At 38.2% G+C, this 57671-nt stretch carries 53 protein-coding genes, 1 tRNA gene, 1 other RNA gene and 1 pseudogene (1 of these 56 running past the window's edge); 10 read left to right on the top strand and 46 right to left on the bottom strand.

The window, feature by feature from the left end:
• Together PaeCFBP13512_RS19630 and PaeCFBP13512_RS19635 are read right to left on the bottom strand one after the other, a co-directional pair.
• Window positions 1–659 (bottom strand): hypothetical protein (locus PaeCFBP13512_RS19630; protein ID WP_206665612.1); only part of this gene is annotated, 659 nt, incomplete at its 3' end.
• Between the two features lie 1188 nt (window positions 660–1847).
• Window positions 1848–3005, bottom strand: a complete 1158-nt coding sequence (locus PaeCFBP13512_RS19635; protein ID WP_137225511.1) for a hypothetical protein — start codon at window positions 3003–3005, stop codon at window positions 1848–1850.
• 284 nt (window positions 3006–3289) lie between these two features.
• Between PaeCFBP13512_RS19635 and PaeCFBP13512_RS19640 the strand changes: the two genes are divergently transcribed.
• Window positions 3290–3775 carry a hypothetical protein gene (locus tag PaeCFBP13512_RS19640; RefSeq protein WP_137225513.1) on the top strand — a complete coding sequence of 162 codons (486 nt, stop codon included), beginning with the start codon at window positions 3290–3292 and terminating at the stop codon, window positions 3773–3775.
• Between the two features lie 268 nt (window positions 3776–4043).
• Here the strand turns inward: PaeCFBP13512_RS19640 and PaeCFBP13512_RS19645 are convergent, their stop codons facing one another.
• The 4 genes and pseudogenes from PaeCFBP13512_RS19645 to PaeCFBP13512_RS19655 form a co-directional block, all read right to left on the bottom strand.
• Window positions 4044–4385: a hypothetical protein gene (locus tag PaeCFBP13512_RS19645; RefSeq protein ID WP_241669440.1), complete on the bottom strand. Its 342-nt coding sequence runs from the start codon at window positions 4383–4385 to the stop codon at window positions 4044–4046.
• 226 nt (window positions 4386–4611) lie between these two features.
• Window positions 4612–4881, bottom strand: a pseudogene (locus PaeCFBP13512_RS23660) (DUF7669 domain-containing protein); the annotation flags it as partial.
• A gap of 130 nt (window positions 4882–5011) precedes the next feature.
• Window positions 5012–5707, bottom strand: coding sequence for a metallophosphoesterase family protein (locus tag PaeCFBP13512_RS19650; RefSeq protein WP_137225515.1), 696 nt, complete (start codon window positions 5705–5707; stop codon window positions 5012–5014).
• Window positions 5708–5779: 72 nt separating this feature from the next.
• Complete coding sequence (locus PaeCFBP13512_RS19655) at window positions 5780–6052, bottom strand: hypothetical protein (protein ID WP_137225517.1); 273 nt, start codon at window positions 6050–6052, stop codon at window positions 5780–5782.
• A 178-nt stretch (window positions 6053–6230) separates the two neighbouring features.
• On the opposite strand from PaeCFBP13512_RS19655, the gene PaeCFBP13512_RS19660 reads away from it, so the two are divergent.
• Window positions 6231–7547 (top strand): competence protein CoiA family protein, encoded by a 1317-nt coding sequence (locus PaeCFBP13512_RS19660; protein WP_137225519.1) that lies wholly within the window; start codon window positions 6231–6233, stop codon window positions 7545–7547.
• Between the two features lie 115 nt (window positions 7548–7662).
• On the opposite strand, the gene PaeCFBP13512_RS19665 is transcribed toward PaeCFBP13512_RS19660, so the two are convergent.
• The 8 genes from PaeCFBP13512_RS19665 to PaeCFBP13512_RS19700 form a co-directional block, all read right to left on the bottom strand.
• Window positions 7663–8031, bottom strand: a complete 369-nt coding sequence (locus PaeCFBP13512_RS19665; protein ID WP_137225521.1) for a hypothetical protein — start codon at window positions 8029–8031, stop codon at window positions 7663–7665.
• A 12-nt stretch (window positions 8032–8043) separates the two neighbouring features.
• On the bottom strand, window positions 8044–8520 hold the full coding sequence (locus PaeCFBP13512_RS19670; protein WP_137225523.1) for a hypothetical protein: 477 nt from the start codon (window positions 8518–8520) through the stop codon (window positions 8044–8046).
• A gap of 346 nt (window positions 8521–8866) precedes the next feature.
• Window positions 8867–9415, bottom strand: a complete 549-nt coding sequence (locus PaeCFBP13512_RS19675; RefSeq protein ID WP_137225525.1) for a hypothetical protein — start codon at window positions 9413–9415, stop codon at window positions 8867–8869.
• A 197-nt stretch (window positions 9416–9612) separates the two neighbouring features.
• Window positions 9613–11376: a DUF2326 domain-containing protein gene (locus PaeCFBP13512_RS19680; RefSeq protein WP_137225527.1), complete on the bottom strand. Its 1764-nt coding sequence runs from the start codon at window positions 11374–11376 to the stop codon at window positions 9613–9615.
• The gene (locus PaeCFBP13512_RS19685; RefSeq protein WP_137225529.1) at window positions 11373–11618 is read right to left on the bottom strand and encodes a hypothetical protein; all 246 of its coding nucleotides are present in this window, start codon (window positions 11616–11618) and stop codon (window positions 11373–11375) included. Before PaeCFBP13512_RS19685 ends, PaeCFBP13512_RS19680 begins: the two co-directional genes overlap by 4 nt.
• Window positions 11619–13034 (bottom strand): metallophosphoesterase family protein, encoded by a 1416-nt coding sequence (locus PaeCFBP13512_RS19690; RefSeq protein WP_137225531.1) that lies wholly within the window; start codon window positions 13032–13034, stop codon window positions 11619–11621.
• A 224-nt stretch (window positions 13035–13258) separates the two neighbouring features.
• A complete protein-coding gene (locus PaeCFBP13512_RS19695) occupies window positions 13259–16330 on the bottom strand; it encodes a metallophosphoesterase family protein (protein ID WP_137225533.1) in 3072 nt (1023 codons plus the stop codon).
• Window positions 16331–16455: 125 nt separating this feature from the next.
• A complete protein-coding gene (locus tag PaeCFBP13512_RS19700) occupies window positions 16456–17034 on the bottom strand; it encodes a hypothetical protein (protein ID WP_137225535.1) in 579 nt (192 codons plus the stop codon).
• Window positions 17035–17596: 562 nt separating this feature from the next.
• Between PaeCFBP13512_RS19700 and PaeCFBP13512_RS19705 the strand changes: the two genes are divergently transcribed.
• On the top strand, window positions 17597–17863 hold the full coding sequence (locus PaeCFBP13512_RS19705; protein ID WP_137225537.1) for a hypothetical protein: 267 nt from the start codon (window positions 17597–17599) through the stop codon (window positions 17861–17863).
• A 118-nt stretch (window positions 17864–17981) separates the two neighbouring features.
• On the opposite strand, the gene PaeCFBP13512_RS19710 is transcribed toward PaeCFBP13512_RS19705, so the two are convergent.
• Window positions 17982–18275, bottom strand: a complete 294-nt coding sequence (locus PaeCFBP13512_RS19710; RefSeq protein WP_137225539.1) for a hypothetical protein — start codon at window positions 18273–18275, stop codon at window positions 17982–17984.
• A gap of 298 nt (window positions 18276–18573) precedes the next feature.
• Here PaeCFBP13512_RS19710 and PaeCFBP13512_RS19715 point away from each other — a divergent pair, with 298 nt between their 5' ends.
• Window positions 18574–18753: a helix-turn-helix domain-containing protein gene (locus PaeCFBP13512_RS19715; protein WP_137225541.1), complete on the top strand. Its 180-nt coding sequence runs from the start codon at window positions 18574–18576 to the stop codon at window positions 18751–18753.
• Between the two features lie 20 nt (window positions 18754–18773).
• Here PaeCFBP13512_RS19715 and PaeCFBP13512_RS19720 read toward each other — a convergent pair whose 3' ends face one another.
• From PaeCFBP13512_RS19720 to PaeCFBP13512_RS19770, 11 genes are all read right to left on the bottom strand, one after another.
• A complete protein-coding gene (locus tag PaeCFBP13512_RS19720) occupies window positions 18774–19913 on the bottom strand; it encodes a site-specific integrase (protein ID WP_137225543.1) in 1140 nt (379 codons plus the stop codon).
• 820 nt (window positions 19914–20733) lie between these two features.
• Window positions 20734–21098: a transfer-messenger RNA gene (ssrA, locus tag PaeCFBP13512_RS19725) on the bottom strand.
• 384 nt (window positions 21099–21482) lie between these two features.
• Window positions 21483–21965: an SsrA-binding protein SmpB gene (smpB, locus tag PaeCFBP13512_RS19730; RefSeq protein WP_069325810.1), complete on the bottom strand. Its 483-nt coding sequence runs from the start codon at window positions 21963–21965 to the stop codon at window positions 21483–21485.
• Window positions 21966–22092: 127 nt separating this feature from the next.
• Complete coding sequence (gene rnr, locus PaeCFBP13512_RS19735; RefSeq protein ID WP_137225545.1) at window positions 22093–24861, bottom strand: ribonuclease R; 2769 nt, start codon at window positions 24859–24861, stop codon at window positions 22093–22095.
• Window positions 24862–25292: 431 nt separating this feature from the next.
• Window positions 25293–25523 carry a preprotein translocase subunit SecG gene (secG, locus tag PaeCFBP13512_RS19740; RefSeq protein ID WP_069325812.1) on the bottom strand — a complete coding sequence of 77 codons (231 nt, stop codon included), beginning with the start codon at window positions 25521–25523 and terminating at the stop codon, window positions 25293–25295.
• 306 nt (window positions 25524–25829) lie between these two features.
• Entirely contained in the window at window positions 25830–27134 is a 1305-nt protein-coding gene (eno, locus tag PaeCFBP13512_RS19745; RefSeq protein WP_069325813.1) for a phosphopyruvate hydratase, read from the bottom strand.
• Between the two features lie 82 nt (window positions 27135–27216).
• A complete protein-coding gene (gene gpmI, locus PaeCFBP13512_RS19750; protein WP_069325814.1) occupies window positions 27217–28761 on the bottom strand; it encodes a 2,3-bisphosphoglycerate-independent phosphoglycerate mutase in 1545 nt (514 codons plus the stop codon).
• A complete protein-coding gene (gene tpiA / locus PaeCFBP13512_RS19755; protein WP_069325815.1) occupies window positions 28762–29514 on the bottom strand; it encodes a triose-phosphate isomerase in 753 nt (250 codons plus the stop codon). It abuts the gene before it with no gap.
• Between the two features lie 104 nt (window positions 29515–29618).
• Window positions 29619–30800 (bottom strand): phosphoglycerate kinase, encoded by a 1182-nt coding sequence (locus PaeCFBP13512_RS19760; RefSeq protein ID WP_069325816.1) that lies wholly within the window; start codon window positions 30798–30800, stop codon window positions 29619–29621.
• A gap of 134 nt (window positions 30801–30934) precedes the next feature.
• The gene (gap, locus tag PaeCFBP13512_RS19765) at window positions 30935–31939 is read right to left on the bottom strand and encodes a type I glyceraldehyde-3-phosphate dehydrogenase (protein ID WP_069325817.1); all 1005 of its coding nucleotides are present in this window, start codon (window positions 31937–31939) and stop codon (window positions 30935–30937) included.
• Window positions 31940–32070: 131 nt separating this feature from the next.
• A complete protein-coding gene (locus tag PaeCFBP13512_RS19770) occupies window positions 32071–33102 on the bottom strand; it encodes a sugar-binding transcriptional regulator (protein ID WP_069325818.1) in 1032 nt (343 codons plus the stop codon).
• 252 nt (window positions 33103–33354) lie between these two features.
• On the opposite strand from PaeCFBP13512_RS19770, the gene PaeCFBP13512_RS19775 reads away from it, so the two are divergent.
• A tRNA-Arg gene (locus PaeCFBP13512_RS19775) sits at window positions 33355–33429 on the top strand.
• A gap of 355 nt (window positions 33430–33784) precedes the next feature.
• Window positions 33785–34381, top strand: a complete 597-nt coding sequence (gene clpP / locus PaeCFBP13512_RS19780) for an ATP-dependent Clp endopeptidase proteolytic subunit ClpP (RefSeq protein WP_069325819.1) — start codon at window positions 33785–33787, stop codon at window positions 34379–34381.
• A gap of 79 nt (window positions 34382–34460) precedes the next feature.
• Here clpP and PaeCFBP13512_RS19785 read toward each other — a convergent pair whose 3' ends face one another.
• Both PaeCFBP13512_RS19785 and PaeCFBP13512_RS19790 read right to left on the bottom strand, forming a co-directional pair.
• Window positions 34461–35627 carry a PdaC/SigV domain-containing protein gene (locus PaeCFBP13512_RS19785; protein WP_137225547.1) on the bottom strand — a complete coding sequence of 389 codons (1167 nt, stop codon included), beginning with the start codon at window positions 35625–35627 and terminating at the stop codon, window positions 34461–34463.
• A 355-nt stretch (window positions 35628–35982) separates the two neighbouring features.
• A complete protein-coding gene (locus PaeCFBP13512_RS19790; protein WP_069325821.1) occupies window positions 35983–36747 on the bottom strand; it encodes an SIMPL domain-containing protein in 765 nt (254 codons plus the stop codon).
• A gap of 292 nt (window positions 36748–37039) precedes the next feature.
• On the opposite strand from PaeCFBP13512_RS19790, the gene PaeCFBP13512_RS19795 reads away from it, so the two are divergent.
• Complete coding sequence (locus PaeCFBP13512_RS19795) at window positions 37040–37501, top strand: stalk domain-containing protein (RefSeq protein WP_069325822.1); 462 nt, start codon at window positions 37040–37042, stop codon at window positions 37499–37501.
• Window positions 37502–37571: 70 nt separating this feature from the next.
• Here the strand turns inward: PaeCFBP13512_RS19795 and PaeCFBP13512_RS19800 are convergent, their stop codons facing one another.
• The 8 genes from PaeCFBP13512_RS19800 to PaeCFBP13512_RS19835 all read right to left on the bottom strand — a co-directional run bounded on the left by PaeCFBP13512_RS19800 (window position 37572) and on the right by PaeCFBP13512_RS19835 (window position 45633).
• On the bottom strand, window positions 37572–37841 hold the full coding sequence (locus tag PaeCFBP13512_RS19800) for an HPr family phosphocarrier protein (protein WP_069325823.1): 270 nt from the start codon (window positions 37839–37841) through the stop codon (window positions 37572–37574).
• Window positions 37842–37989: 148 nt separating this feature from the next.
• A complete protein-coding gene (gene whiA, locus PaeCFBP13512_RS19805; RefSeq protein WP_069325824.1) occupies window positions 37990–38928 on the bottom strand; it encodes a DNA-binding protein WhiA in 939 nt (312 codons plus the stop codon).
• A gap of 5 nt (window positions 38929–38933) precedes the next feature.
• On the bottom strand, window positions 38934–39926 hold the full coding sequence (locus tag PaeCFBP13512_RS19810) for a gluconeogenesis factor YvcK family protein (protein ID WP_069325825.1): 993 nt from the start codon (window positions 39924–39926) through the stop codon (window positions 38934–38936).
• Window positions 39927–39938: 12 nt separating this feature from the next.
• On the bottom strand, window positions 39939–40832 hold the full coding sequence (gene rapZ / locus PaeCFBP13512_RS19815) for an RNase adapter RapZ (RefSeq protein ID WP_069325826.1): 894 nt from the start codon (window positions 40830–40832) through the stop codon (window positions 39939–39941).
• A gap of 52 nt (window positions 40833–40884) precedes the next feature.
• Window positions 40885–41832 carry an ROK family glucokinase gene (locus PaeCFBP13512_RS19820; RefSeq protein WP_069325827.1) on the bottom strand — a complete coding sequence of 316 codons (948 nt, stop codon included), beginning with the start codon at window positions 41830–41832 and terminating at the stop codon, window positions 40885–40887.
• 302 nt (window positions 41833–42134) lie between these two features.
• Entirely contained in the window at window positions 42135–43088 is a 954-nt protein-coding gene (trxB, locus tag PaeCFBP13512_RS19825; RefSeq protein ID WP_069325828.1) for a thioredoxin-disulfide reductase, read from the bottom strand.
• 49 nt (window positions 43089–43137) lie between these two features.
• Window positions 43138–44517 carry a tetratricopeptide repeat protein gene (locus PaeCFBP13512_RS19830; RefSeq protein WP_137225549.1) on the bottom strand — a complete coding sequence of 460 codons (1380 nt, stop codon included), beginning with the start codon at window positions 44515–44517 and terminating at the stop codon, window positions 43138–43140.
• Window positions 44518–44685: 168 nt separating this feature from the next.
• Window positions 44686–45633 (bottom strand): ribose-phosphate diphosphokinase, encoded by a 948-nt coding sequence (locus PaeCFBP13512_RS19835; RefSeq protein WP_069325830.1) that lies wholly within the window; start codon window positions 45631–45633, stop codon window positions 44686–44688.
• Between the two features lie 240 nt (window positions 45634–45873).
• Here PaeCFBP13512_RS19835 and PaeCFBP13512_RS19840 point away from each other — a divergent pair, with 240 nt between their 5' ends.
• The 3 genes from PaeCFBP13512_RS19840 (at window position 45874) to PaeCFBP13512_RS19850 (ending at window position 49096) form a co-directional block, all read left to right on the top strand.
• Entirely contained in the window at window positions 45874–46395 is a 522-nt protein-coding gene (locus tag PaeCFBP13512_RS19840; protein WP_069325831.1) for a MarR family winged helix-turn-helix transcriptional regulator, read from the top strand.
• 138 nt (window positions 46396–46533) lie between these two features.
• Complete coding sequence (locus PaeCFBP13512_RS19845; protein ID WP_241669441.1) at window positions 46534–47844, top strand: HlyD family secretion protein; 1311 nt, start codon at window positions 46534–46536, stop codon at window positions 47842–47844.
• Complete coding sequence (locus PaeCFBP13512_RS19850) at window positions 47828–49096, top strand: ABC transporter permease (RefSeq protein ID WP_137225551.1); 1269 nt, start codon at window positions 47828–47830, stop codon at window positions 49094–49096. The genes PaeCFBP13512_RS19845 and PaeCFBP13512_RS19850 overlap by 17 nt, the downstream gene beginning before the upstream one ends.
• Before the next feature lie 95 nt (window positions 49097–49191).
• On the opposite strand, the gene hisJ is transcribed toward PaeCFBP13512_RS19850, so the two are convergent.
• From hisJ to PaeCFBP13512_RS19900, 10 genes are all read right to left on the bottom strand, one after another.
• Entirely contained in the window at window positions 49192–50016 is an 825-nt protein-coding gene (hisJ, locus tag PaeCFBP13512_RS19855; RefSeq protein ID WP_137225553.1) for a histidinol-phosphatase HisJ, read from the bottom strand.
• A gap of 18 nt (window positions 50017–50034) precedes the next feature.
• Window positions 50035–50772, bottom strand: coding sequence for a bifunctional phosphoribosyl-AMP cyclohydrolase/phosphoribosyl-ATP diphosphatase HisIE (gene hisIE / locus PaeCFBP13512_RS19860; RefSeq protein WP_137225555.1), 738 nt, complete (start codon window positions 50770–50772; stop codon window positions 50035–50037).
• Window positions 50769–51527 carry an imidazole glycerol phosphate synthase subunit HisF gene (gene hisF / locus PaeCFBP13512_RS19865; protein WP_137225557.1) on the bottom strand — a complete coding sequence of 253 codons (759 nt, stop codon included), beginning with the start codon at window positions 51525–51527 and terminating at the stop codon, window positions 50769–50771. Before hisF ends, hisIE begins: the two co-directional genes overlap by 4 nt.
• Window positions 51528–51555: 28 nt before the next feature.
• On the bottom strand, window positions 51556–52287 hold the full coding sequence (gene hisA / locus PaeCFBP13512_RS19870; RefSeq protein ID WP_193555971.1) for a 1-(5-phosphoribosyl)-5-[(5-phosphoribosylamino)methylideneamino]imidazole-4-carboxamide isomerase: 732 nt from the start codon (window positions 52285–52287) through the stop codon (window positions 51556–51558).
• A 72-nt stretch (window positions 52288–52359) separates the two neighbouring features.
• Window positions 52360–52986, bottom strand: a complete 627-nt coding sequence (gene hisH / locus PaeCFBP13512_RS19875; RefSeq protein ID WP_137225558.1) for an imidazole glycerol phosphate synthase subunit HisH — start codon at window positions 52984–52986, stop codon at window positions 52360–52362.
• Between the two features lie 3 nt (window positions 52987–52989).
• Window positions 52990–53595: an imidazoleglycerol-phosphate dehydratase HisB gene (gene hisB / locus PaeCFBP13512_RS19880; RefSeq protein ID WP_137225560.1), complete on the bottom strand. Its 606-nt coding sequence runs from the start codon at window positions 53593–53595 to the stop codon at window positions 52990–52992.
• 45 nt (window positions 53596–53640) lie between these two features.
• Window positions 53641–54924 carry a histidinol dehydrogenase gene (gene hisD / locus PaeCFBP13512_RS19885; protein WP_137225562.1) on the bottom strand — a complete coding sequence of 428 codons (1284 nt, stop codon included), beginning with the start codon at window positions 54922–54924 and terminating at the stop codon, window positions 53641–53643.
• An 89-nt stretch (window positions 54925–55013) separates the two neighbouring features.
• Window positions 55014–55646: an ATP phosphoribosyltransferase gene (gene hisG, locus PaeCFBP13512_RS19890; RefSeq protein ID WP_069325839.1), complete on the bottom strand. Its 633-nt coding sequence runs from the start codon at window positions 55644–55646 to the stop codon at window positions 55014–55016.
• A 45-nt stretch (window positions 55647–55691) separates the two neighbouring features.
• Window positions 55692–56894, bottom strand: a complete 1203-nt coding sequence (locus PaeCFBP13512_RS19895) for an ATP phosphoribosyltransferase regulatory subunit (protein ID WP_069325840.1) — start codon at window positions 56892–56894, stop codon at window positions 55692–55694.
• A 311-nt stretch (window positions 56895–57205) separates the two neighbouring features.
• On the bottom strand, window positions 57206–57671 hold the end of the coding sequence (locus PaeCFBP13512_RS19900; RefSeq protein ID WP_137225564.1) for an acyltransferase. 749 nt of this gene lie beyond the right edge of the window; 466 of the gene's 1215 nt are visible here — the last part of the coding sequence; its start codon lies off the right edge, out of view — the gene reads right to left on this strand; the stop codon is at window positions 57206–57208.

Consider the following 57671-nt stretch of genomic DNA (forward strand, 5'->3'; position numbering starts at 1 on the left):
TTCTCATTTGAATGTTTGATGATATCTCTATTTTTCATCATATTCTCTAAAGTATTAATAATAATATTATTATCTACCTTACCAACGAAATGATTTTTGATTTCACTAAATGTTTTTCCTTCAGGATAATGAGCTTTCAATAACTCATTGATTTTCTCATACATTAATAAATTTAATTTCATTGATATGGTATGTTGCAAATTATTAAATTTATTATCATAATTAAAATTTATATTTTTATCATTTTCATACATAAGTGTTGTATTTTCAAGTTCACCTTCTATCTCCACTAATCTTTTTCTAACAACATCTAATACTTCGCTATTTGAAGCGTGACTTTTTGTCAATTCTTTAAGTTCATCAACTATATCATTTGTTTCTGCAATTGCTTGTTTAGCTGTGTAACGTTCTTGAAGCAAAGCGATAAAATGCTCTTCGTTAGAAAAGTCGCTTGGAGCATAAAGAACCCGATGCTTAAAAAGTAAAACAGTAAAAAATGCCCCTACCAATAAAAATGGAAAGATAATTACAAACCAAACAAATATTTTTTGAATTTCTAGTGGCAATCCTAATAAAACTGTAGTTCCAGCAATCTCAGCTATACCTGCAAATATAGCTATAATAGTCAATGGATTCTGTACTCTAGTCCGTTCATTCATCAAATAAACCCTCCTAATTTTAAATACTAGCATAATTTAAAGGATTTTATTTTTCTTAGAAGTTATTCTTTTATGAACCCCCTTTTATATTTTTATGATTTTTTACTAGAAATAACATTTTTAAGAGAGTAAGAAACAAAAAGACACCAGCCTAATTTGGCAGTGTCTTTTTGTTTTCTAGCTGTGTGTACTACTTCAATGGAGGCGAGGGGAGTCGAACTCTTGTCTTCATCTTTTTATCTTGTGTTAAAACGTCGCTTATAATGCCTAAATCCCTTATGTGATGCGGATTATAAGTCACCTATCTGTTATTTCATGTTATTTAATTTTAGCGTTATTTATGCTGTGTTGGTAGACTTGTCGAGCAAATGTCGAGCAAAAACGGACAGGAGTTTTCGGCTAAAAACGCATCGTGTTAAGTCGTTTTAAGGTGTTTTGCATATGCACTTTGCTTGCTGTTAAATAAAACACCTTTTCTTCTTGATGCATTTTATTTATGTAAAGCTTATCATTTAAAAACTTTCACCTCGTTTACCTCTCTTATTTAGTTCATTACCTTTTATCTACAAGCACCAAAAAGAGTGCTTAGCTGATATACAACGTAATTTCCTTCTAAGAGGAGACCGTCGATAAGAAAAGCACTTTTATAGTTAATTATCATAATCGTCTTTATGTGGAGAGACTTTAATTGATCTGTATTTTAAAACATCTGTTTTTTATAAGACCTAAATGTTCGAATCTTTATTTTACTCCGTAGAGTTTTTGTTTTTTTGCATCAATATAAAGCATAATTTTTATACTCTCGGAGCTTTAGCTTTACCTGCATAGATAAGTTACTATAAAAGACTGTTTCAAAATCCCCTTTCGTCTGTAGTTGTAGAATCCTTTTTTGCATTTAACTTGTATCATCAAACTAAAGATAGTAAGCAATCTTCTTAAGTTTTTAAGGTTTCAATTCGCTTTCGCTTTTGCGTAAAAGAAATAGCAATCTCCTTGTAGATTGTAAGCATATCTTCTTATTCATTCGACGATGTTACTACGACTCTACAGCAATCTACTGCTAAATGAGTTTCTTATTTCAACTTAGGTATCCTGTGAAAGATAAAGAGCACTATACATCTTGTATAGTGCTCCAATTCAAATTCATCTAACAAAAAGGCTTAGAATGGAATTTCATCATCCGTATGACTACAATCTGGTTCTTGAGAGAGATCCTCTTTCTTCATCAATAAATCTTGAAAAGTAGATACTATTAAAAACCTTCATACCAAAAAATTTTGATACACTTTTTTTGTTAATGCTTCGCTCACTAAGTATACCAATATTTTTAAGTTTTTTTGCCATAACTTCTGCATACTTCAACGTTTCTGCTTTCTCATAAGACGGAATTTGAAAAAACGTTATAAGACGAGTCTTTGTATTATTACCTTGTATAGCTTTAGCAATCGAAAGTAATTCTTTTGATAAAGCATGATGTGGCACTTTCTCTACCAACCCTAATAATGCAAATAAGTTAATCGCTCTACTTACTATAGGTTGCTTGCTCTGGACTCCCATTTTCATTTCTGCAATATAAGTGGTAGATACATAAAAGATATCTTTATGATTCTGCATGAAAAGTCGATTTACGTGATCATGTCCATGTTGATTCATGAACTTCAGTATTTCAATATGATTGCGAAGATAATAATACATTTCAGGGTAAAGTTTCTGGATTAAAATTTCTTGATCAAGAAATTTTAAATTGTTGTTGTACTTATTTTTTTGAGCTTCGACCCATTCGTCTTTTAAATCGTTGAGATTTAATACTTGTGCTAATTTGTCTACGGCGTATTGAAATCCGTTTACTCCGTCTATGATCTCAATAAGATCGAAGATGCTGAATCCGAAAGAACGTGAGTCCGGATACATTGTAAAATAACGATAAATTCCGGTGTCCTTGCTTTGAGAAATCCATGCTCTATTCCCTTTAATCAACTCGCAAGCAAACACTCTATCGATCTGAAATTTTTTGAGATTCTCGAATACCAGCTCAAACATATTGGATTGATTCGCTACCTCTACAAGCCGTTGCTTTGTCTGAACAGGCATGTAGCGGTAAGAAGGTAGTTGTGCTTTCTTGAATAGATCAATTTTCCCGGATAATATCACTTGATTTCGGATCTTAAACTTATCTTCTGGAGTTGCTTTAACATACTTACTTTCTTGATTTCTTTTGAATCGATGTTCCTCCTCTTTCAAAATCCGGTATGACCTATCCCTGAGCTTTATTCCTTTTTCACCTTCCTCTTTAAGTGTTTCAACCCTCTTTCCTACAGCTGACTTTACTCTTACTTTAGGTTTCATTATTGTGTATACTCCCCTTTCATCTTCTTGTCCCTTTCATTTTATGAGCAGTCCGATTAGATGAAGGGCGAGAATTTGTTGAACCTAGTCGGATCATAAGCAGGTTGACACAACTTTCAGAGCTGAATCTTTATTTAAAAACAAAAAAGTCTATAAGCTGCGTATAGACTTTCCTATTTATTAATTTTTAAATTATTACGACAGTAACGAAGCATGTTCTTAGAATAATAAAGCTACGAGAATCTATAATACTATCATCATAAAGATAGAAAGGGGCGGTAATGATGAACAAAGAATCTTTCTTTACCATGCAATACGATAAGCGAGCTGAGGAGGTGAATAAATTACTTCAGTCATTAAGCTTAGAAGATGTCGCTAAAAAGGTTGGGGTCAATTATAGTACCTTTACCAAAGAAATGCAGGCTGGAGATTATGTTTTTATAAAGCGTGATAACTGCTACTATAAATTCTTGCGAGATCCGTTTAGTGCTCCTGAAAAAAAGCAAAATGAATTGAATTCTGAGGAGCTGAATTTTCTAAAGGAGAATATAGAAGAACTACGAGAATTAATTGCAAATAGTAACGATAAATCAATATTACATTTAGATCCGAGGATCTACTCGAAAAACTCTCCATTCTCTGTAAAAAGCATCAAAATGAATGAGGATATTTATGGTATGTTTACTTCGCACTGTGAAGAAAATTTCCCGCATTTCCGACTTCAGGACCTCGTAGCACAATCATTATTGGATTTCATTGCAAAATACTAAAATTAGAGAGCAACTATGCTAATTTCTTATGTTTTATAAAAAAAGTACCGGAGAATTGCCCGAAATGGACAAAATCTACGGTACTTTTTATTATTTTTCATTACTTCTTTTTCAACTGTTCTTTAGCTTTAAAATATTCGAGAAGTAGAAGCTGATAAGCATTCGGCTTACATATTGATTTTATGTCCGAAAACCCACCTTCTGAAGGCCCGACAACTCTACTTTTAGCCGATTTCGGAGCGTTAAAACCAAGTTATCTCCTTTAAGATCACCCTGCTCCTAAAGCCTTAAATACTGCATCGGTCGGATCCGAGTAAAATACAGGTTGTACCTTTATGAGCAAATCAGGTGGCACGGTCTGAAAGTCGACTACTGACGAGGCCGGTATCAAAACTTTCTTTGCACCTGCATCCACACAGACCTGAAGTGTATTGGCAAATTCATCAAGCTTCGCCAGTGTACCGCCTACAGTCATGTTTCCAAGCACGACCATGCTCTCTTGCACCGGTCTATCTAATGCCCCTGAACATAATCCTATTAACTCGGCAATAGCCAATTCATTGGTTAAGCCAATACCTTGTAGGTCACTGATGTGCATTAAATAATCCATTGTATTTTAAAAGAATTTTCAATACAATTCCTTTTAAGGTTTTAAGACTTCTTCGATATTGTTTACGTTTAAACAGCATTAAAACTGCATACCCTTCATCTACTTATAAGAACATGCTTCTAATTTTATTAACTTCTTAAATTCAAGTGGAAGTCTATAGTTTTCTCATTATTCATATGTAAGTCCTCATACCTATTTCACAATTGTTATTAAAAACTTATGAAGTTTATAAGAACTTCTGCACAAAGAGCTGGAAAATTCGAATTATACCAGCAAATATTTTAGACATTCCATTTGACCACTGATTATAGTGAATGTTTTTCGTTTCTATCAATGTTGGTTCGTATAGTTGATACGTGCCATGCCTAATTCGTTCATAATCATTATACGTCACAGCATGATTAGCATTTGCATTCACACAGCACCTCGATCCGATATGTGTTCGAATAGTTGATTCGTTATAGCTGGCTTTCTCACTCAACATAAAATCAACGACTTCTTTATTTTGAACTCATTTTTTCCTGTTCTTCTTACAATCTCTTTAACAGACTTTAAGATGGCATCTCGATAATTCACTTTTTGATAATCCGACATTTTATATCCTCCTATGAAGTCTCTTTCGCTATTTAAAAACGTATGATCTCTCGCTTCTCTACTTTCTTTTGTGATTGGCGATAGACGAGATAAGTCATTTCAGTCAGATTCACTAAGCCTAGCCCACGTTCTTCTTCAATCACATATGTGTTTGATCCCAAATCACAATTGAGCCTGGTCCCATCATAATAGATTCTTTCAACAGGAGTGTGCCCATGGACTACGGGCTTGCTCTTAGTCAAGTTAAAAAGGCTATCCTTTGATATACTATAAAAATCAAATTCCGACATCCACAGGATCTCTCTACTCTGCTTCTCGATCGGTTCAAAAGGATTTAAGCCAGCATGGGTATAAACAAACATGTCGTCCTTATAAACAAGCGGCAAATTGCGTACCCACTCTATATACTCTTCCATTTCGGATTCAGAAAATGAATTCTCAAAATCCTTCAACGTTTCCCTTCCTCCGTGACTGTGCCAAAGCGTATCCCCTTTTCTAAAATATTCCCACATCATTTCCTCATGGTTACCGATCAGAGCTATTACATTATTCGGGTATGCCTCAGTCAATTCTCTGACTCGCCTGATAACTTTCCCACTGTCTTTACCGCGATTAATATAGTCGCCGCCTAAGATAAGCTGATCCTTCGTAAAATCAATCTCAGCATGTCCTAGCAGCATTTCTAGGCCATCGATCTCACCGTGTATATCCGAGATGAAAAACTTCAATATGCCTGCCCCCCGTCCATATATAAAAATTTCATAGAGAATTACTTCTGTTATCAATTGCTGTGTTTTTATTCAAACGTTCTCACGATTTCTTCTCATTTGTTCCATATGCTTTTGCTCAATAAGTTTAAGCGTTGATACGAAATCCTCTCGTTCAAGATTAGTTTTAAATATCACATCATTAATTTCTTCAACAAGATCTAGGTCAATTATCTCCTGCAGCATCTTGAAATATTTTTTATTTAATTGGCCAAAGTAATGATCCATAAATTTTTGCATTGCTCTGACCATTCCACAGCTTTTCCCTAACTCCCAGCTCTCTTCGTCTTTGATTTGTTTACGCATGACTTTCCCTCCTCTACCAAACTCATATGGGACTCAATGTTCCACCTGAAGAGCAGCATTACATCGCCTGTATATACCTATCATAAAATATTTCAACGTATCTCTTTAATTCAATTTCAATTCACAAATACCAATATTATTTGGTAAAATACAGAAAACAACCAAGCGAGGTGTGCGTATGTATCATGCTCTCTATGAAGGCAAGCTGTTTGATTTAGAAGACCAAATAAATAAAGCTTCAGATCGTAAGCAAGAAACCCTTACGCTGAAGAAGAGAGCAGGCAAGGGAGCTTATACATGCCCTCACTGCGGATCTCCTATGTTGATTCGTGCTGGTGAAATTCGCGGGATTTTCTTCGCTCACTCTTCAGGAGATGCTTGTGCTTTAAACGACAGTTATAATACGTATAAAAATCAAACAGCACGAGAATCGAAGCAGCATTCCGCAATGAAAAGTATCGTTCATGAGGTTCTCAAAAATCAAGAAAAGCTACACTCTGATCTTCACGTTGAGTTTGGCTATATTGTAAAAGCAACAGAGAAATGGAGCTATTATCCGGATATCATTTTGAAGAATCATAAGAATGAGCTTGCCATTTCGATTTTAACCAATGTCGATCGTTCAAGAGACAGCAAACTAACCAAACAAATTAAGAAGAGAAATCAGTATTATAAAGATAAGGGGTTACAAACGATTTGGTTTATTGAAGAACAGCAACTTAGCCTAGACTGGGATCATCACGTTATTCATCTGTGGGAATCTGAAATTGATTTATCGGTAAAAACCGCAGAAGACGAACATTGGGACAAATTCGTCTCAGGTATAAACAATAATCCTACTGAGCTTTTCGATATATTTGGTTACTGGCAAAAAAATAGTAACGTCACCTTAGATACTCGAAGTCTGTACTACATTCATTCTACGCAGGAGAGCATTGATTTCTCTGTTCACCGCTTGATTATTGACGAAATGCAGTTTCCTTATCGTGCATTCGCATTATCAAAGGGTTACCGAATGAGCATCTCTACTGCATTATCATTTAATGAAAAGCTTGCATTAAGTGATCCTGCATCCGAAGCTAAGGACCAGGACACTTTTCTGCAGGAATACAATTCATTGAAACAGAAATGGAATAAGAAACATGAACTCAGATCTGCTCTTCAAGAACAGGTGCAGTTGCCTCATTCCGAACTTGATTTGCTTCCAAGAGAAGAGAGTGGCTCTTCTGATAAACATGTCGAGTTAGCAGGGCAACAAGCAAATTCATCCTACAACCCAGCCTCTATTCAGCCTCCTAAGAAAATGAGTTATCGTGAACTCAGTGAGCTACTGACCGCGAAGCTTAGAATGACCCAAAAACAGCAAATGCATCTTTGGCGTTACTATGTGCTACAACTTGGGTTCAAAGAATTTGAAGAATTATGGCTTGTTGCAGAACATCTTGAAACCTTTGAACAATTTGAAGAGGTATTGAACGACTATCTAAGCGGATGATCTAAAATGAACTGCCCTTAAATAAAAGGGCAGTTCATTCATTTTGAATTTTTGTCTTTTTAAACAGTGTTTCTTCAAATTAAAGGTTCTCATTGTCCAAATTCTAAACTGCTTTTCATTTTATATACATAGAGTAAATATCCAGTATACATTTTAATCCGAAAAGCAACTCTTGTACTTCTTCACTTTTTTCATTATCTACAATTTCTTCACTATCAATGAAAGAGGAGGGCGATGTTACCGTTTCTTTGGACGTTAAAAAGTAGTCTTCCTGCAGGTTAAATGCTTGGTTTATTTGCAGCATATATGTGTTATACACTGACTCACTTATATCAACTCCAACACCTAACAGTAGTTCGTCAATCATTGGTCTTGGAACTCCTGTTAGTTTTGATAACGATAGTCTTGAATAACCCTCTTGCCGCATAAAATCGATGATGTTCCTTGAAACGACATCTTGGTGGCTGTAGTAGTTAGAACTCATATAGCTCTCCTCCTACTTTATTTTGCGACTATCCTTGCAATGAAATAGATTAATTCTGTTAAGTTGAAGGATACATTTACGAAATTTTAGGGTTACTGATGCATGATTAATACGTGGTAATTCTTCCTTAAGTATTTTTTTTATTTCGTCGTTGCAAACGTAAAGAAATTGCAAAGGATAATTTTGATCTACAGCATGATAAATTGTGAATACTACACCATCAAAGTCGTAATGTGAGATTTCACAGTAAGTTACTTCCAAATCAAAGTCGAAATATTCCATTTTTTCTCTTTTTATATTTTCTCCCATCACAACTCCATATTTCAAACCATGCTGCTTGATCATTGTTTCAATTACTTCTATAAAAACATGCTCATACTTCTTCTCAAGAAACCATTCCTCAGGAACAACACTATAGAGTTCTAAAAGTTGTTCTCCTCTGTCTCCTTTTACGATAGCTACTTCCTCAATTCTAAACTTATTATCCATTTTATAACCTCTCCTTTACTGACTTTTAAATCATTCAATAATTTCGTTGCTTATAGTCATTAAAAAAAAAGCCAGCGAACCGTAAGGTCCGCTGACTCATAAAAAACCGATATATAATTGGATTCATATCAAATAAACACATTTTGAATCCCTCACTTCTCGTTTGAATAATCGACTACATTATAATCGAAACTCATGTTCAATTTCAAGTGAAAAATAGAATACCTTCATTAGTATAAATGTTTGCTTAGCTATACGGTATTTCTTCCAGTTTTCGAATTTCCTCGGACATTTTTTATTCTAGTACAGTTATTCGAAGTATAGATGTCAAATTTTCATTCGTTATTTACAACAGGTAATTCAATTGTAACGCCTCTAATTCCTTTAACTTCTCTTCAAGGATTGGAAGTATATCAAATTGAACCGCTTTGAATAAAGCTGTTTCGGATTCTGCTTCAGTATGGTTGTTTTTATCTGATGAAACTTCATTAATTAAAGACTTAGTCCAATTAATACAATTTTGAAGGTGGGTATTTCCCGACCTATCCTTGCTACCGGTTGTTAATGTAGTTATTTTAACGATGCCGTCTTTTGCTGAATTCCAATACCCTTGCGGAGAAAAGAAAGGCGAGTATCTTCTGTCCTTATCAACTTTATTCAAGTATGTCATTAAAGTGAGGTTTTGCCTACCTAACTCTTTAGTAGCTTGGATATAGAAGTCCTTCTGTTCCGCTTTATGCTTCCAAGTCCTCAGAGAGTTCTCTAGATCGTCTAAATCCGATTCTTTTTCCAGAATCATTGAATGAATTTCATTCTGCATTTCTTTTACTTCGGAGATACTTAAGTCATAAATCATAGACTCATTCCACTTGTAGTCCATGGGACTTTCCAACATATCTATAACATCCTGCAACTTATCTTCGAAAATTTCCGACTTCCACCTAGCCAGGTTGCATCACTCCTCTAAATTACTAAAACTATTTTCTATCGCTCTTAGTTTCGTCTTTTTCTTTATCATACTCCCAGTTTTAAGGCTATAATTTTAGATCTTTTAGGAAGTCAGGGCTGATGAAGTAATCCGTATTTTATATTTTATGTTGTATATCGAAATCCAAAAAATCGTTCCTTATTATCATCTGTCCTTACAAGTCTTGCCACAACACAATTTGCATCATCCAATTCAGAAAGTTCTGAATTTTCTAGTTCATTTACATTAACGGTCGCAAAATATTGTCCCATTGCCCGTGCTTTTAGCTCTAGATCTATATATTTCAAAAGCTTAAATTTTGCGTCACCATTAGGCTTCGAGTAAGAACCATCATGCATTAAAAATGTTAGGTTGTCTCTATAATTCAGCCCGTTCAAAAACCATGTTAAGTCAAATATATTAATTTTCATGTGTAATCGTCCATGAGACTTTTCGTCGTCTATTGTACAATTTATTTTTACTCTTCCAGTGGTGGCATTCAAAGAAGTGTCATTCACTAATTCAATATCGAATATTCCCGTTTCACCATAAGCTTCTATAACAAGTTCATTAAATATTTCTTTAAGATTAAGAATCTTCTCTTCATAACTTTTAAATATATCTAGCTTTATTTCTATCTGTCTCAATATTTCTTGTTTAATACGATTGATTTCCGCTGTAATATTGGTTTTTTCTTGGTCCATACTGATTTTAACTCTAATCTGTGCTAGCTCTTCAAATTTGATGCTTTTATCTTCATTTATTTTTGTAATATCAGCAATAATATCAGTATTCCTAAATGATTTGGTTTGTCTCTGGATTGTTTTATTTAACTCATTGATTCTTTTTTGTTTTTTATCAATTTCATAATCAATTTCACTTATTTTATGAGAGAAATACCTACCCCTGTTTTCAACCATGAAATTATAAAATTTTTCAATGTCTGCTTGGTTTTTTTCAACCTTCTCGGGGAAAAATCCAATTAATTGCTCGTAAAAAGGCTGTATGTCATTTAGTAGCTTTATCTCGTCTAATTTCGTCTTTAAGTCTTGGATATTGCTTTGATATTGCTTTTTTATATGTTGCAGCTCGAATAATGAATTTTGAAGTTGATTATATTCGGATTTAGATAATTGATAATTTTCAGCATCTTTACTAAGCTTTTTTGATATATTGACCTTTTGAATAATGTTGTCTAATTCTTGGATTTCCTTATTAAGTTTTTTTTCTCGTATCTTTAAATCACTTATTTCATCCTTAAATGATTTAATAATACTTAATTTCTGATTAAGTTCTCTATGTTGCTTTTTATAGTTTGATATTTCCTTTTCAAAGTCATGTGGTAAATTAAATAGATAAGCAAGATTGCTCGCCTCATTCATAGCCTTTCTGTTAGGTAAACCGACATTCAAAAATCCTGCTTTTTCATCTCGAATAATGTATTCCTTCAATGCAGAAAAAGACGGAGTCTTCTCATTCAAGCCCATAACTACATGATTAATATATTTCTTATAACCATCGTCATCTTTATCTATCCATTGAGTTAAATCAAAACTAACTGTTTTATTCGGTAATATATAACCTGCATCTGGTTGATTTATCAATCGAGCTAGATATATATCCTGATCACCAGATGAAATCTCAAGAATTAATAATATGTCTCTTTTACTCAGTTCCGGTTTGCCTACAAAGTCATTTGGACATGAACCACCTAATAGATAATCAAGTGATTCCACCATAGTAGTTTTTCCAACTCCATTAGTCTCTTGTCCTTTGCCTTGCCCTTTCTTTTCTCCTAAAATTAAATTAAGGCCAAATTCGTTGAATCGATACTCTTTTAAAATTTCGCCTAGTTGATAACTATATATAATTAATCGTCTTATTATCATTTTTTTGTCCTCATCACAAGATTGTTATTTAAAACAATTAAATCAAAAGAATAAAGAAACGTAAGAGATAGATAAAGAACTCTCTCGATATTTAAATTCAATGTTATATTTCTACTTTTAGCAAATTCCAAAAAAAGCTGATCAATATGTTTTTCTTCATCTAACATTTCATATAATAATTTTGAAGTGACAAGAACGTTCTCTTCTATGGTTTGATACTTATTCATCAAAAAAAATTTCATCTAAACAACATCCTTTTGTCGCTTATCTTCATTGAAAATATCGCATTCGTAAATACTCCAAAAAATAAGGATTCGTAGATAAGATTTCAATCGATCTTTAGAGTAACTAACCTTACCTGCGTATTTATCAAATAAGTTATCTATCATATGAACAAGGATCAAATCTCCATTTTCATATGAATAAAGTACATTTTGATATTCAGTGATAATCACATTAGGGATTATAAATTTCTTATCGATTCCAACAAAAGAAGTAGTGCTTAAAATTTTATTGATAATCGGAAAATAAATAGACCATTTATCAAATTGAAGTTTAAATGTTGGAGAGCATGACATATTAACAAACTTTTCAGTAATATCTTTAGAAACTAATGCATCATCAGGTAAATCAGCAGAACTTAAAGTTGTATGAAAATCGATTAAGAACTCTTTGAAATCGTCAACATCAATAGTTAAAGATTGGAATTCTTCGTCAGTCTTTTTTTTTAATCGATTAATTTCAAAAGAGTAACTTCCCGAGTTTGTTCTCCTTCCTATTGTATTGTCAGCATGCCAAAATTCTCCTTTACTATTCCATCTGTGGTAAATCACTTCTCCTGAAGCAAACTCAGTATCAATGACTCCAGTAATGAACAATGGATCTGAGTATCTATCTTCAAATATAGAACCAGAAGTGAAAAAATAGGTATCATTATAATTATTAGAATCATGATGATAAGAAGCTTTATGAACATGACCATTCAAATAAAGGTCTATTTGGCCATCAGAAAATCTATGTAACAAACTCTCCTTTTCTGCTTTATGAATACAATTGATCGTGTGATGTCCTAGAGCGATATTAATTGCACCATCATTAGGAATTTGCTTGAGAGTCTTATATAAACGATTAAGACCGATGAGAATATTACCTTCCGCACCATCAGCTCCGGCAACCAAGCAAGTATTTATGTGAACTACATTAAACCCTTTACATTTTTTCACAAAGTGCAACTGGTCTACTGGGTATTCTTCTCCTACATAAGTCTTATAAAATTCAAAAAAAGATTTTTGCACGGAAATAAGAGCCTCATAGGTGTCTTCATCTAACGTATTAATTTCTTCCATAGCATCTTTAGAATCTATTATCCCTTTAGCCAATCGTGCAGCCATTGGATTTCTATTTATATCGTGATTACCTGGAATCATAAATAAATCTTTTTTCTCGATTTCAATGGCTTTCACGACATCATCCAAGAAATTTATAACTTCAATACCATACTGACCACCTTTATCAGCAATATCACCAGTAATAAAAAGATAGTCAACATCGTTTTTCTTATTTGACAAGTACTCAATAAGCTTATCTCTTAATAGAGTTGTTTTATATGTTTCATACATATGATGAATATCTGAAAGATGTGCCCATTTGATATGCATATTATCCCTCTTTACTTATTCATTTAGTTATTTAATAATTCGACAAAAAAGAATGTTTCCCTCTATCTAGAAATAACAACCAAGAGATGTGTACTTTGATATTCTCCAAAGGTTTCTACCCACATCTTTTAATTAGCCAGGTAATTTGTTTGAATAGCCCTCTTTCAAACAATGTAATTGTCAAGCTGATAAAATATGAAACCCATTGACTGAAACAAAATATTTTAATTTTCTTGTTCATTCAAAATTTTTAAAATTTTATCAACAAGAATTTTATTATCCTCTATTCTTTGTGAATCTAATATCACTTTTATAAAGTTTATAGCAAAAGTACGATTACCATGATACTCATTAAATATAAGTGTTATCAATTCATTGACTGATTGAGATAATTTCATGTCATCATGAATATGAGCATTTTCTAGCAACTCTTTAAACTGTCCTGCTATTTTTTCAGCTTTAAATTCTTCTGCTTCTTTCATGTCTTCTTTCCATTCTTCACAGTCGGATCTTATTTTGTCTTGCAGTTCTTCTGCTTCGTTAAAAAGACTATCAAATTGAAATTCGATGTCATTCGTTATTTTATCTTGATTAATGAATTCCTTTTTTAGAAGGTCTACAAAATGGAACCATAAGCGAAAATGATCTTGTAATTCATCCTCCACATCATTTACTTCCCTATCAAATTCTTGATCAAGGTCGTCTAACGCTCCACTTGCAATTTCCAAACCATTTTCCATGTAATATTTAATCAATTCATTTAAATCAACCTCTTGCAATATTTCATGCACACTTCCTTCTTCTAAAAAGGTCAAATCAAAGTTGTTATAAGCTACATTCATTACACGGTTTATAACTCTTGTATTAACATCATTAGAAATCAAGTTTAGTTTTTTCAATTTCAAGAAAAAATCATAAGTCCGTATTGTGTGGAGTTGATTCTGAAAAACATCATCTAGTATAAGCTCTTCCCAAATTTCTTGAATATCACTATATTTTTTATTAAGCCAATAAAGAAAATTATCACAAACTTCTTCTACAAAGTAATGAACTAATCTCTGCTTCTTAAATATATAATTGTCATACAAGAAATCATCACTTTCATAGAGCTCAGAACTGCTATTATACAAAGCTCTAAATAAACTTTTTGAAAAAAGTTCCCAAAGATCTTCTTTAATTAAAAACTTATTTTGTTTATTTAAGAATGTCGTTTCACTAATTAAATTTTTAAAGTCGGCTAATGAAATAAATAGTTCTATCATTGTTTCATGACTTTGCGTGTATTTAACAAAAGCCTCTTTCATACTAGGATGATATGGTTGCCATATTACATCACCTTCATTATAGGAATTTTTAATTAAGCTGTTTTTCATATTTTGCAAAGAAGAATTGATTTCAGGAGCAGTAACATTAAAAACTTTTTTTAATTTTTCGTCTAAATAATCTTCAGTTATAACAGAAGGTAACCTACCATCTTTAAGCATAATTAATACTAATGTGGATTGATCCGAAGCACTCAATTCAGCAATTATCTCAACCAAAAATTGAACTGGTTTTTTCAGAAAATCTTTTATACCCTTCATAGATATCTCTACGTTTTTTGTATAATTCTTATCTGTTAATCTTCTAACTAATTCAGGATTGAATAATTCTTGTTTTATTATTTCTTCTTGATAAAATTCTATTTTTTCTTTAATTTCCGAGGATATATCTCCATGCTTCAAGTGAGAAGCAAGAATTTTCTCTCTCTCTATTTTTGAATAATCATCAATTATTACTTGGTTTTCTGTGTTCCATAATAAAGGGAATTTGCGTAAAGCACTAAGTAACTTCGGAGAACTTTTAGATTTTGTAAGTATGTGTCTTCTGCAAGTGCATACAATAAAATCCCCGTTTTTAATCACTTTATTTAAATTAGAGAAGATATCTTTGCTAAGATTCTGAATTTTAAATTCTTCTAAATCTTGTTCGCCGAAAATATCGTCAAAAAAATATATTTTTTTTACTTTATAATCAAAGTTCATAGGATGATTCTCTATTCTTGCAGATACTACCACAGAATCTTTATATTGATCTTTAATAGAAAGGCATAGTTTTTGAGCTATTATAGTTTTTCCCGATTGTGGATTCCCCACTATCATAACAAAATGGTTTTGCTGTAAAATTTCATTTGCCTGAGTATAAAAAGAATTTTCTACAAAAGGGGTTACTTCTTCAAGCCAGCCTTGAACTATTTGGCTTGATTGCTCGAAGATACTTGACATTCCCCTTAGCTTTACTGAATCAAAAGTTACATTTTCTCTCACAGTGTTACCATCATCTATCAAAGGTAGACATTTAGATTGCTCTATTTTTTCTTTAAAACGGTTCAGTTCAAAAGAATACTGACCTTCACTCGTTCTTCTTCCTACTGTATTATCAGGATGCCAATACTCGCCTGCTTCATTCCATTTATGATAAATCACTTTTCCAGAAGCAAGCTCTGTATTTATTACACCTGTCATAAACATAGGCACAAGACCGGCATAACTGTCATCTAACATTGAGCCTGAATTAAAAAAGTAGGTTTCGTTCTCATTGTTAGTATTATGTTGATATGAAGCTTTATGTCCATGTCCATTCAAGTAAAGATCTATGTTCGCATCCGAAAGTCTATTTAAAAAACTCTGTTTTTCAGATTCATGAATACAACTTACATTATGATGGCCTATTGCAATATTGACTTTACTATCATCGGCAATCTGCTTAAAAGCATCATAAAGCTTTTCCAATCCAATAAGGATATTTCCCTCTGCATTGTCTGCTGCAGCAACTAAACAGGTATTTATATGAATGAGATTGAAACCTTCACACTCCTTTACAAAATGTAGTTGATCTACAGGATACTCCTCGCCAATATAAAGTTTATAAAAATCGAAATACGACTGTTGTCCTGAAATCAGAGAGTTATAGGTTTCTTCATCCAAAGAATTAATCTCATCCATAGTATCTGAAGCTTCAATAATATTTTTTGCTAAACGCTCTTTCATCTTACTTCTTTTAATATCATGATTTCCAGGGATCATAAAGACATTGCTCTTCTCTATAGTTGCTGCTTCAATCACATCATCTAAGAAGCGTATAACATTTTCTTCATAATTCTCTCCCCCTTCCACTATATCCCCAGTGATAAATAAATAGTCGATATCGTTTTTTCTGTTTGATAGGTAACTGATTAAAGACTCTCTCAATACCCTTGTATTATAATTATCGTACATACGATAAATACCTGAAATTTGTGCCCACTTAATAAGCATAATATCTCTCCGTTAATTAGATTTATTAAAAAGAACAATTAGAAGAAAAGAAATGTAGCTGAGTAGCTTCATTTCTTTTCTTCTGATTTCTGTGGATTTGCAAATATACTTTTCAATTAAGCTACTTAAGTAAGATCGTTTCTAATCCTTCCTTCAACACGTTTTTCAACCTTTTTAGCAGCTTCAAAAAAATCCAGTTTACTTCGTTGCTTATAACCACAACCTACACAATACCAACTATACTTCCCCCAAAAGGTATTCCGCTCTTCTAATTCTGTATTACAATTCCGGCATATTGGTGGGCTTTGAATATTTATTTTGCTTAAATTATTTTCTGGAGATACATCTATAAAACTTCTACTGGGCAATTTTTTGGGTATTCTTACTCTCCACAAGACGTTGGACCATTCCTCCAACCCCAGATCTTCCCATCCTCTTGAAGAAACAATCCCTATAATAGGAGAATATCTTTTATTCATTCCCTTAATAAGTCTCATTCTTTTTACAATAAACCATATTGATAATACTACCAGCACTAAGCTAAGAGAAATCGCCCATGCCCATTTGGGGAATTTAAATTCGCCCTGGCTAACTACTTCCACTAACCCGGCAACTACAGGAGTAGCTAATACAAATGAAGCCAGTACTTTCCCAAGAAATCCTGCAGCAGTATTCATCAACATCTGTAGCAACCATTTTTTCATAAAGAACCTCATGTTATTAAATTTGTCTTGATAATTTTGGCTTCTTTCTTAAGTTTACCAAGTTTCTCCTTGCTTGGCGATACATTCGCTATCCACTTCTTTGAAAAATATGTTCTAATTCTTAGATGTTCGTCTACAGATATATTCCGAAAAGGCTTCTTTTCGGGATAAATAACAGCACATTTAACGTAAACTCGTCCTTGTTTTTAAGGTTTATTGGATAAAAATTGGGTATTTTCCTCTCAGATCTAAACTCAAACGTGGTGCGAAAACGTGCACAGTGTTAAACAACGATACCTTCTACCTTATCCTTCAAATGTACCTCTTATTTTCTATACTCTCAATCTTCTCGAATGAAATAGCTTTATGTATTCTCCATTTTCAACATTGATTACAAAGCTACCGTTAGAAAATCAATTTCCTACTTATATTGCAATATGAGCAGTGGAAATTCATAAATAAGGAGGATCATTATACGTTAAGAACACAACCGCTGTTAGTAAATCAGAGAACTGACTTATATTGAACAAGTAAGACCATCATCACTAAGGAGGCTGTACTATTGACTTTGAACAAGGATTTTATGGCACACGTATTCAAGGCTGTGGAAGAGAAGAACAAGAGTAAACTTGAGAGACTTTTCAAGTTGGATGCGAATGTATTTCTGCAATGCACCCATGCTCTCGTAGCTAATGGTTTTATTCAGGAAACATCACCACAGAATTTGATTCCTGGCGGAGATTCTGAACTTCCTATTGACCTCCATTCTCCTTCTGCTTTCGAGCTGACTACAAAAGGTCGCCTCTTGCTTCAAATGAAGCGACGATAGGCCAAAAAACCTCCAGAGATTTGGCGTAACTTCTGGAGGTTTTTATTTTGCTATACCGAAAATGCACGTTCCCACTTTTTTGAACCTCTCAGATTGATTAGTTTTTGAAAAGACGACCCTATGACCGAAATAATCGATTTAAGGGGATTTGATCAATCTCTATACAGAAAAGGTTCACGTTCTTCATCAGAAAGTTCATCCGGTTTTTTCCTACGGATTTGCAGTAGTTAAGCATCGCTCTTACCTTCACTTTCGGAGTGTGGGGAGTAGAAGGAATAGCAACTATCCCATCAGGAAAATGAAGGTCAAATTCTAAAGCTTCTTGGAATTCTGTTTGTTTCTTTTTATCTTGAATACTCTTATCCTTATTTTGATTTTTATTCAGTTGAATTTGCATATTCATTTTATCCAATGCTGAAAACCTCCTGAAAGGTATTGTTCTACGAGAGCTTCTGCTACTTATAAATTACCCTATTTATAAACCTTCAGATTAATAGCTTTTAAAACTTACCTACAGTGTCGTAACAATCGATCTGAGGCGAAATGTAGGATTGATTCATTTTTACAGAACTAAGGAGAAATACTTTTGTACTTTAAACCATGAAATCTAAAACCACATAGAACGCTTAAGCTCCCTCAGATCCTCTTGCTTTTCTTATAATGATTATATTGAACAACTTAATCATTCAAAAGAATAGAGGTAAAGTACTATGGAAAAAAATTATGATCTTCTAACAATTGACGAAGCAAGGGATCTTCTGCGAATCGGAAGAAATGGCATGTATGACTTAATTAAAAACGGCATGCCTCATATTAAAATTGGTAAACAGATTCGAATTTCTAGGGCATTACTTGATACTTGGATAGAGGAACATATTATCGCCTCATAAGAAAAACTCCTGTATGGTCTTTAAACCGTACAGGAGTTTTTCTTATTCAAAGCTCTGTCTAATGCCAAAATTGTTTCTTTATGTGTGGTATCAAAGCGATGTGTATAGATTTTACTGGTAGTCGATATATTAGAGTGACCTAACATCTCTGAGATCGATTTGAGGTCTATTTTATTTTCATACAAAATGGATGCAGTTGAATGTCGTAGATCATGCAATCTGATTTTTGGTAAATCATTAACTCGAAGGAACTTATTGAATTGTTCTGTTACGGAATTCACACGATATGGTTCACCATTGTCTTTAGCATAAACGTAATCGGAATCTACATACTCACTCTTTAATAAGTTCTTGAAGTAATCTTGCTTAGCTCGATGTTTAAGCAATATTTCCAATACATCATCTGGCATATAAAGTGATCGTTTGCTTTCCTTTGTCTTTGGTATTTTAGTGATTACATTTTTTCCTGCGGAGGTTCTAACCTCTACAATATTTATTATACGCTCTTCAAAATTGATGTTTTTCCACTTTAGTCCGCTAATCTCTTCTCTTCGAAGTCCAAGTTTTCCCGCTAAGTAAACTGGAACTTCAAGTTTTGTTCCATTTATTTTTTTTAACAATTCTTCCATCTGTTCCTCATTGTAAGCTTTTCCTTCAAAATGCTTCTTCTTAGGCAACGTCAGTGCAATTGCAGCATTACGATGCGTAAACTCTTGACTTACTCCATAATTAAGAGCACTTCGAATGCAAGCATGATGCTTATGAACCGTATTTGGTGATAATGCTTTTTCTTTGACCAAATAACTATAGTAATTCTGTATATGCATTGGACGAAGATCACTTAATTTTAGATCCTTGAAGTAAGGAGTCATATGCTTGGAAATCAGATTATTGTATCCGTATCGTGTTGTTTCTTCACAATAATCTTTAACATAATGCTTCATCCAGTAATTCAGCATATCAACTACGCTCATGCTATTTGAAGTTGCTAATACGTTATTTCGTTTATTGTATTGAAAATTTCTTAATGCCTCGTCTGCTTCTTTAAATGTATCATACGTCTTAGTTGGTTTATGCCTTTTTCCATCCACTATTCCATGGTCGAATGTTACTTGATATTTTCCATTCTTTGTTTTTCGAATACCTTTTGTTATTACCATATTGATCTTCCCCTTTTCAATGTCTATGAGATATCAATAATCTAATATAAGAAGGTATGTTCGTAAATACTAAATTTGTCGAACCTTGTTCTATACCTCTCTTAGAGGAATCTTCAACCTGAGTGTAAGTTAACATGGCAACCCTTTTGTAGGAAATGCCATAAGTCGAACAGTCACCATAGGCGAGATTAGAATTCTGATGATTTTTAAAGTTCCTATTTCCTGTGATGATTGTATGATGTGTTTTAACTTATTTAAATCTGCAACTTGATCATTAATACTAATCGTTTGCCAGGTTATACCCACCTTCTACTTCTTTTCTTTCTCTCTGAACAAGTACAAATTTCGTCAGGATTAGACAATATTCCCTTAGCTTTTTTCAATAATTCAAGTTCTTTTCTGCCAATCAATGTCGTCTGCATCTCACGCTTCGGATGTTTACTGAGCTTACGATTGCGATTTATTTTGACCATATTTCACCTCTATTTCGCATTTTCTTTCAATAGTCGAAAACAGATCCGTAACATAGAACAGTCATCTGCTTTCGCTTCTTTTAGAATCCTTAGTAATTATGCATTTGCTCGCTGATGATTCCATAGTGAGAGTAACTTGATATTTTGCATTCATTGTTATTCTAATCGTAGAGGAGTCTTTAACCTGAATGTAAGTTAACATGAAATTAAAAGACATGACAATGGCCATCGTTAGACAAAATGTCTACTTTAAAAAGCTATAACCGGCTCACTTATATCATTTGTCTAACATTTGTCTACTTTTTAAGACATAAAAAAACCCAGCCCTTGTGGGGACTGGGTTTTCAGTATGGAGGCGAGGGGAGTCGAACCCCTGTCCGAAGGCAACGTTACATAAGCTTCTACGGGTGTAGTGACAGATTTGATGTCACCCTAGGAACTCCCTGTCACCGGATTCCCTTTGGGTCAGCCTGGTTATCTTATTCAGCACACCTCAGGCGGAGATGTGACAGCGTAGCCCACTATTAGTTGGGCCCTCGTCCTGGCACATGGGCGATGCGAGGGGAGAGCACGCTCACAGGTTATTAAGCTGCGAAAGCGTAGTTAGTTTGTTGTTTGCCGTTTAATAGGCTTTAGCGTTGATAAAGCGGACGCGTCCCCACTACCCGCTACTCATGCTCGAACTACCCCCGTCGAATCCATAAACGCCCCCTTAATAAAAAGGGTGCTGGATTAGAACGGATCACATGAGTCTCGTTATCCGAATATACAGCAACAGTCTTTCCCTCCATAAGAAAGAACTGTAAAGTGTCGCCTGTATCAGCAATATGCTGTTTCTATTGAAAGAATATACAACGACCACAGACTATGAGTATACCACATTTCAGCATCTTTGAACAGTTGCCTATATGCACAAGCTTTGTTCTCAGCATGGATGAACATGTAATTCCTCTAGCTCTCTATCTGCTTTATAAGCCAGACTAGACGAACATTGTCACTGATTTACACCAGCTTCACTATCCATTTACCCATCTCACTTCATATTGTAACTAACTCGCTACAAATGGGTAGAAATGAGTATTACGCACTTTATACATTAGCGAGACACTTTCTGGTTATCCCGTAATGCCCGTTGAATATCGCGATCTGCATCTTTTTTGGCAGCTGTCGCACGTTTATCATGCTGTTTCTTACCTTTACCCAGACCGATTAAGAGCTTCGCATACCCGTTACGGATATAGATTTTAAGCGGAACAATCGTATAACCATCTCGCTTAGAAGCACCGATCAACTTGCTGATCTGACCTTTATGCAATAGCAGTTTACGAGTACGTGTCGGATCAGTTGGATTGGCACGGTTACCTTCTTCAAATGGGCTAATATGCATATTGTGTAAAAACACTTCGCCATTACGAATCGTGGAAAACGCATCACCGATATTCGCTCTTGCCCGGCGCAATGATTTGATCTCTGTTCCGGTTAAGACCATCCCTGCTTCATACGTATCTTCGATAAAATAATCATGTGATGCTTTTTTATTTTGCGCTAGAACTTTACTTTCACCCTTTTTAGGCGCCATAAGGGTTCACTCCTTTATTACCGAATTAGTGATCATACTCTACTTACAAATAAAGATCGGCGTTACTCCATCCTCTATCCTCATTCTAAGGTGTACAGAGAAAGAAGAAAGCCGATCGATATCTTATTTATTCAGGTTTTTGCTCTGTTGGTTTTGGTTTGCGTTTACGTGGACGACTCTTTTTCACTTCGCCACCTGTTTTGCTAGGATCTGCTTTGGCAGAAGACGTTTGGATATTGCCTGCTTCTGGATCGAATACAGGGCCTTCTATCTTTTTACGTCTTGGTGCTGGGCTGCCTTTACGCTTTTTGCTACTTTCGACAGGGCTATTATAGCCACCTTTACCTGAACCAAAGTTGAAGTTGCGAGAGTTGTCTTTACTCGAACTTTTCGGAGCATGAGTCGAAATGCCTTTCGCTTTTTTAGGCGCACCTTCACTATTACTGGTACTCGCAGATACCGTATTTTCTGTAGCACGCGGCTGTTGTGTATTCGGTACACTTACAGCACTCGTTTGACCAGAGACTGTAGACGGTTTACGTTTACGTCTCGCCGGCTTTTTGCTACCACTATCTGCGGTTGGAGCTACAGATGCTGTAGGCGCTTTGCTCGCTTTTGCAGCCTTCGCTGCTTTGCCGAACTTCGCCGCTTTACCAGCTGCTTTGTTTTTACCACGATCTCCGCCACGTCCGCCTTTACGGTCGCTATCTCCACGTGGAGGACGAGCGCCACGATCTGCGCGTTCAGGACGGTTGCTTTTCGGCATATCTTTCAGCTCAAAGTCGATCGTATGATCTTCCATATTCACACGTGCTACACGTACGGTAATCGCATCACCGATACGATAGATTTTGGAAGTACGTTCACCAAGTAAGATCATTTGTTTATCGTCAAAATGATAATAATCGTCAGTCAGCATACCTAAGCGGATCAGACCTTCTACTGTATTATCCAGTTCGATAAACATACCGAAGCTAGTAACACTGCTGATCATACCTTCGAATTCTTCGCCCACTTTATCCAGCATATACTCTGCTTTTTTCAGTTGGTCGGTATCACGCTCTGCATCTACAGCAACACGCTCACGTTCTGACGATTGCTGTGCAATATCCGCCATACGTGAATTCAAATAATCTTGACGCTTCGGCTTAAGCTTACCACCATTTTCGATCACTTCACGAATGACACGGTGAATAACCAGATCGGGATAACGACGAATCGGTGATGTAAAGTGACTATAGTAATCGGCGGCTAGTCCAAAGTGACCTGAACTGTCTGCGGAATATTTCGCTTGTTTCATCGAACGAAGCATCATTGTGCTGATTACTGTTTCTTCTTTTTCACCTTTGATATCTTGCAACAATTGTTGCAATGCACGTGGATGAACATGATCGCCTGTTCCTTTGATGACATGACCAAAGTTAGAAGCAAATGCTAAGAAGTTTTGTAATTTTTCTTGATCTGGATTTTCATGAATACGATACAAGAAAGGCACTTGAAGTGTGCTAAAATGCTCGGCTACAGTCTCATTCGCAGCTAGCATAAACTCTTCGATAATCTGTTCTGCAACAGAACGCTCACGTTTCACAATATCGATCGGTCTGCCTTTTTCATCTAAAATGATTTTCGCTTCGTCAAAATCAAAATCAACTGCGCCACGACGAGCACGCATCTCACGTAACTGCATCGCAAGTTCACGCATTAATTTGAAATCTTCGACAAGTGGAGCATAACGCTCTAACAATTCTGGATCTTCATCTTCCAAAATTTTGCGTACATTGGTATACGTCATACGCTCTTTGGTTTTGATTACACTGGTAAATACTTCGTGCTTCACGACTTTCATATGCTCATCGAATTCCATTTCGCATGAAAGAGTTAGGCGATCTACCTGTGGATGAAGACTACAGATCCCGTTCGATAGACGATGTGGCAACATTGGAATCACGCGATCCACTAGATACACACTGCATCCACGGTTGTAAGCTTCGATATCGAGCTTAGAGCCTTCTTTAACATAGTAGCCTACATCTGCAATATGCACTCCTAGACGGTAATGTCCGTTGTCTAGACGCTCTACATTAACAGCATCATCCAAGTCTTTGGCATCTTCGCCATCGATCGTAACGATATTTTTGTTACGTAGATCGCGTCTGCCTTGTTCGACGATCTCTGCATCGGTAATGGAATCAGGAGCCGCTTGCGCTTCATCCATAATTTCATCAGGGAAAGACTCTGGCAGTTGATGCTTACGAATAACAGACAAGATGTCTACGCCCGGATCATCTTTGTGACCCAACACTTCAACAATTCGTCCTTCTGCTGCTGCTCTGCCTTCTGGGTAGCTGACGATTTCAGCAACCACTTTTTCGCCTTCGACTGCACCACCGAATGCTTCTTTGGGCACAAAAATATCGCGGTTAATCCGCTTATCATCCGGAATAATAAATCCGTACGTATCCAACCCTTGGAATACACCAACCACACGTGTATTTTTGCGAGTGATGACACGAACGACTTCACCTTCCATACGACCACCTGTCGTACTGCGAGACGTCACTTTAACAAATACGATATCCCCGTTCATTGCGGTTCCCATATCATTGGCATTGATATAGACATCACCATGCTCTTTTTCCTCAGGAATTAGAAAAGCAAATCCTTTGGCATGAGCTTGAATCCGTCCACGAACCAAATCCATATGTTCCGGTAGACCATAATGATGAGACTTGTTCTGTACGATAATGCCTGTACGCTCAAGTTCATTTAATATTTTGACCAATTCTTTAAAGTCTGAAGCCGCTTGAATCTCTAGCTGCTGCTCCAATTCTTGATAAGTCATTGGTTTATAGTCGATACTTTTTATTACATCTAATACTTGTTGTTCAGTAATCATATCATTTCACCTCGGACGACCTTCAGGGTAAGCTTATCTTCCCTTCTTGATCCGTATGTATAACTGCATGCATTGTAGCGTTTAGTATACTCATACCCTAGTATACACTAATTTAATCTCACCTATTCAATTCGACCGAAATATTCAGTTTCCTGTATCCTTCTGCATAAAAAAAGAGGGCAGTTCGATTATCCCCTCCTTGGTTGGGAATAACAAAACTGCCTTAAAGGTATTGCACATCATGCACTTCGGCTTTACTTGACTTACATGGGAATAATGGACAAGCTCGGGAACAATTCCAAGTATAGTTCCCTTATATGAATTCTCTATGAACAATCACTAACCAAAGAGCATCTATTTACAATTGCTTACCATATAAAAATCGCCTGATGCAGTAAAGTTATCCTTTACCACTTCAGGCGATTCATGATTTAACTAAATACCGCTACAAGAATAGCTAGAACAAAAAATCCAATAGCCAGTCCTACTGTTGTACGTTCCAACACCAGTTCCATTCCGCGCGCTTTGGTTTTACCAAAAAGATGTTCCGCACCGCCGGAGATGGCACCAGAAAGTCCAGCACTTTTACCTTTTTGAAGTAGAACAATAACGATCAACCCAACGGAAAAAATCATGAGCAGTACTTTCAAAGTCAATAACATGAATTCCACCTCCTCAAACGAATACGCCGAACATCTATCGTTATCATATAAGAACAACAGTGATTGACCACCACTATTGTATGTAATAATCGTATAGAAAACAGCATTCTTATTTTAGCATATTTTTCAAGTGAAAAGCAATCTTTTTACTCCGATATGTATCGTGAAGTAAGGTTTTGACTCCAGCTCTTCTTTTAAGGTGTCAACATATACATAATCTTAAAGAGCACCTATAGATATAAAACACATATAAAAAAACAACCACCCGGCATGATACCAGATGGTTGTCTATCACTTAAAAGTGAATTATTTAGTTAAGCCTCTGTGTGCAGTCAAGTTGTAGAAAGATTTAAGACCATCGTATTTAGCAAGGTCACCCAATTGATCTTCGATGCGAAGCAATTGGTTGTATTTTGCAATACGGTCTGTACGTGAAGGAGCACCTGTTTTGATTTGTCCAGCATTTGTCGCTACAGCGATGTCAGCGATTGTGCTATCTTCGGATTCACCAGAGCGGTGAGAAATAACAGCTGTGTAACCAGCGCGTTTAGCCATTTCAATCGCATCAAATGTTTCAGAAAGCGTACCGATTTGGTTAACTTTAACAAGGATAGAGTTACCAATACCTTCTTCAATACCACGACCAAGACGCTCAGTGTTTGTTACGAACAAGTCGTCACCAACCAATTGAACTTTGTCTCCCAATTTCTCAGTTAACAATTTCCAACCTTCCCAGTCATCTTCAGAACAACCATCTTCGATTGTAATGATTGGGTATTTATCAACCCATGAAGCCATCAAGTCTACGAACTCAGCAGAAGTGTATGATTTACCTTCGCCAGCAAGTTCATATTTACCGTTTTTGTAGAACTCAGTAGAAGCAACGTCCATACCCAAGAATACGTCAACACCTGGTTTGTAACCCGCTTTTTCGATTGCTTCAACAATAGAAGTCAATGCTTCTTCGTTAGATGTAAAGTTAGGAGCGAATCCACCTTCATCACCTACAGAAGTGCTTAATCCTTTAGCTTTCAATACAGATTTAAGGCTGTGGAAAATCTCAGCACCTGTACGAAGAGCTTCTTTGAAGCTAGGAGCTCCAACTGGCAATACCATGAATTCTTGAACGTCAACGTTATTATCAGCGTGCTCACCACCGTTGATGATGTTCATCATTGGTACTGGCAATTGTTTAGCGTTGAATCCGCCCAAGTATACATACAATGGAAGATCAAGAGCATCAGCAGCTGCACGAGCAGTAGCCATAGATACTGCAAGAATAGCGTTAGCACCTAATTTAGCTTTGTTAGGAGTACCATCCAATTTGATCATTGCTTTATCAATACCCAATTGATCAAGAGCATCCATACCAATGATTTCTGGAGCGATGATTTCGTTAACGTTCTCTACTGCTTTAAGAACGCCTTTACCCAAGTAACGAGATTTATCTTCGTCACGAAGTTCTACAGCTTCATGAGCACCAGTAGATGCGCCAGAAGGAACGATTGCGCGACCCAAAGCGCCTGATTCCAAGTATACTTCAACTTCAACTGTAGGGTTACCACGGGAGTCAAGAACTTCGCGTGCATAAACATCAGAAATAATAGTCATGGTTAAATGTTCTCCTTTTAAATCGTTATTTTAGATCATAAATGATCATTACATTTTAATGCATATCTTTTATAGCGAGCAATTACTTACGGCTGTTGACAATAGATGTACCTGTCATTTCTTCCGGTTTAGGTAATTGTGCAAAATCAAGAATGGTTGGTGCGATATCACCTAAAATACCACCTTCACGCAAAGTAACATTTTTATCTGTGACGATAAATGGTACAGGGTTCGTTGTATGTGCCGTCTGCGGACGACCCAATTCGTCGATCTCCGTCTCAGCGTTACCATGGTCAGCAGTAATTAGAGCTACGCCGCCTTTAGCTAGAATCGCATCTACGACTCTACCTACACACTCATCTGTTGTTTCTACCGCTCTGATTGTAGGCTCTAGCTTACCAGAGTGACCTACCATATCAGGATTAGCAAAGTTCAAAATGATAACATCTTGACGCTCTGCTTCAATCTCAGCGATACAAGCATCTGCTACTTCACGTGCACTCATTTCCGGTTGTAGATCATACGTAGCGACTTTAGGAGAGTTAATCAAGATACGAGTCTCGCCTTCTAGTTCTACATCACGACCGCCACTGAAAAAGAAAGTAACGTGAGGATATTTTTCAGTCTCAGCAATACGCAATTGTTTTTTGCCATGCTGTACTAAAACTTCACCAAGCGTATTATTCAGATTCTTCGGTCCATAAGCTACCGTTCCACTTACTGTATTGCTGTATGTGGTTAAGCATACATAGTACAGGTTTTTAGGTTGTGCATGTCCACGATCGAATCCTTCAAATGCTTCTTGAGTAAAAGCTTGAGACAACTGAATTGCACGGTCAGGACGGAAGTTCAAGAAGATCACCGAATCGCCATCACTTACTGTGCCTACTGGTTTTTCTTCACTATCGACAATAACAGATGGTTCAACGAATTCGTCAAACACTGAATTTTGATAAGAAGAAGAAATAACGTTTTCTGGATCTTTGAATGCCGGACCTTCGCCGAAAGCGATAGCACGGTAAGCTTTTTCCACACGTTCCCAGCGTTTGTCACGATCCATTGCGTAATAGCGACCTTGAACCGTAGCAATTTTACCTACGCCAACTTCTGCTATTTGAGCAACCAATCGTTCCATATAACGTTTACCGCTATCTGGTGATACGTCGCGTCCATCCAAGAATACATGAATCAGTACATCATGGAAATCTTCGCGTTTAGCCATATCCAGTGTAGCGAATAAATGATCGATATGACTATGTACACCGCCATCGGATAACAGGGTGAACACATGCAATTTTTTACCGTTTGTTTTTGCATTTGTAAATGCGCCAACCAACGCTTCATTTTGGAAAAAGTCTCCGTCACGAATCGACTTGGAAATACGAGTCAAATCTTGATATACAATGCGACCTGCACCAATATTCAAGTGACCAACTTCCGAGTTACCCATTTGTCCTTCAGGCAGACCTACAGCTTCACCGCAAGCCGTCAAAGTTGTATGTGGGTATTCGCTTAGATATCTATCATAATTCGGTTTTTTCGCTTGAGCAACACCGTTGCCTTCTACTTCTGCGCGTAGACCGAATCCATCCATAATGATTAATGCTACTGGTTTGGGTGCTGACATTTACTTCGCCCCCTCAACGAGCTGAATGTAAGAATCAGGTTGCAAGCTTGCGCCGCCGACAAGTGCGCCATCGATATCGCTTTGTCCCATATACTCCTTAACATTCTCAGGTTTCACGCTACCGCCGTATTGAATACGAACTGCGTTAGCCACTTCTTCGTTGTATAGACCTTTAACCAATTCACGAATATAAGCGATAACTTCATTCGCATCTTGGGATGTAGAAGATTTGCCTGTTCCGATTGCCCAGATTGGCTCATAAGCGATAACGGTTTCTTTCGCTTGCTCTGCGCTCAATCCTACAAAAGCACCTTCTGTTTGTACTTTGCATACTTCTTTAGTTTGATTAGCTTCACGTTCTTCAAGCTTTTCACCTACACATACGATAGGAGTCAGACCATGACGGAAAGCAGCATGTACTTTTTTATTAACGATTTCGTCTGTTTCAGCAAAATATTGACGACGCTCAGAGTGACCGATGATTACATAATCCACACCAAGATCTTTCAACATTACGCCACTGATTTCGCCAGTGTAAGCGCCATTGTCTTCAAAATGAAGATTTTGTGCACCGATTTTGATCGAAGTTCCTTTTACTGCTTCAACCAAAGCAGGAAGATTAGTGAAAGGAGCGCAAATTACGCTTTCTACGCCATCTACTTCTGCTTTGCCTTTGATATCTTCAATAAACGCTTTTGCTTCAGGAACGGTTTTGAACATCTTCCAGTTCCCTGCAATAATTGGTGTTCTCACTGCGATATCACTCCTTCTGTTTGCATAACTACAGTATGCTAACCTAAGCCATACTGAAGTGCTTTGTATGACCCAAAGCACCCAAATCTATATCTATTTTAAACTTATTTATCGTTCAATGCCACAACGCCTGGAAGAGCTTTACCTTCCATAAACTCTAGAGAAGCACCGCCACCTGTAGAGATATGGTCCATTTTGTCAGCTAAGCCGAATTTCTCTGCTGCTGCTGCGGAATCACCGCCACCAATGATTGTGTAAGCTTCAGTTGTTGCACAAGCTTCTGCGACTGCTTTTGTACCACCAGAGAAAGGTGCGATTTCAAATACGCCCATTGGTCCGTTCCATACAACCAATTTAGAGTTTTTGATAACATCAGCATAAATTTCACGAGTTTTAGGACCGATGTCTACGCCTTCCCAAGCTGCTGGGATTTTGTCGATTGTTACGATATCTGTGTTTGCATCTGCACTGAAATCATCAGAAACAACGATATCTACTGGAAGATACAATTTTTTACCTAATTTTTTTGCTTTTTCTACGAATCCAAGTACAACATCCAATTTGCTTTCGTCTAGAAGAGATTGTCCTACTTCATGACCTTGAGCTTTGAAGAATGTGTAAGTCAATCCACCACCAATAATGATGTTGTCTGCAAGATTGATTAGGTTATCGATTACATCGATTTTATCTTTTACTTTAGATCCACCTACGATTGCTGTGAAAGGACGCTCAGGGCTAGTCAAAGCTTTACCCAATACATCTAATTCTTTCTCCATCAAAAGACCAGATACTGCTGGCAAGTGGTGTGCAATACCTTCTGTTGAAGCATGCGCACGGTGAGCTGCACCAAATGCATCATTGACGAATAGATCAGCCAATTCTGCAAAAGATTTAGCTAAGTCTGCATCATTTTTCTCTTCGCCAGGGTAGAAACGTACGTTTTCAAGAACCAAAACGTCACCGTTTTTCAATTCAGCGATTTGTGATTTTACAGCATCGCCAATTGCTTCGTCAGCTTTAGCAACCGGTTGACCTAGCAATTCAGATAGACGCGTTGCTTGTGGAGTTAAGCGTAATGATTCAACCACTTCACCGTTAGGGCGACCCATATGACTTGCAAGTACAACTTTTGCACCTTTTTCAACAAGGTATTGAATAGTAGGTAATGTCTCACGGATCCGTTTGTCATCTGTGATTTTACCGTCTTCCATAGGTACGTTGAAATCTACACGTACAAATACCACTTTACCTGTTACTTCTATATCGCGAACACTTTTCTTATTCATTATATTGTTCCTCCATGCCCTGAATTTTGATTAACGAGCAATTTAAAACAGATATTCATTTAGAAAAAGCGGAAACACAAGAAACCTGTTTCCGCTTTATGGAATTAATATTTATTTCAGTTCACGAATGATTCTTACGCTTTGTTAGCGAAGTACTCAAGAGTACGAACCAATTGTGCTGTGTAGGACATTTCGTTATCGTACCAAGCTACAGTTTTAACCAATTGGTGGTCACCAACAGTTAGAACGCGAGTTTGAGTAGCATCGAATAGGGAACCGAAAGTCATACCTTTGATATCAGAAGAAACGATTTCGTCTTCAGTGTAACCATAAGTTTCAGCATCAGAAGCAGCTTTCATAGCAGCGTTAACTTCATCAACAGTAACTTTTTTCTCCAAAATAGTTACCAATTCAGTAAGGGAACCAGTTGCTACAGGAACACGTTGTGCTGCACCATCCAATTTACCTTTCAATTCAGGGATAACTAGACCGATTGCTTTAGCAGCACCAGTTGTGTTAGGAATGATGTTTTCAGCAGCTGCACGAGCACGACGGAAGTCACCTTTAGCATGTGGAGCATCCAAAGTGTTTTGGTCGCCAGTGTAAGCATGAATTGTAGTCATCAAGCCTTCTACTACTCCGAATTGATCTTGCAATGTTTTAGCCATTGGAGCAAGACAGTTCGTTGTGCAAGAAGCACCAGAAATTACAGTTTCAGTACCATCAAGAATTTCATGGTTTACGTTATAAACGATTGTTTTCATTTCGCCAGTAGCTGGAGCAGAGATAACAACTTTTTTAGCACCAGCTGTTAAATGTTTCTCAGCTGATTCTTTAGTTGTGAAGAATCCAGTACATTCAAGAACGATATCCACACCAAGATCTCCCCAAGGAAGTTCTTCTGGGTTACGGTTAGCTAGAACTTTTACTTCTTTTCCGTTTACTTTGAAGAATCCGTCATGAACTTCAACTTCGCCGTCAAATTTACCTTGAGTTGTATCATATTTCAACAAGTGAGCCAACATTTTAGCGTCAGTCAAATCGTTAATTGCTACCACTTCAATACCTGCTACATTTTGAATACGACGGAAAGCCAAGCGTCCGATACGTCCGAAACCATTAATACCAACTTTAACCATGAGTTAATTCCTCCTAGAGATAGTGTATTTAATTTATTTCAAGACACACCCGTTAAAGGCATGTCAAGACAACATTATAGAGTAAAACTTGTGTGCCGTACCGCTAGACGTTCGAAAATGAAGCAAAAGGACTAGTCTAGTTCTTTCACAATTTCTCTAGCGGCGGCTTCGTCAATGACCAGAATATCTTCCTGACCGAATTTGAGTACAGCATGAATCGATTTGGCCTTGCTACGGCCTCCAGCAATACCGATAACCACTTCCGCTTTGGAAATATCATCGAGCTGAAGTCCCATCGTCAACATCTGGTGCACCGTCTCACCCTGTTCATTAAAATAATGACCGAATGATTCAGCAACAGCTCCAGCGGCATGAATTTCTTCCGCTGCCTCGGGTTCAAGTCTACGGCGACGCACCATCTCCATCGCATCTCCGATTCCGTGCATAATGATACGTGCTTTACGAATCAGACCCACAATTTCACGGATATTCTGATCCTGATAAAGCAATTCGTAAGCATCTTCACGTAACAAATCGGGAATATGCAATAACCGATACTGTGCGCCTACACGCTTTGCCATAGTGGAAGCAATCGAATTCGCCTGAAATTCCATACTCTCTCCAAGTCCGCCTCTTGCCGGTACAAACCAGGCATTCTTGAGAGGTGCCGGTATGGATGGACTGAGTTGCTCGGCGACTTCAGCTAATGTAAAGCCTCCTGTTACAGCAACGACATCGTCCTCACGGATTACACTGAGCAGCGCTTTGGCTCCTGCTCGTCCAAGCTCTTGCTTAGCCATAATAGATATGTCACTATCACCAGGAACGACAATGACTTGTCTCAGCTTATAGAAAGTGCGAATACGTTCTTCCAGATTGGATAATCCAAGCAGTTCCTGAATAATAGGCTCAAGTTCATCAAGCAATTGCTTGCCTGCTTCACTAACCTTCATTCCCGTACTTTCAATCTCAAGCAATCCTTGCGATTTGAGAAGATCGGTCTCTGCACGTAAGACGCGTTCAGTCATATTAAGCGATGTGGCGAGTGATCTTCTTCCAACCAGCCCTACCATCATAACCTGATGCAGAATCGTATATCTTTTTTTGAGTACTTCGGTGAGATCGGGCAGAAGCTGCTTTTGTATTTCTAATATTTTTCGCATGCATTCCACTCCTGCAACTTATCTCGCTCAGTGTCCATTATATCCGTTATTCAATAAATTGGACTTAAAACGTCCCGGCGTAACTTTTTAAGTCCCACGTCTATCTTAACCAATTTTCCATGCAGAAGCAAGTTTTTCATGCAACTATTCTGTGAGAGGTTGATGTTATCGTTTTTCTTGATTATGGTATGAATCGTCAACTTGCTTTTTATAGGTAGATATCCTATAATCAATCGTACTGCTGTTTTACATGCGCCCGTGGTCCAATGGATATGACGTAGGCCTCCGAAGCCTGAGATCCAAGTTCGATTCTTGGCGGGCGCGCCATTTTAATTAAGTTATAATGTAGTATTGTTTTTATGATCAATACGATTATGTACGTACTTATATGTTCTATCCTATCGTAGAAGTATTTGCGCAACATTAAGTGAATTACCTATAAACGCAGAATACCCTTCAACCAGCCGATGCTGGTTATTTTTATACCCAAAATTAGGTTGCTCTCTTCTTCATTAACCTATTTTGCAGAAGTTCCTTCACTTTTGGTCAGGATAGTTTGACTTTCTTTGACTTTTGGTTTGAATTATCCTATAATGTGGTAAGAACAATGAGTATCTTCTAATACAATATTTGATCTATAATTATTCTATTGATGATGTACAACTTTGAAGGAGGGTTTCTAGTGAGTTATATTCCAATGGTCGTTGAACAAAGCAGTCGTGGGGAACGTGCCTATGACATTTACTCTCGTCTGTTAAAAGACCGCATTATTTTTCTCGGTTCTGAAGTCAATGATGTTGTAGCCAATGCGATTATCGCACAATTGCTGTTTCTGGAAGCCGAAGACCCGGAGAAAGACATCCACCTATATGTTAACAGTCCAGGCGGTTCGATCACTGCGGGAATGGCTATTTACGATACAATGCAATTTATCAAAGCTGATGTATCTACCATCTGTGTAGGTATGGCAGCAAGTATGGGCGCATTTTTACTTAACGCTGGTGCTAAAGGTAAACGTTTTGCATTGCCTAACAGCGAGATTATGATTCACCAACCACTTGGTGGAGCACAAGGACAAGCGACAGATATCGAAATCCGTGCTCGTCGTATTCTTAAAATGCGTGATAAATTGAATAAAATTCTAGCAGAACGTACAGGTCAACCGTTGGAACGTATCGAAAAAGATACAGACCGCGATTACTTTATGACTGCTGCTGAAGCAAAAGATTACGGTATCGTTGATAAAGTGATTGAAAATACACCTCCACAAGGGGTATAATTTTACTCCAGCATGCTGGAACAACACGCGAAAAAGCCTCCGGGGTATAAACCGGAGGCTTTTTTGTATACTTTTTTATTTAAGCTTTGTATGCATCAAGTGGATTCACGCCTGATGGCAACACTTGTTTGAAAGTAATCGGGAATTCTGGCATACCTGCTGCATAAGGTGCGATATCATATTGTTGGAAAAACAGAGTGATTCCGCTATCTGTTAAATAGTATCCTTGATTAGCAGCAATTCCTTTAAAACTATCTTTAAAGTAAAGATCTCCATTTTTTTTCATTTGAGCATTGATAATTTTGTCGATATCTTTACGATAATTGCTATTGGATTTGAGCAAGTCGCCTAATTGAATTTGCTTGCCATCTTTTAATGAGAATGTCATGCCTGTTTGTATAGAACTACCATGCGCCCCACCAAGATATTCATAATCAGTCACTAGGATACTTAGTACACCATTACGATTGTACGTTATTTTATAACCGCTATCGATTTCATAAGTGATAACTGAATCTTTAGGAGGTGCACCAAATTCTTTAGCTTGTTTTTGTACTTTTTCTAAATACGTTTGAGCATGTGCTGCAAAAGCTTTATTAATCGCTGCTTCAGCTTCTGCATTGTCTAGACCGGATACCACTGGATATTTAATATTGGTCTCTGTATAACTGTTCGTTTTGGTCGGTTTTAGAGTGGTTGTTGTTACTTCAATATTGTTTAAGCCCTCTTTGGTTATATTTACAGTACGTGTAGCACCGTTCCATACCGCACGATATCCCAATTGATCTGTCACGGCTTTGATTGCTACATAAGAAGTACCGTTGACTATTCTAGCATCATAACTATCCCCAATGGTACTACCATCCAATGTTACAAATACACCGTCATCTGAACCTGATCCTAGAGCAAAAGATGCTTTGTGTTTATCTTTTGTCACTGTTACTGTTTTCTCTTTCGCATTGAAAGTGACTGTAGCACCGATTGCTTTGGCTGTATCTTTCAAAGGAAGCAATGAGCTACCATTCGCACTTACAATCCCTGTAGTTGCAATTGCTTTGCCTTCCACTTGTACATGAATAGCTGACTTCGCATTCGAAGTAGAAGCTTTGGTTGTTGCAGCTTGCGCCGTAGAAGAAGTACCTGGCAGAACCGCTACTGTTCCCACCGTTGCCAATGTGGTTGCTAACAAAAATGCAGATATTTTTTTCAAATGTGTTTTAGATGTATTATTTTGAGTTGTTTTCATAAATCATCTCTCCCTTATCATATGTATCATGTTATATTTGGTTTAACCTTTATCATTATACTGTGAACAACCATAGATAGATTTACAAATAACTAAATATCAATTTACAACATAGTCACGATTGCAATAGTAAAAGTGATGAAACTGTAAGACATTTTAAGCACAATTGGCTAAATATAGAAAAAACGCTTACCCTGATCGCATACACATTGAACAGGATAAACGTTTCTAATTTGAGGATAGTTCTACTTTAGTAAACTTCTACTATACTGAAACGATACGTGGATTTGCACGTATAATTAGTTACAAATCTGATTATTTTGTCAAAATCAGATTCAATTGCATCTCCATACTATTAATTCATAGAGTACTGCACATTAAGTGTAGCATTTAATTCGATTGTACCTGGTTCGATAGCTGTACTCGCAGCAGCAGAATCTTCTGTTGCTTTAGCACTTTGTCTCTCCATATACACTACAGGTGGTGCACTCACTCCTGGATCACTAACAGACAATAGGCTTCCTAGTGAAAGGTTAGCTGCTTTGGCAATCGATTGTGCTCTTGCTTTGGCATTAGCCATCGCTTTAGCAATAACTTGCTCTTGGTAGGTATCTTCATTTTCGATACCAAAACTCACAGATCCAACATTATTCGCTCCTGATTTAGCAGCAGCATCCAACAACGAACCTAGTTTGTCCAGATCACGGTAAGTCACTTGTACACTATGATATGCCGTATACCCTGTAACTTTTTGCTGGTCTTTACCGTTATAGTCATAGTTGGGTTGTACATAGAATTGAACACTCTCAATATCCGCAGCTGGAATCTTCCAGTCTCCTTTGAGTAAAGTATTCAACTTCGCCATTTTCTCAGCATTAGCCGATTGCGCTTTGGCTGCTGTTGTAGACGTTGTTTGTACTCCGATCGCTAGGTATGAAATATCGGGTTTGACGGTTAATTTACCTGTACCGCTTACGTTAATCACGCCTGTTGCTGTTGCAGGAGCAACCGTTTCAGCAGCATACATCGTCTGACTAGGCAGTGCTATAAGTGTTCCCATTCCTGTTAATAGTGTACCTGCGATCATCAATGAAGCTAAGGATTTACTTGTTTTCTTCATGCTACTCACTCCTTAAAGGTTATACCTACTAAACGATAAGGCGTGAATAAAAGTTGCATCGTTCATGATTTAACGCTCTGTTTGAAGAAGAATGATCGTTTATTTTGCTGAAGAATAACAAGAATAGAGAGAAGATATTGTCTATTTCACACAACAAGTTACACATTGTTCAAGTTCATCGTGACAAGTTAGATTATTTTTTTTATAATCTCATATAATCCCACCATTATGGACTTTAGAGCTATAATGAGTACACGAGATCGGGAACAATAAGAATGAGGGGAGAGTCACCATGTTAAAAAATAAATGTCTATGGGGTTCCATTCTGCTTATGATGGGTATTCTAATCTTTAATACAACAGCTGTTCAAGCTGCCACTCCAGCCAAGCCGCGTGAAGTGAAGTTAGAATGGAATGGAACCCGCCTTCCACAAAATGGACTTTTAATCGGCGGAAATACCATGATTCCAGTAGTCATGTTGCGTGACTCTATCGGAATGACGTTGCGATACGAATCCGGTGTCAAAACATATACATTATTGCAAAATGATGATCAGCTCGATATGATCATGAGCGGTTCTGGCGTTACTATGCGTCTGAACAATCATCAGTGGAACGGACCTGATGCGGAGGTTGTCAACGGACGTATGTATATTCCATTTGCTGTATTGCGAGATGGCTTTGGTTACCAGAGCTCGTGGAATGCTTTTCAGTTGAAATTGAATTTTGCCAAAAAAGGGATCTTCCTGAGCTAAACGAATATCTCTATACAAAAAACCGCCACAGAAATCTGTGACGGCACGCCCTCCATATCGTATGGGGGGCTTATTGGTTTTCTAATTCTTCTTTGCTTACTAGACTGACTAAAGCGTTTACAGCAGATTCTGAATCTGCGCCTTCTGCACTAATGTATACTTCAGTGCCCGAACTGATCGCAAGGCTCATAATGCCCATGATACTTTTAGCATTCACTTTTTTATCATCTTTTTCAACAAAAATCTCTGAAGAATATTTATTCGCTTCCTGTACAAACAATGCTGCAGGTCTTGCGTGTAATCCCGTTTTCAATCGAACAACAACCGGGTGTTTTGTCATGAGATCGTTACCCCCTATAATACATATTCATTACATCTATTGAGCATACCTAAGTAGCTCACAGTGTTTAATACCATGTTCATAACACTATACCATTATAGCACGCACCGTACTAGAAAAAAATAAAGCTTACGTGAGATTATTTTATTCAAGCATAGTGCTCATTACGCATTTTTTCAGCCATCTCATCTAATTTACGTAGCCGATGATTGACTCCTGACTTGCTGACTCCACCTTTGAGCATTTCACCGACTTCTTTGAGGTTGATATCAGGATTTGCTAAACGGACTTCTGCCACTTCACGTAATTTATCAGGCAATTGTTCCAGTCCAATACGGCGTTGGATAAATTTGATGTTATCAATCTGACGAACCGCTGCACCGATCGTTTTGTTCAAGTTAGCAGTCTCGCAATTGACAATACGATTCACAGAATTACGCATATCTCGCATAATACGGACATCTTCGAATTTGAATAGCGCTTGATGCGCTCCGATAATACTCAAAAATTCAATAATTTTTTCGCCTTCTTTGATATATAAAATAAATCCTTTTTTCCGCTCAATACAGCGAGCATTCAATTCGAATTCATTCGCAAGATCGACGAGCGCCTGACACTGTTCTTCATACATCGAAGCAATCTCCAAGTGATACGATGATCCCTCAGGATTATTGACCGATCCGCCTGCCATAAAAGCACCCCGTAAATAAGCACGTTTACAGCAGTTTTTACGTACCATTTCGGTATTGATTCCCGGTGTAAACATAAATCCTTCAGAAACAATTTTGAGCGTCGTCAAAATGCTCTGTACACCCATAGGAATACGAACAATATAGACATTATTTTTTTTGAGACGCATTTTTTTGCGCACTAATAATTCGGTATGCACAGCAAAATGCTTTTTGATCAGGGAATAGATCCGTCTTGCGATAGCGGCATTTTCAGTGGAGATATCCAGAATGACTTTTTTGTTGGAAATCTGCACTGAACCATTCATCCGTATAAGCGCAGACAGTTCTGCATGTTCACAACAGTCATCAGCCTCTACCATCGTTAATTCTTTTTTCGTCTGCGCCGCAAATGACAATGGACTCACCCTTTCGATAACATAGATTTTTTAACTTGCTCATAAATATGATGACTTAACTTATCCGCATCATGACGAAGATACGTACCATAAAGTACCAACTTATCCGCGATCACTTTATAACCCAGCGATTCCACTGTTTCTAGATCCAGAATCACTGGCTTGGCTCCTTGTTCGGCATAGCGCTTTTGCATTTTTAAAGGAATCGGATCGTTGTTCACAATCACATAATCAAATAATCGATGACCGACATGCTCATAGATCGCATTCAAATGATCACTCACCGTGTAGTGGTCTGTTTCTCCTGGCTGTGTCATCACATTGCAAATGAATAGCTTGAGGGCTTTGGAATTTAACATCGCTTCTGCAAGCTTATGCACGAGCAAATTGGGCAACAGACTGGTATACAGACTACCAGGTCCGATCAGAATCGCATCTGCCTGTTCGATCGCAAGTACCGCATCAGGCAAAGGTTCTACATGATCAGGTTCCAGAAAAATACGTTTGATTTTTTTACCGGCTTCGGGAATCTTAGACTCCCCAGTGACGATAGAGCCATCCTCCATCTCGGCGTGTAAAATAACAGCCTGTTCTGCTGCTGGAAGCACTTGTCCTCTCACAGCAAATACACGACTCAATTCTCGAACAGCAGTCACGAAATCACCCGATATGTCTGTCATTGCTGCCAGAATCAGGTTACCTAAGCTATGACCTGCAAGTCCTTCGCCTTTTTGAAAACGATATTTGAGCATGTCTGATAAAAGAGGTTCTACATCTGCTAAAGCGGTAAGTACATTACGAATATCACCGGGTGGCGGCATTTTTAGCTCATCTCGCAGAATCCCTGAACTTCCGCCATCGTCTGCAACAGTGACGATAGCGGTAATATCAAGGGGCTTTTCTTTGAGACCTCTAAGCATAACCGACAACCCTGTGCCACCACCCATAACCACGATTCGAGGACGAACCACAGGTAAAGTGGGTTGTGAAATAGACATATCTTTCACTCCTTAATGCCGATCACGATCAGCATCCCTATGACTAACACGTACTGTTTCTGTTTCACTTGCACCAAGCATACGGCCTAAGTACTCAGAAATCGCAACAGAACGATGCTTACCGCCTGTACAGCCAATTCCTATAATAACCTGGCTTTTACCTTCATTCCGGTAATGAGGAATTAAGAAGTGTAGCATATCTAATAATTTGGTCAGAAAAGCTTGTGTTTCCGGCCATTTCATTACATATTCGTAGACATCGCTATCTTGCCCAGTATGAGGTCTTAAATTATCGATGTAATGAGGATTCGGCAAAAAGCGAACATCAAAAATTAGATCTGCATCGATTGGAATACCGTATTTGAACCCGAATGATGTGACGTTGATCGACAAGCGATTCGATTCCAAGTGAGAAAAGCTAGAAATGATTTTCTCTTTTAATTGAGCAGGTTTGATAATACTTGTATCTATAATTTGAGTCGCTGATGTTTTGAGATCATCTAACATCTGACGCTCTAAACGAATACCATCGAGCGGCATACCTTCAGGCGCTAACGGATGGCGACGTCTGCTTTCTTTATACCGTTGAACCAATACAGAGTCACTAGAATCCAGAAATAAGATTTCAGAATGAATCGTATAATGGTTTTTGATATAATTCAGGGATTCAGACAGAGCAGCAAAAAATTCACGTCCGCGTAAATCGATAACCAATGCAACTTTACCGATTTTACCATTGGATTGCTCTATTAATTCAGCGAACTTTGGAATCAGTACAGGGGGCAGATTATCTACGCAGAAAAACCCAAGATCTTCAAGGCTCTGTACAGCAATCGTTTTGCCCGCTCCAGACATTCCGGTAATAATAATCATTGTGGCTATCGATGAATTTTCGCTTTTGCTCATGCTCAAGTACCCTCCCTTTAACGAATCTAGACTTTGATATGATCTCTATACCTTAACGTAACAATAAACCAGCTGCTCCAACAATACCTGCATCATTACCAAGCTTCGCAGGAATAATTTCTACTCCACGTTGCAACGGTTCAGGAGTGAGTTCAGCAAATACTCTACGGATTTCATTGAACAAAATATCGCCTGCTTTGGATACACCGCCACCGATAATAAAGCGTTCTGGATTCAATGTTGCTGCAACAGCAGCCATCGATTTACCAAGATAAAAAGCAGCACGATTAATAATACGGATACTCACTTCATCGCCTGCTTTAGCTGCATCAAAAATATCTTTTGCAGATACTTTTTCGATGGCAGATAATGATGTATGATCGCCACGTTCTACAGCTTCAACGGCCATACGAACAATACCCGTTGCAGAAGATACCGTTTCTAGACAACCCATTTTGCCACAACCACATTTAATCGCTTCCAAATCAGGCACAACTGAAATATGACCAATTTCACCAGCTAAACCTGAGAATCCTTGATAAATATGACCATTAACAATAATACCGCCGCCTACACCTGTACCTAGCGTATAACAGACACAATCTGTAATCCCTTTGCCTGCTCCACTCCAAGCTTCACCTAGAGCCGCTACGTTAGCATCATTATCGACACGAATTGTTTTGCCTAGACGTTCTTCCAAAATAGCACGGATCGGCACATTCTGAAAATTGATGTTAGGAGCCATCAAAATAACACCAGCACGAACATCAGTGAAGCCAGCGACACCAGCTCCAACACCTACCACTTGATCCCACTCATAAGGTGATTGCTCTACGATATGACGTACATATTTTTCAATATTACCGATAACCGCATCTGAGCTTTTTTCTTTTTCAGTCGGACCTTCGTACGTATGAAGCAATTCTCCTTCTTGATTACAGATACCTACTTTGATAGCTGTACCGCCAAGATCAACACCAATATAAATATTTTCAGACATATGACCGATCCACCTTTTCCATTCAAAGTTTAATAGTTCATGATTTATAAGATCTCTAACCACTACTATGATTATATGTCATTGTATCATCCTTCTAGACATAGAAAAGTATACAAAATGATGAATAAATATCATATATAGGATTAGGCTTGAAAATATATAAGATAGAACATGATTCAGTTGAATGTACGTATCCCACTATAAGCGAACCTTAGATTCTGGTCAAGCGAACCCACGGCTCTGTTGTCTTGTCTAATCTCACCAAAAAGGGAGCCATAATGGCTCCCTCTCCATCTATGTTCTTACTCGTTGAGTGATTCGCTCCAGTCGTGTACCATACTGCCTTCAAGATACTTCTCACAATCCATTGCAGCCATACAACCACTACCTGCTGCTGTAATCGCTTGACGGTAACGTGTATCTTGCACATCGCCACAAGCGAATACGCCTGGGATATTGGTTTCTGTTGTGCCTGGAGTAACTGTGACATAACCGTGTCCATCCGTATGGATCTGTTCGCCCAAGAAACCAGTGTTCGGTGTATGACCGATCGCTACAAAGACACCGTCTGCTTCAATGACTTCTTCTTGTCCTGTTTCATTGTTCAGCACTTTTAGACCTTTAACACCCATACCGTCTGATACTACTTCAAGTGGCTTACGGTTTAACTGCCATTTGATCTTAGGATTGCCTTGTGCACGATCTTGCATGATTTTGGAAGCACGAAGCTCATCACGACGATTCACGACTGTTACTTCGGTTGCAAAACGAGTCAAGAAGCTTGCTTCTTCCATTGCTGAATCGCCGCCACCGACAACAATTAGCTTTTTACCACGGAAAAAGAATCCATCACAAGTCGCACATGTACTTACACCGCGACCGATATTGTCTTGCTCTCCAGGAATGCCTAGATATCTTGCAGAAGCACCTGTTGAAATAATCACGGATTCGGCTTCTAACTCGCCCATTCCTTCTACTTTTACTTTAAAAGGACGTTGAGATAGATCAACTTGTTCTACCCATCCTGATTTGAATTCTGCACCAAAACGTTCTGCTTGTTTGCGCATGTTGTCCATTAATTCAGGTCCCATAATACCTTCTGTAAATCCCGGGAAATTTTCTACTTCTGTGGTTGTAGTCAATTGTCCACCTGGTTGTAGGCCTTCAATAATTAACGGTTTTAGATTTGCACGAGCCAAATAAATAGCTGCTGTTAATCCAGCAGGTCCTGTACCAATAACGATTGTTTTATACATAAATAGAAAACCTCCTTGATGTAGTTAAAAGATATATGTGACAAGCTTTCTAATCTACAATAGGTAGACTAGACTTTGCAAGTTCTGTATCCACTCTAAAATAGTCAGTCGGCAATGTCTGTGCTGCTGTCCATTGTCGTAATACCCGCTTGACTTCAGTACGTAATGTCTCTGAAATCTGTGGCTGGATCAACAATTGGCGTAAAGCTTGATACACTTCATCATTATCATCAAATACGTAAGATTGAAGCGCACGTAGCTGTTGTTGTTCATTTCCATGAGCTAACATATGGAGCAATTGAATATATGTAGGTTCTGCATACATATAATGTTCAATACTCACGCTGGGATACGCTGTACTTGTTGATGGAGATAACAACTGATACTGATACGAAGGCATCAACTCACCAAGCTTAATCTGTTCCAAATGTTCCATATAAAATGCAGGCACTTCCGCTTCTGGCTCAAAGCGCAAAATCATCTGCCATAACTTCTGAGCTTCATCTGCCTTTTGCAAATGACAGGCTGCTGTTGCCGCATAATGATAAATCACCCATTGATGAACCGATTCTTGCTGTTTGATCAGCTTACGAAAATACGTGTACGCTAATTGATGTTCACCCAACATACCAAGTGTAGTCGCTAACTTTAACAAATGTTCTTGTTGAAAAGGAATCATTCGTTTCAGAATATTCATACGTTGCTTCACTTGTTCCGTCTGTCCGAGATGTTGCATCAAAATCACTTGATTACATAACCCATGCAAATGATACGGATCTTGTAAAAGAACCTCTTCAATCTGTATAGCCGCTTCTGTAATCTTCCCTTGATAGTACAGCGCAATCGCTAACTGATTACGTGCTTCATGCAGATCAGGTTGCACCGCTATGATCTGCTTTAGGCTTTCAGATGCTTCTGAAAAATGCCCTTGCTGCAATAAACGCTGAGCTGCATCGTAATCACTCACAGGTAACTGCGTATGTGAATCGGTACTTGATGAACGCTTCAATTCTTTATTCAATAGCTCCATCATTTCGCCAGCCTCGTCTAGAAATTGACCTTCTTTATCTAAATCAAGGTAGGTTAACAATGAAGTCTCTGCTTGTTCAAATTGACTCATATTGGCATAATTATTCGCCATATAAAAATGACATTCAACCATTGCAGGGTCTACGCCGTCCAGAATATCAGCAAGTACTTGGTTCGATCCTTCATAATTACCCATCTCAGATAATATACCCGCTAGATTGCAATGATTCACAGGATTATTAGGTTCATATTCAACAGCTTTTTGAAAATATTTCAATGCCTTGTCATAATGATGACGGTCTAATGAACGGACAGCTCTTTCGAAAAAGAAGTTAGCATCCCAATGAAGAGAGATGACTTTACGCCCATCTTCTTCTACTTTTCGCTTATAATCATTCACCGGATCAAGGCACCTCCTTTGTTTCTATACCACATTTATCAATAGTTATATCATTTATTTAGAATTAGACGACTATGATTGTCATGTAAAAATCATTATCAAGTAAGTATATCATATCCCTCTGACACACTAAAGCTACGGTTCTATCACCCTACTACCAAAGCATAATTAGATTCCTGCATCACTGAATAAAGTAGCGATAGAGCCACCTTCCATAATGATGCGTACGGCATGAGCAAGCATCGGCGAAACCGATAATACAGTTAAGCGATCCAGATGTCCTGGAGGTAAGCTGATCGAATCCGTCACAACCAGTTCACGAATATACGGATGATCCAAACGTTGCAAAGCTGCTCCTGAGAACAGACCATGGGTAGCACAGACGATCACTTCTTTGGCTCCACGCTCTTTCAAACTTTCGACTACATTAATAATCGTTGTTCCTGTATCAATCAAGTCTTCGATAATAATAGGCGTTTTGCCTTCTACATTACCGATCACATGCGTAATAACCGATTCATTATGTGCCGGACGTTTTTTGATCATCATGGCAAAAGGAGAATCCAGACGATTAGCTAACTTTTCCGCCATAGAAGCTCGGCCAGCGTCAGGAGATACCACGACAGCGTCTTCTATTTTTTTCGTTTTAAGATAACCACTGATCAGATCCAGAGCTGTCAGGTGATCAACAGGAATATTGAAAAATCCTTGAATAGCCGATGCGTGCAGATCAATTGTAATCACACGATGAGCACCTACTGTTGTCAGTACATCAGCTACCATTTTGGCAGAAATCGGTTCACGTGGAGCGGACTTGCGTTCTTGTCTTGCATATCCATAATAAGGAACGATGATATTGATTGTACGCGCAGAAGCACGCTTCGCCGCATCAATCATCACTAATAATTGGACAAACATTTCATTGATCGGATGCGATAACGATTGCACCAAAAATACATCCATATTACGAATACTTTCTTCATAATGAACATAGGTTTCGCCACTTTTGAATTGAGATAATTTAATTTTGCCTAGCTGTACACCGAGTCGCTCGGCAATCTGAGCTGCTAACTCCGGGCAAGATGATCCTGAGAAAATACGTAATTTATCTTTCATAAGCGCCTCCTATTTCATATCCAGACTCCGTCAACCTAACATTATATTATCGGTAGTTACAGATAGATTATTTATTTCTATCATACCGGAAACCATTATAAAGCGTTAAAGAAAACCATATTCAGAAACTTTCATAAAATTTTCTTGACTAAATGTAGTACGGAACCGTACAATATGTTAATCAAGTCATAAGCCGTTATTATTGAAATGTTAGTTTTGCCCTAAAGAAAGGTGAAGAAAATGTCGATAATAGAATCATCTGATGAGCACACTCCATCGGAAGAGATGGACAAATTAAGCGAATTAAGTAAATTATACCCTGATTTCAATATCGATTGTATGCGTACTTCGATTTTATTAATTCGTACTTCGCATGAAATATTTAATGAAACATCCACTTTGCTTGCTAGACATGGACTATCACCAAGTAAAATGCGTATTTTGGTGCCATTATTGTTACGCAAAAAACCGCTACAACCTTCCGATCTTGCTGAATATTCAGGTGTAACTCGTTCAACAATGACTGGACTCATTAATGGTCTGGAAAAAGACGGATTAATTCGACGTGGTGCACATGAGGATCGCCGAATGACCTCTATTCATTTAACCGATGAAGGTAAGCAATTGATTCATGACACCCTTCCTATCTATATGGAACAGATTGATAGAATGATGTCTCAGCTAACCGATGATGAACAAAAAGTGCTACATCGTTTATTGTACAAGATTCAAGCAGGACTAGAAACATCTAAACAAGGTTAACTTTTTTTTTGGCAAAGTAATACGGAACCTTACTATCAGCCCCCGTACCATATCTTTTTAAGATAACGTCGAGGAGATAGTTTGAATTTTATATTAAAAAAATGATATTTAATTGATGAAGAACAGGAGCACAAACAAGTGAAAATCGTAAAACTAATCCCTATTGTTGTATTAATAGCTGCCCTAGGTATAGGTGGATACTTACTAACTATGCATGGTAAAGATGCTGTCTCTATGGCTGCTCTCAAAAAAGAAGGTGTCCTCACTATTGATACTGTGAACAGTTCATTTGAAGGACAAGCTGGTAAATTAAGCTCTGTTAAAGTTATCGAAGAGCAACGTGTGAAAAAAGGACAAGTTCTGATGACGTTAGATACCAATGATATTGATTTGCAAATCAAAGGAATCAAAGAACAAATGTCTCAAGTCGATGTCCAAATCAGTCAAGCTAGAAGCTCTTTAACCAGTCAAGCTAATAAATTAGCAGAACAAGAAGCCAATGCTAAATTAAATATTCAAGCGGCTCAACTAGCAGAGACTCAAGTCAATCAAGGCGCTCGTGCCGAAGATATTACCAGCCAAGAAATCGCTGTCGATTCGGCTAAAAAATCAGTCGAAATTGCGAATAATTCAGTGACTTCTGCACAAACGGCTGTATCAGCTGCTCAACAAGCTGCTGATTTCGCTCAAACTAGCTTTGATCGTAACAAATCTCTTTTTGATAATGGATTAGCTACACAAGCGAGTGTAGATAGTGCTCAAAATGCTGTAGATACCGCAAATAAACAATTACAAAGCGCACAAGATCAATTAGCGACTGCGCAAAAACAAGTAGAACTCACAGGTAATCAAGTAAAAGCACAAGAAACTGCACTTGAAAAAATGAAAAATGGAGCAACTGCTGAAGATCGTGAGCAAGCTAGTCTCAAAGTAGCACAAGCTCAACAAGCTTTAAAACAAATTCAACAAGGGCAAGAAGATATCGGTAACGGTAAATACAATATCGAATTATTACAAAAACAAAAAGATTCATTGCAAATCAACCTAGATACACTAAACGTTCAAAAAAATCGTCGTGTGCTAAAAGCAGCGGTAGACGGTAAAGTAACTCGTGTCGTACCCAAAGTAGGCGAAAATGTTTCTGCGGGTACACCGGTAGTCGTGATCGAAACAGGTAAATTGTATTATGACCTTTATGTTGGCGAAGAAAATATCAAAACGTTCAAAGCTGGCGCTAAAGTGAAAACAGATGTGATTTCACTTAATAAAGATGTACAAGGTACTGTTCGTTATATTACATCTGCACCACAGTATGCTGCTTTGCGGATGAGCCGTGAAAAAGGTCAAGCCGACACAACTTCTTTCATTGTGCGTGTCGATGTGAAACGCACATCTGAATTGCTGCCGGGAATGACGGTGGAGGTTCTAACCAATGAAAGCAATAATTGATGAATTCAAGCTCATTCTGAATGGTAAATTTATTTTCATTATCATTATTGCTCCATTGATTATTTCAGCCGCTTTTGGCTATGTTTTTAAAAACAATCAATTAAATGAAGCACCTGTTGCTGTGGTCGATATGGATCACAGCACATACAGTCAACATCTGATTGAACAACTCGATGCTGATCAGTATATTGATATTAATTACATTACGTACAACTACACAGATCCAAATGATTTTTTGTACAATGAAAAATATTTAGGTGTTATTTATTTGCCAGCAGGCTTAGAGAAAGCTCGCGCTCAAGGGAACCAAAGCAATATTGGATTCTACGTGGATACAGCTTTGTCGACAGCGACTGCTAGCTTGCGTACAGGGGCTACTGAAGTCATCACAGCAGAGAACTCTACTGCTTCTTCAGGAAAGCTTGTAGCGATGGGACTGAACGCTACACAGGCTACTAATTTATCTACAGGACTCAATTTGCAGACTCGATTACTGTATAACCCTACGAATAACATGTTAATGAGTTCAGTTATCGGATTTGTAAATACGGTGTTTCTATCGATTCTAGGTGGAGCCACACTGGGGATCGTACCGCGTCTACGTGAACAAGGTTTACTTGCAGGTATGGTACAGAAACCACTTAGCATCGTTTTCCGAGTTATTCCTTACTCTTTAATTGCGACAGCTTCGATGTACTTGGTTATGGGTTGTCTCAAACAAGTAGGCGGATTACGATTTGAAGCGAATGTATTTCAGTTATTTATTCCATTCATTATGTATACCATCGCTTTATCGTTACTATGTATGATGGTCGGTTGGAGTGCTTCCTCTCCTGCCAAAGCAGCAGGTCGAATTACGATGATCCTGTTACCATCCTTTATTTTAAGTGGTGCTCAGATTCCTGTAGCGTTGTTACCACCTATTTTGCAACAGGTCAGTCATGCATTACCTCTATCCTGGCATTTCAAATTTTTACGCGGACTTGGTTTCCGTGGTGGAGATCTAAAATACTTTTCACAAGAGTTAGGTGGATTCTTGATTCTTATCACTTGTATTCTGTTCGTGATCTTCTTACTGATCTTGAACGAGCGTCGTAAAGCACGCAAAGCTGAACGGGATGGTGTGAATACTCTACCTGAAGGACCTACAGATAGTGGTACAACTGTAGTTACATCTGATACTAATGTGAATACAACATCTACTGATTCATCTGCTACTTTACCTTCTGGTGGTAAACCACAAAAAGTATAATCGTACTCGTAAGTACATTTCAAACAAGACCAATAATATAGCCTGATATACCATATAAATAACCCTTTAACTGAATTCAGCTAAAGGGTTATTTTTTATCCATTTAAAGGAACAAACGAACGTTGACGTTGTTCAAACACTGCCAATTGCTGCACATTTAACTCTTGCAACAATGCTCTAGCTTCATCCAAATGATCGCTTAATTTCAACGGATCATGAGCATCAGAGCCTAGCGTTAACGGAATATCAAGCGCAATCGCTTGCTCCACGATACGACGACTGGGGAAGATTTCTTTGCAGACTTTAGATAGACCGGATGAATTAAGCTCCATCACCATATCTGCCTGTTTTACTGCTTGTAGCGCCATATCTTCCAGAGCGATACGCTCCTCTGTCTCTTCTGGCAAAGGCACATAACCAAAGCGCTTAATCACATCCAAATGCCCTACAATATCATAAAATCCTGTCGCACACGCTTTGCTGATTGCATCATAATACTGGCGATACACATCCAGTACATGCTTACCTTCCCAACCTGCGGTCTGGCGAAAATCGGAGATATCCCACTCTCCTAGAAAATGAACCGAACCAATCACATAATCAAAAGGATACTGATTCAGAATATGCTGAATCTTCTCTTCATATCCTTCAATATAGTCTGCTTCCAAACCAACTTTGATCGCAATTTGATCACGGTACTTTTCTTTGAGCATCAGACATTCTTCAACATAACGAGGCAATTCATCCATAGGCATCGCCATTTCAGGATAATACGTTGCAGGATCGACATGAATCAGTGGCAGATGATCCGATAACCCTAGATGAGACAACCCGATAGCGATACCTCGCTGTACATACTCTTCTAGCTCACCTACAGCATGTCCACAGCGTGCATGATGGGTATGATAATCTATTCGCATAGACTTTCGCCTCCGCTCTTAATCTTTGCGTGGACGCTCATGACGGCGATCCAGTTCAGCCAGTACATCATCTAAAGGCAATTTGCGTTCTTGCAATAATACTAACAAGTGATAGATCAGATCACTAACTTCATAACGAAGTTCATCATTATCTTGGTTTTTAGCTGCAATGATCGTTTCAGCCGTTTCTTCGCCTACTTTTTTCAAAATTTTATCGATTCCTTTTTCAAACAGATACGTTGTATACGCACCTTCAGGACGATCACGATCACGGTCAGCAATCATTTGTTCCAATTCTGCTAAAATGGCAAAGCGATCTTTACCAGAAGCCAATAACGTTGCATCTTGTTCTTCATTATTATTAAATGTTGGTTGATTATCCACTTCATTCACCTCATTATAGAAACAGCTTATTCTGCCTGTATGGCAAGCAGGACCTTTTGCATGAACCATGACTAATAACGTATCTCCATCACAATCATAAGATAGCGATGTAATCTGTTGGGTATTGCCTGATGTTCCACCTTTATGCCAGTATTCTTGACGGGAACGGCTCCAGAACCATGTCTCTTGAGAGTCTAGAGAGCGTTGTAACGACTCTTGATTCATATAAGCCATCATTAGTACTTGTTTGCTATTCTCATCCTGTACGATCGCAGGTACAAGTCCATCAGCATCCCATTTGATATTAGCGACCAGTTGTTCCCAGGATAAAGACTGATGAATAATCTCGTGTTGAAAATCAGATCCACTCATCGAATCTCCACTCCTTTGTCTTTTAACTGATTTTTAAGCTCAGGAATACTAATTTCTTTGTAATGAAAAATAGTAGCCGCTAGCCCGGCATCAGCTTTGCCTTTAGTGAATACATCATAGAAGTGCTCTGATGTTCCTGCTCCGCCTGACGCAATAATCGGAATATTAACCGCTTCACAGACAGCGGAAGTCAGATCAATATCAAATCCATCTTTGGTTCCATCCGCATCCATACTGGTTAGTAGAATTTCACCAGCTCCACGTTGTTCCGCTTCTTTGATCCATGCCAATGCACGAATGCCTGTAGGTTTGCGTCCTCCATGAGTGTACACTTCCCACTCGCCCCATTCCGAGTTGAACTTCGCATCTACCGCAACCACAATACACTGTGCTCCGAATCGCTGTGAACCATCATTGATCAATTGCGGATTGAGTACTGCTGCTGTATTGATTCCGATCTTGTCTGCACCCGCACGTAGAATATTTTTCATATCTTCGACTTTAGAAATACCGCCACCTACTGTAAAAGGAATCGATATTTCACCCGCTGTTCTGCGCACAACATCAATCATCGTTTCCCGGCCTTCAATCGAAGCCGAAATATCCAGAAATATAATCTCATCTGCACCTTCCCGATCATACAGAGCCGCTAATTCTACCGGATCACCTGCATCGCGCAGATTAACAAAATTCACACCTTTGACGACTCGCCCTTCTTTAACATCAAGGCATGGAATAATACGCTTTGCAAGCATGGTTCGCCCTCCTCAAGCTTGATAACATTTACTGAATCGTACGTAAAGCTAATTCCAGATCAATATTGCCTGTATAGATTGCTTTTCCTACAATAGCTCCGCTAATTCCTTCTTCACGACGTGCTGCTAACTTCACGAGATCATCCAGTACAGTTACTCCACCAGAAGCAATCACTTGTTTACCTGAAGCTTGAGCAATTGCTGCAATCGCATCAATATTAGGACCTTGCATCATACCATCACGTGAAATATCGGTAAAAATAAACGTTTCGGCTCCTTTAGCCGCTAATTCTTTGGCTAACACTTCTGCTTTCACTTCTGAAGTCTCTAACCAGCCACGAGTCGCTACAAATCCATTACGTGCATCGATACCGATTGCTACACGATTGCCGTATGTACCCAACACAGACTCTGTAAATTCACGATCTTCGATAGCCGCTGTACCGATAATGACACGACTGACACCAAGATTCAATAACGTCTCTACATCTGCCAGCGTACGTAATCCGCCACCCACTTGTACAGGTACAGACACAGCATTAGCAATACGACCAATTAACTCATGGTTGACAGGATGCCCTGCTTTGGCACCATCCAAATCGACAAGATGGACATATTGTGCTCCTTTTACTGTGAAATCAGTAGCTACAGCCACAGGATCATCATTATAGACAGTTTCCTGATTGTAATCGCCTTGAATCAAACGAACACAGCGACCTCCTCGAATATCAATAGCAGGATAAATAGTAAAAGAAGACAATATGATTTCCCCCTTGATTATATAAGTCATTCGATAAAATATATAAAATCCATTTAACGATTTCTTTTCAACTTAATTCGTTCGCTCACCCGTACATAATGCTAAGAAATTGCGTAATAACAACGTACCCAATTCTCCACTTTTTTCAGGATGAAATTGCATACCGTATACATTATCTCGTCCTACAATGGCGGTAACCGGTTGCCCATAATCACATACAGCAATCAGATCATCTGCATGATCGGGTTTGACATGATACGAATGAACGAAGTATACATGCCCGTTATAAAGGTCACGCACAAGAGGATGATCCGGTTGTTTGTACTCTAGTCGATTCCAGCCCATATGCGGAATTTTGTAATCACTATCTTCGAACTTCACCACTTTGCCCGGTAAAATATTCAGTCCTTGATGAATACCATGCTCTTCACCTTCTGTAAATAACAACTGCATCCCTAGACAAATACCCAACAAAGGCTTACCACTGTTGGCAACTTCAAGTACAACATGATCCATACCGCCTTCACGAATATGATTCATTGCATCTCCAAAAGCACCTACACCTGGTAAAATGACACCCTCTGCATTCAGAATCTCATCACGATCGCCTGTGACTATACCTTCATAGCCTAATCGTTCAATCGCTTTGCTGACACTATGCAGATTGCCTATTCCATAATCAACAATAGCGATCGCCATCTGTTATAGCACTCCCTTCGTCGAAGGTACTCCTGTCACACGTGGATCAATCGTTGTTGCTTCATCCACAGCACGTCCTAATGCTTTGAAAATCGCTTCAATCATATGATGCGTATTTTGCCCATAATGTACGATGACATGAAGAGTAATTCGCGCTTCTAAAGCAAATTTCCACAAAAATTCATGAACCAGTTCTGTCTGGAAACTGCCTACTTGTGAAGAAGGATATTCAGCACGATATTCAAAATGCGGACGATTACTCACATCAATCACCACTTGTGCCAAAGCTTCATCCATCGGAATAAATACACTACTATAACGTTTAATCCCACGTTTATCACCTAATGCTTCACGTAGCGTCTGTCCAAGACAGATACCGATATCTTCTACCGTGTGATGATCATCAATCTCAATATCACCTTGTGCTTTGAGATTTAGATCGAAATGTCCATGCTTGGTGAACAAATCCAACATATGATTTAGAAAAGGAACATCTGTCTCTATTTCAGAAATACCTGTTCCATCGATGTTAAAAGCAAGCTGAATATTCGTTTCATTGGTTTTACGGCTGACATCGGCTTGACGTGGATTCTGGTTTTCAGTTGACATACCTATACCTCCTGCTTGGGTTCTAAAGTATCTATGGGTCAAAGCTTAACCTTCTTGTTCCAAACGAATCGCGATTGCGCGTGCATGACCTTCTAATCCTTCATGGCGAGCTAACTCCATAATCGTATTCCCATTCGTTAACAATGCTTCTTTACTATAATAGATCATACTTGATTTTTTGATAAAATCATCGACATCTACAGGGGAAGAAAAGCGCGCTGTTCCATTGGTCGGAATAATATGATTCGGTCCAGCAAAATAATCGCCTACTGGTTCTGAACTGTAATTTCCGAGGAAAATCGCTCCTGCGTTTTCGATCATACCTACATAATTCATCGGTTGTTCGACCATAATCTCCAGATGCTCAGGAGCAAGTCGATTGACTACATCAATACCTTCTGCGATCGTTTCTGTCACAATAATTGCTCCATGATTCTGAATCGAAGCATTAGCAATAGTTTGACGAGGCAATGTTTCTAATTGTTGTTGCACTTCTGAAGCTACAGCAGCTGCCAGCTGTTCAGAACAAGTTACTAGAATGGCAGAAGCCATCTCATCATGTTCCGCTTGAGACAACAAGTCTGCTGCAATATAAGCTGGATTCGCATATTCATCTGCTAGTACAACAATTTCGCTTGGGCCTGCAATGCTATCAATATCAACAACACCGTACACTTCCCGCTTCGCCAGTGCAACATAGATATTACCCGGTCCGCAAATTTTATCCACCGGTTCTATACTTTGAGTACCATAGGCTAGTGCCGCTATCGCTTGAGCTCCACCGACACGATACATTTCAGTCACTCCTGCTTCTGCTGCGGTGACTAGAATATAAGGGTTAATTCCTTCTTTACCACCTGTTGAAGGAGGGGTCACCATCACGATCTCTGGTACACCTGCCACTTGAGCTGGAATCACATTCATTAGTACAGAAGAAGGGTAAGCTGCTTTTCCACCGGGAACATAGACACCGACACGTTTGAGCGGACGAATGATTTGCCCTAATAGACTTCCATCCGGTTGTAGATCCATCCATGAGTTACGTTTTTGCTTTTCATGAAATTGACGAATATTATGAGCCGCCGCTGTAATCGCTTGGACAAAAGAAGGTTCTACTTCTTGATAAGCTGCTTGTAACTCTTCATCGGTTACACGCAGCAAGTCTGCTGTTAGGTCTGCACCATCGAACTGCTTGGTATACTGTAACAAAGCTTGGTCTCCAGTGTGCTTGATATCTTGCACAATTTGCTTCACAGTTGCATTTTGCTCTGGTGATCCATAATCCACTTCTCTTCGCAAATCAAAATCTCGTGCAGATACGATCTTCACTGTTATTTCCCCCTTATCTGTCCCACTGTGTTCTGTTTATCTAGGGTGTAATATATCCATCTATACAGATTACTTTATATTTATTCAAGTCATGTTGGCTCTGGAATCACCCGTTGCAATTGATCGCATAGCTGTTGAATTTCTTCATTTTTCATCCGATAACTGACACGGTTAGCAATCAAGCGACTGGTGATACCAAATAAAGTCTCCATTTCAACTAATCCGTTTTCGCGTAATGTTTCTCCCGTTTCGACCATATCTACAATACGATCAGCAAGACCAATCATCGGTGCAAGCTCGATCGAACCGTTTAATTTAATGACTTCAACTTGTTGCCCTTGCTCCCGGAAATATTGAGAAGCCACATTTGGATACTTGGTAGCTACACGTTGCTGAATACCGGGCTTCCAATCCGGTAGACCAATTACAGACATCCGGCAACGAGCTATACCCAGATCCAATAATTCGTATACTGCTCGATTTTCTTCAATCAGTACGTCTTTACCAACAATACCGATATCGGCAACTCCATGTTCCACATAGATCGGTACATCGACTGGCTTGGCTAGAATAAATTCCATACCCACTTCAGGTAAATGTACAATTAATTTCCGTGAATCATCGACATCTAAAGGAACCTCAATCCCTGCTTTACGAAAAAGCTCTGCTGCCTTTTTATAGATACGCCCTTTTGGCATCGCAACTTTAAGAATTTGTGTCATAGAAGGGTACATCTCCCTGTTATTTACTGTATATCTGATTACGTTTTAGATAGAAATGATTTGTCCATCGGTAAAACGAATTGTCTGACTATATTTTACTGTTAATGGATGAGTATCCGCAGATGGTTCTAGTCTGTGAGTCGCTTCGATATGTTCAGTGATCACAATTTTGCCTTGACGACGAAGTTCTGTAGCATGTGCGAATGCTTCACGTCGACTATTTACATCATAAGCGATCAGTACAGGCGCTTCTTCTTGTGGTAAAAGAAGATTAACCCCGTCCAGTATCCGATTCGTTTTCAAAGCAAATCCTGTAGCAGCTACAGGTCTTCCGAATTGGGTAAGCAGATTATCATACCGTCCTCCACTACATACAGGAAAGCCCAGCTCTGCTGCATACCCTTCAAATACCATACCTGTATAATACGAAAAGTCTCCGATCATCGTTAAATCGATCATCACATGCTCAGATACGCCATACGCTTCTAGCACTTCCCATACTTTGCACAAATGCTGAATCGAAGCGATAGCACGTGGATTACTACTTAACGCTGTCGCTTGACGACAAATATCTTGCGCTCCACGCAAACGAAGCAATCCTTCTAATTCTTGGCGCTGTTCTGAAGACAATTGAAAATGTGCTAACTGTTCTCGGAAGCCAACAAAATCACGATTAAGCAACGTTTCTTTCAGTGCTTCTTGTTCGATCGTTTGATCCGGTAATACTTCTTCCAATAAGCCTGTCAAAAACCCAACATGTCCGAGTGAAATTTTGAATGTTTCTACTCCTGCTGCTTGCAATGAAGCAATCGCTAAAGCAATCACTTCTGCATCTCCTTCAGCTGAATCATTTCCTACTAATTCTGCACCGGTTTGAAAAAATTCTGTCTCCCGTCCCGCTTTTTCTTCAATCGAGCGGAACACATTGGCATGATAAGACAGACGAACAGGTAATGATTCTTCTTTTAAAACAGAACCCATTACACGAGCGATCGGTGTAGTCATATCCGAACGTAATACCATCGTTGTTCCACGGTTATTTAACATTTTATATAGTTTGCGATCTGATGTAGAACTAGCTACACCAACCGTATCATAATATTCCATTGTAGGCGTTATAATCTGACGATAGCCCCACTCAGACATGCAGTCCAGTACATTGCGTTCAATATGACGCAATTTGGTTACAACATGCGGTAGATAATCACGTACACCTGCGGGCTTTTCGAATCCTTTGGGCTTGGACAAAACAGTCACCTCTAATTGATCAATATTTTAACGCTTTAAAGTGTTACTTTGCTAATAAAGTAAAGGATATTGGATATAATAACACAAATCGATATCGACCGTCAACGCAACTTTACCTGTAAATATGTATTCCAAAGTAGATGGGTTTATCAGATTTTTATATTTCTAATTGTATCATTAACCATACGATCAACCTAACTAATCCTAGCTAATCATATCTCACATTATTTCCCGGAAAATAAAAAAACCACCTTAGCTTTAAAGGTGGTTTTGCACATACAGACTTCAACTGAATCATGTCATGACAACTGTTAGGGACTTGGTCTTTTCACAGCGTCTGTTTTGGTTGTACGACTATTTGATTTTGCTTGTTTTTTGTTTTTGTGTCGTCCAGATAATGAAGCTGGAATACTGCCTAGCAATACCCATGAGAACGATACTCTTCTAAAGACCATTTGTACGAAGACGGCTGAAATGATTAATGCACATAACATTCCGCCATAGATCCAGATAAAATAACCTAATGTGCCTAATGTAAGAAATTCTCTTGTTTCACGATAGTAAGCCAATACAAATGGATGAACTAAATAAATCGCAAACGATAATTCTCCTAATCGGCGCATAATCGCTAATACCCATTTGGGCGCTATCCGATTAAGAATAAAAGCAGAGTGAAGTAATACTAATGAAGATAACATCGTATATACATTCCACATCAGTTCATAAACTAACGAATCTAACCATTCATTGGTCATACGAGCACTATACCAGATTTGT

The sequence above is a fragment of the Paenibacillus sp. CFBP13512 genome (genome assembly GCF_005233705.1).
Classification (GTDB): Bacteria; Bacillota; Bacilli; order Paenibacillales; family Paenibacillaceae; genus Saccharibacillus; species Saccharibacillus nuruki.

Coding starts and splice junctions, on each gene's coding strand:
- PaeCFBP13512_RS19810 (WP_069325825.1), bottom strand. CDS start 39,926: ATGTCTATTTCACAACCCACTTTACCTGTGGTTCGTCCTCGAATCGTG.
- secG (WP_069325812.1), bottom strand. CDS start 25,523: ATGTTATTGACTTTGAAAGTACTGCTCATGATTTTTTCCGTTGGGTTG.
- PaeCFBP13512_RS19635 (WP_137225511.1), bottom strand. CDS start 3,005: ATGAAACCTAAAGTAAGAGTAAAGTCAGCTGTAGGAAAGAGGGTTGAA.
- PaeCFBP13512_RS19660 (WP_137225519.1), top strand. CDS start 6,231: ATGTATCATGCTCTCTATGAAGGCAAGCTGTTTGATTTAGAAGACCAA.
- PaeCFBP13512_RS19685 (WP_137225529.1), bottom strand. CDS start 11,618: ATGAAATTTTTTTTGATGAATAAGTATCAAACCATAGAAGAGAACGTT.
- PaeCFBP13512_RS19795 (WP_069325822.1), top strand. CDS start 37,040: ATGTTAAAAAATAAATGTCTATGGGGTTCCATTCTGCTTATGATGGGT.
- PaeCFBP13512_RS19785 (WP_137225547.1), bottom strand. CDS start 35,627: ATGAAAACAACTCAAAATAATACATCTAAAACACATTTGAAAAAAATA.
- rnr (WP_137225545.1), bottom strand. CDS start 24,861: ATGATTACTGAACAACAAGTATTAGATGTAATAAAAAGTATCGACTAT.
- PaeCFBP13512_RS19760 (WP_069325816.1), bottom strand. CDS start 30,800: ATGAATAAGAAAAGTGTTCGCGATATAGAAGTAACAGGTAAAGTGGTA.
- PaeCFBP13512_RS19690 (WP_137225531.1), bottom strand. CDS start 13,034: ATGCATATCAAATGGGCACATCTTTCAGATATTCATCATATGTATGAA.
- PaeCFBP13512_RS19645 (WP_241669440.1), bottom strand. CDS start 4,385: ATGGATTATTTAATGCACATCAGTGACCTACAAGGTATTGGCTTAACC.
- PaeCFBP13512_RS19790 (WP_069325821.1), bottom strand. CDS start 36,747: ATGAAGAAAACAAGTAAATCCTTAGCTTCATTGATGATCGCAGGTACA.
- hisJ (WP_137225553.1), bottom strand. CDS start 50,016: ATGCGAATAGATTATCATACCCATCATGCACGCTGTGGACATGCTGTA.
- PaeCFBP13512_RS19835 (WP_069325830.1), bottom strand. CDS start 45,633: ATGAAAGATAAATTACGTATTTTCTCAGGATCATCTTGCCCGGAGTTA.
- PaeCFBP13512_RS19720 (WP_137225543.1), bottom strand. CDS start 19,913: ATGGTAATAACAAAAGGTATTCGAAAAACAAAGAATGGAAAATATCAA.
- PaeCFBP13512_RS19655 (WP_137225517.1), bottom strand. CDS start 6,052: ATGCGTAAACAAATCAAAGACGAAGAGAGCTGGGAGTTAGGGAAAAGC.
- gap (WP_069325817.1), bottom strand. CDS start 31,939: ATGGTTAAAGTTGGTATTAATGGTTTCGGACGTATCGGACGCTTGGCT.
- trxB (WP_069325828.1), bottom strand. CDS start 43,088: ATGTATAAAACAATCGTTATTGGTACAGGACCTGCTGGATTAACAGCA.
- hisH (WP_137225558.1), bottom strand. CDS start 52,986: ATGGCGATCGCTATTGTTGATTATGGAATAGGCAATCTGCATAGTGTC.
- rapZ (WP_069325826.1), bottom strand. CDS start 40,832: ATGAGCAAAAGCGAAAATTCATCGATAGCCACAATGATTATTATTACC.
- hisF (WP_137225557.1), bottom strand. CDS start 51,527: ATGCTTGCAAAGCGTATTATTCCATGCCTTGATGTTAAAGAAGGGCGA.
- hisIE (WP_137225555.1), bottom strand. CDS start 50,772: ATGAGTGGATCTGATTTTCAACACGAGATTATTCATCAGTCTTTATCC.
- PaeCFBP13512_RS19820 (WP_069325827.1), bottom strand. CDS start 41,832: ATGTCTGAAAATATTTATATTGGTGTTGATCTTGGCGGTACAGCTATC.
- PaeCFBP13512_RS19680 (WP_137225527.1), bottom strand. CDS start 11,376: ATGATAATAAGACGATTAATTATATATAGTTATCAACTAGGCGAAATT.
- PaeCFBP13512_RS19770 (WP_069325818.1), bottom strand. CDS start 33,102: ATGCGAAAAATATTAGAAATACAAAAGCAGCTTCTGCCCGATCTCACC.
- hisG (WP_069325839.1), bottom strand. CDS start 55,646: ATGACACAAATTCTTAAAGTTGCGATGCCAAAAGGGCGTATCTATAAA.
- PaeCFBP13512_RS19840 (WP_069325831.1), top strand. CDS start 45,874: ATGTCGATAATAGAATCATCTGATGAGCACACTCCATCGGAAGAGATG.
- PaeCFBP13512_RS19850 (WP_137225551.1), top strand. CDS start 47,828: ATGAAAGCAATAATTGATGAATTCAAGCTCATTCTGAATGGTAAATTT.
- PaeCFBP13512_RS19700 (WP_137225535.1), bottom strand. CDS start 17,034: ATGAAAAAATGGTTGCTACAGATGTTGATGAATACTGCTGCAGGATTT.
- PaeCFBP13512_RS19715 (WP_137225541.1), top strand. CDS start 18,574: ATGGAAAAAAATTATGATCTTCTAACAATTGACGAAGCAAGGGATCTT.
- PaeCFBP13512_RS19670 (WP_137225523.1), bottom strand. CDS start 8,520: ATGGATAATAAGTTTAGAATTGAGGAAGTAGCTATCGTAAAAGGAGAC.
- PaeCFBP13512_RS19695 (WP_137225533.1), bottom strand. CDS start 16,330: ATGCTTATTAAGTGGGCACAAATTTCAGGTATTTATCGTATGTACGAT.
- PaeCFBP13512_RS19675 (WP_137225525.1), bottom strand. CDS start 9,415: ATGTTGGAAAGTCCCATGGACTACAAGTGGAATGAGTCTATGATTTAT.
- eno (WP_069325813.1), bottom strand. CDS start 27,134: ATGACTATTATTTCTGATGTTTATGCACGCGAAGTTCTTGACTCCCGT.
- PaeCFBP13512_RS19640 (WP_137225513.1), top strand. CDS start 3,290: ATGAACAAAGAATCTTTCTTTACCATGCAATACGATAAGCGAGCTGAG.
- PaeCFBP13512_RS19665 (WP_137225521.1), bottom strand. CDS start 8,031: ATGAGTTCTAACTACTACAGCCACCAAGATGTCGTTTCAAGGAACATC.
- gpmI (WP_069325814.1), bottom strand. CDS start 28,761: ATGTCAGCACCCAAACCAGTAGCATTAATCATTATGGATGGATTCGGT.
- smpB (WP_069325810.1), bottom strand. CDS start 21,965: ATGGCGCCTAAAAAGGGTGAAAGTAAAGTTCTAGCGCAAAATAAAAAA.
- hisB (WP_137225560.1), bottom strand. CDS start 53,595: ATGTCAACTGAAAACCAGAATCCACGTCAAGCCGATGTCAGCCGTAAA.
- PaeCFBP13512_RS19800 (WP_069325823.1), bottom strand. CDS start 37,841: ATGACAAAACACCCGGTTGTTGTTCGATTGAAAACGGGATTACACGCA.